At 56.9% G+C, this 57,324-nt stretch carries 55 protein-coding genes (1 of these 55 only partly in view); 32 read left to right on the top strand and 23 right to left on the bottom strand.

Annotation, left to right across the window (positions count from 1 at the left end):
* On the bottom strand, window positions 1-589 hold the beginning of the coding sequence (locus IM290_RS18180; protein ID WP_033487968.1) for a bifunctional aspartate kinase/homoserine dehydrogenase II. It extends 1,844 nt beyond the left edge of the window; only the first 589 of its 2,433 coding nucleotides appear in the window; it begins with the start codon at window positions 587-589; the stop codon falls past the left edge of the window.
* Between the two features lie 2 nt (window positions 590-591).
* Window positions 592-1,752, bottom strand: a complete 1,161-nt coding sequence (gene metB / locus IM290_RS18175) for a cystathionine gamma-synthase (RefSeq protein WP_017383102.1) — start codon at window positions 1,750-1,752, stop codon at window positions 592-594.
* A gap of 275 nt (window positions 1,753-2,027) precedes the next feature.
* On the opposite strand from metB, the gene metJ reads away from it, so the two are divergent.
* The gene (gene metJ, locus IM290_RS18170; RefSeq protein WP_006179183.1) at window positions 2,028-2,345 is read left to right on the top strand and encodes a met regulon transcriptional regulator MetJ; all 318 of its coding nucleotides are present in this window, start codon (window positions 2,028-2,030) and stop codon (window positions 2,343-2,345) included.
* A gap of 48 nt (window positions 2,346-2,393) precedes the next feature.
* Here the strand turns inward: metJ and rpmE are convergent, their stop codons facing one another.
* Window positions 2,394-2,606, bottom strand: coding sequence for a 50S ribosomal protein L31 (gene rpmE, locus IM290_RS18165; RefSeq protein ID WP_003862040.1), 213 nt, complete (start codon window positions 2,604-2,606; stop codon window positions 2,394-2,396).
* Window positions 2,607-2,806: 200 nt separating this feature from the next.
* On the opposite strand from rpmE, the gene priA reads away from it, so the two are divergent.
* The 7 genes from priA to rraA all read left to right on the top strand — a co-directional run bounded on the left by priA (window position 2,807) and on the right by rraA (window position 10,741).
* A complete protein-coding gene (gene priA, locus IM290_RS18160) occupies window positions 2,807-5,002 on the top strand; it encodes a primosomal protein N' (protein ID WP_032104298.1) in 2,196 nt (731 codons plus the stop codon).
* Between the two features lie 119 nt (window positions 5,003-5,121).
* Entirely contained in the window at window positions 5,122-6,147 is a 1,026-nt protein-coding gene (gene cytR, locus IM290_RS18155; protein WP_017383100.1) for a DNA-binding transcriptional regulator CytR, read from the top strand.
* A 92-nt stretch (window positions 6,148-6,239) separates the two neighbouring features.
* The gene (gene ftsN, locus IM290_RS18150) at window positions 6,240-7,208 is read left to right on the top strand and encodes a cell division protein FtsN (protein ID WP_017383099.1); all 969 of its coding nucleotides are present in this window, start codon (window positions 6,240-6,242) and stop codon (window positions 7,206-7,208) included.
* 94 nt (window positions 7,209-7,302) lie between these two features.
* Window positions 7,303-7,833: an ATP-dependent protease subunit HslV gene (gene hslV / locus IM290_RS18145; RefSeq protein WP_003862036.1), complete on the top strand. Its 531-nt coding sequence runs from the start codon at window positions 7,303-7,305 to the stop codon at window positions 7,831-7,833.
* A gap of 9 nt (window positions 7,834-7,842) precedes the next feature.
* Window positions 7,843-9,174 (top strand): HslU--HslV peptidase ATPase subunit, encoded by a 1,332-nt coding sequence (gene hslU, locus IM290_RS18140; RefSeq protein ID WP_015569947.1) that lies wholly within the window; start codon window positions 7,843-7,845, stop codon window positions 9,172-9,174.
* 62 nt (window positions 9,175-9,236) lie between these two features.
* Complete coding sequence (gene menA / locus IM290_RS18135) at window positions 9,237-10,163, top strand: 1,4-dihydroxy-2-naphthoate polyprenyltransferase (protein ID WP_094089599.1); 927 nt, start codon at window positions 9,237-9,239, stop codon at window positions 10,161-10,163.
* 92 nt (window positions 10,164-10,255) lie between these two features.
* Window positions 10,256-10,741, top strand: a complete 486-nt coding sequence (gene rraA / locus IM290_RS18130; RefSeq protein WP_015569946.1) for a ribonuclease E activity regulator RraA — start codon at window positions 10,256-10,258, stop codon at window positions 10,739-10,741.
* A 587-nt stretch (window positions 10,742-11,328) separates the two neighbouring features.
* Here the strand turns inward: rraA and zapB are convergent.
* On the bottom strand, window positions 11,329-11,568 hold the full coding sequence (zapB, locus tag IM290_RS18125; RefSeq protein WP_003862031.1) for a septal ring assembly protein ZapB: 240 nt from the start codon (window positions 11,566-11,568) through the stop codon (window positions 11,329-11,331).
* A 399-nt stretch (window positions 11,569-11,967) separates the two neighbouring features.
* On the opposite strand from zapB, the gene IM290_RS18120 reads away from it, so the two are divergent.
* The 4 genes from IM290_RS18120 (at window position 11,968) to fpr (ending at window position 16,319) form a co-directional block, all read left to right on the top strand.
* The gene (locus IM290_RS18120) at window positions 11,968-12,813 is read left to right on the top strand and encodes an MIP/aquaporin family protein (RefSeq protein ID WP_015569943.1); all 846 of its coding nucleotides are present in this window, start codon (window positions 11,968-11,970) and stop codon (window positions 12,811-12,813) included.
* Between the two features lie 21 nt (window positions 12,814-12,834).
* On the top strand, window positions 12,835-14,343 hold the full coding sequence (gene glpK, locus IM290_RS18115; protein ID WP_006808669.1) for a glycerol kinase GlpK: 1,509 nt from the start codon (window positions 12,835-12,837) through the stop codon (window positions 14,341-14,343).
* Between the two features lie 122 nt (window positions 14,344-14,465).
* A complete protein-coding gene (gene glpX, locus IM290_RS18110; protein WP_015569942.1) occupies window positions 14,466-15,476 on the top strand; it encodes a class II fructose-bisphosphatase in 1,011 nt (336 codons plus the stop codon).
* Between the two features lie 96 nt (window positions 15,477-15,572).
* The gene (gene fpr / locus IM290_RS18105; protein ID WP_003862024.1) at window positions 15,573-16,319 is read left to right on the top strand and encodes a ferredoxin--NADP(+) reductase; all 747 of its coding nucleotides are present in this window, start codon (window positions 15,573-15,575) and stop codon (window positions 16,317-16,319) included.
* On the opposite strand, the gene IM290_RS18100 is transcribed toward fpr, so the two are convergent.
* Window positions 16,320-16,739 (bottom strand): DUF805 domain-containing protein, encoded by a 420-nt coding sequence (locus IM290_RS18100; protein ID WP_006808672.1) that lies wholly within the window; start codon window positions 16,737-16,739, stop codon window positions 16,320-16,322. It abuts the gene before it with no gap.
* A 112-nt stretch (window positions 16,740-16,851) separates the two neighbouring features.
* On the opposite strand from IM290_RS18100, the gene IM290_RS18095 reads away from it, so the two are divergent.
* Both IM290_RS18095 and tpiA read left to right on the top strand, forming a co-directional pair.
* Window positions 16,852-17,448 carry a DUF1454 family protein gene (locus IM290_RS18095; RefSeq protein WP_017383094.1) on the top strand — a complete coding sequence of 199 codons (597 nt, stop codon included), beginning with the start codon at window positions 16,852-16,854 and terminating at the stop codon, window positions 17,446-17,448.
* Window positions 17,449-17,559: 111 nt separating this feature from the next.
* Complete coding sequence (tpiA, locus tag IM290_RS18090; protein WP_003862019.1) at window positions 17,560-18,327, top strand: triose-phosphate isomerase; 768 nt, start codon at window positions 17,560-17,562, stop codon at window positions 18,325-18,327.
* Between the two features lie 36 nt (window positions 18,328-18,363).
* Here tpiA and IM290_RS18085 read toward each other — a convergent pair whose 3' ends face one another.
* The 6 genes from IM290_RS18085 to cpxP all read right to left on the bottom strand — a co-directional run bounded on the left by IM290_RS18085 (window position 18,364) and on the right by cpxP (window position 24,514).
* Window positions 18,364-19,668, bottom strand: a complete 1,305-nt coding sequence (locus IM290_RS18085; RefSeq protein ID WP_023304636.1) for an SLC13 family permease — start codon at window positions 19,666-19,668, stop codon at window positions 18,364-18,366.
* A gap of 73 nt (window positions 19,669-19,741) precedes the next feature.
* Entirely contained in the window at window positions 19,742-20,485 is a 744-nt protein-coding gene (locus IM290_RS18080; RefSeq protein WP_193041455.1) for a CDP-diacylglycerol diphosphatase, read from the bottom strand.
* A gap of 111 nt (window positions 20,486-20,596) precedes the next feature.
* Window positions 20,597-21,586 carry a sulfate ABC transporter substrate-binding protein gene (locus tag IM290_RS18075; RefSeq protein ID WP_032660777.1) on the bottom strand — a complete coding sequence of 330 codons (990 nt, stop codon included), beginning with the start codon at window positions 21,584-21,586 and terminating at the stop codon, window positions 20,597-20,599.
* Between the two features lie 236 nt (window positions 21,587-21,822).
* Window positions 21,823-22,785 carry a 6-phosphofructokinase gene (gene pfkA / locus IM290_RS18070; RefSeq protein ID WP_003862009.1) on the bottom strand — a complete coding sequence of 321 codons (963 nt, stop codon included), beginning with the start codon at window positions 22,783-22,785 and terminating at the stop codon, window positions 21,823-21,825.
* 184 nt (window positions 22,786-22,969) lie between these two features.
* Window positions 22,970-23,854 carry a CDF family cation-efflux transporter FieF gene (gene fieF / locus IM290_RS18065; protein ID WP_017382698.1) on the bottom strand — a complete coding sequence of 295 codons (885 nt, stop codon included), beginning with the start codon at window positions 23,852-23,854 and terminating at the stop codon, window positions 22,970-22,972.
* A gap of 153 nt (window positions 23,855-24,007) precedes the next feature.
* Window positions 24,008-24,514 (bottom strand): cell-envelope stress modulator CpxP, encoded by a 507-nt coding sequence (gene cpxP, locus IM290_RS18060; protein ID WP_003862006.1) that lies wholly within the window; start codon window positions 24,512-24,514, stop codon window positions 24,008-24,010.
* Window positions 24,515-24,664: 150 nt separating this feature from the next.
* Here cpxP and cpxR point away from each other — a divergent pair, with 150 nt between their 5' ends.
* Both cpxR and cpxA read left to right on the top strand, forming a co-directional pair.
* Complete coding sequence (cpxR, locus tag IM290_RS18055; RefSeq protein WP_003862004.1) at window positions 24,665-25,363, top strand: envelope stress response regulator transcription factor CpxR; 699 nt, start codon at window positions 24,665-24,667, stop codon at window positions 25,361-25,363.
* Window positions 25,360-26,733, top strand: a complete 1,374-nt coding sequence (gene cpxA / locus IM290_RS18050) for an envelope stress sensor histidine kinase CpxA (protein ID WP_015569937.1) — start codon at window positions 25,360-25,362, stop codon at window positions 26,731-26,733. The genes cpxR and cpxA overlap by 4 nt, the downstream gene beginning before the upstream one ends.
* A gap of 43 nt (window positions 26,734-26,776) precedes the next feature.
* Here cpxA and yiiM read toward each other — a convergent pair whose 3' ends face one another.
* Both yiiM and sodA read right to left on the bottom strand, forming a co-directional pair.
* Window positions 26,777-27,460 (bottom strand): 6-hydroxyaminopurine reductase, encoded by a 684-nt coding sequence (gene yiiM / locus IM290_RS18045; RefSeq protein ID WP_017382697.1) that lies wholly within the window; start codon window positions 27,458-27,460, stop codon window positions 26,777-26,779.
* A 66-nt stretch (window positions 27,461-27,526) separates the two neighbouring features.
* On the bottom strand, window positions 27,527-28,147 hold the full coding sequence (gene sodA / locus IM290_RS18040; RefSeq protein ID WP_003861999.1) for a superoxide dismutase [Mn]: 621 nt from the start codon (window positions 28,145-28,147) through the stop codon (window positions 27,527-27,529).
* A 288-nt stretch (window positions 28,148-28,435) separates the two neighbouring features.
* Here sodA and rhaT point away from each other — a divergent pair, with 288 nt between their 5' ends.
* Window positions 28,436-29,470: an L-rhamnose/proton symporter RhaT gene (rhaT, locus tag IM290_RS18035; RefSeq protein ID WP_015569935.1), complete on the top strand. Its 1,035-nt coding sequence runs from the start codon at window positions 28,436-28,438 to the stop codon at window positions 29,468-29,470.
* On the opposite strand, the gene rhaR is transcribed toward rhaT, so the two are convergent.
* Both rhaR and rhaS (IM290_RS18025) read right to left on the bottom strand, forming a co-directional pair.
* The gene (gene rhaR / locus IM290_RS18030) at window positions 29,471-30,319 is read right to left on the bottom strand and encodes an HTH-type transcriptional activator RhaR (protein ID WP_193041454.1); all 849 of its coding nucleotides are present in this window, start codon (window positions 30,317-30,319) and stop codon (window positions 29,471-29,473) included.
* Window positions 30,320-30,392: 73 nt separating this feature from the next.
* Window positions 30,393-31,229, bottom strand: coding sequence for an HTH-type transcriptional activator RhaS (gene rhaS / locus IM290_RS18025; RefSeq protein WP_193041453.1), 837 nt, complete (start codon window positions 31,227-31,229; stop codon window positions 30,393-30,395).
* A gap of 301 nt (window positions 31,230-31,530) precedes the next feature.
* Between rhaS (IM290_RS18025) and rhaB the strand changes: the two genes are divergently transcribed.
* From rhaB to rhaM, 9 genes are all read left to right on the top strand, one after another.
* Entirely contained in the window at window positions 31,531-33,000 is a 1,470-nt protein-coding gene (gene rhaB, locus IM290_RS18020) for a rhamnulokinase (RefSeq protein WP_193041452.1), read from the top strand.
* On the top strand, window positions 32,997-34,256 hold the full coding sequence (rhaA, locus tag IM290_RS18015; RefSeq protein ID WP_045142625.1) for an L-rhamnose isomerase: 1,260 nt from the start codon (window positions 32,997-32,999) through the stop codon (window positions 34,254-34,256). Before rhaB ends, rhaA begins: the two co-directional genes overlap by 4 nt.
* Window positions 34,257-34,352: 96 nt before the next feature.
* Window positions 34,353-35,183, top strand: a complete 831-nt coding sequence (gene rhaD / locus IM290_RS18010) for a rhamnulose-1-phosphate aldolase (protein ID WP_015569930.1) — start codon at window positions 34,353-34,355, stop codon at window positions 35,181-35,183.
* 82 nt (window positions 35,184-35,265) lie between these two features.
* Window positions 35,266-36,252: a rhamnose ABC transporter substrate-binding protein gene (gene rhaS, locus IM290_RS18005; protein WP_032649875.1), complete on the top strand. Its 987-nt coding sequence runs from the start codon at window positions 35,266-35,268 to the stop codon at window positions 36,250-36,252.
* A gap of 99 nt (window positions 36,253-36,351) precedes the next feature.
* A complete protein-coding gene (locus tag IM290_RS18000; RefSeq protein WP_015569928.1) occupies window positions 36,352-37,854 on the top strand; it encodes a sugar ABC transporter ATP-binding protein in 1,503 nt (500 codons plus the stop codon).
* A complete protein-coding gene (locus tag IM290_RS17995) occupies window positions 37,855-38,859 on the top strand; it encodes an ABC transporter permease (RefSeq protein WP_193041451.1) in 1,005 nt (334 codons plus the stop codon).
* On the top strand, window positions 38,856-39,860 hold the full coding sequence (locus tag IM290_RS17990) for an ABC transporter permease (RefSeq protein ID WP_193041450.1): 1,005 nt from the start codon (window positions 38,856-38,858) through the stop codon (window positions 39,858-39,860). The genes IM290_RS17995 and IM290_RS17990 overlap by 4 nt, the downstream gene beginning before the upstream one ends.
* A 97-nt stretch (window positions 39,861-39,957) precedes the next feature.
* Window positions 39,958-41,106, top strand: a complete 1,149-nt coding sequence (gene fucO / locus IM290_RS17985; RefSeq protein WP_193041449.1) for a lactaldehyde reductase — start codon at window positions 39,958-39,960, stop codon at window positions 41,104-41,106.
* Window positions 41,103-41,417 (top strand): L-rhamnose mutarotase, encoded by a 315-nt coding sequence (gene rhaM / locus IM290_RS17980; protein ID WP_015569925.1) that lies wholly within the window; start codon window positions 41,103-41,105, stop codon window positions 41,415-41,417. The genes fucO and rhaM overlap by 4 nt, the downstream gene beginning before the upstream one ends.
* Here rhaM and IM290_RS17975 read toward each other — a convergent pair.
* The 4 genes from IM290_RS17975 to IM290_RS17960 form a co-directional block, all read right to left on the bottom strand.
* Window positions 41,405-42,682: an MFS transporter gene (locus IM290_RS17975; RefSeq protein WP_015569924.1), complete on the bottom strand. Its 1,278-nt coding sequence runs from the start codon at window positions 42,680-42,682 to the stop codon at window positions 41,405-41,407. The two genes, rhaM and IM290_RS17975, sit on opposite strands and share 13 nt — an antisense overlap.
* A gap of 44 nt (window positions 42,683-42,726) precedes the next feature.
* Window positions 42,727-44,850: an alpha-galactosidase gene (locus IM290_RS17970; RefSeq protein WP_193041448.1), complete on the bottom strand. Its 2,124-nt coding sequence runs from the start codon at window positions 44,848-44,850 to the stop codon at window positions 42,727-42,729.
* Between the two features lie 105 nt (window positions 44,851-44,955).
* A complete protein-coding gene (locus tag IM290_RS17965; RefSeq protein WP_193041447.1) occupies window positions 44,956-45,951 on the bottom strand; it encodes a LacI family DNA-binding transcriptional regulator in 996 nt (331 codons plus the stop codon).
* Between the two features lie 17 nt (window positions 45,952-45,968).
* Entirely contained in the window at window positions 45,969-46,517 is a 549-nt protein-coding gene (locus IM290_RS17960) for a helix-turn-helix domain-containing protein (RefSeq protein WP_003861973.1), read from the bottom strand.
* A 103-nt stretch (window positions 46,518-46,620) separates the two neighbouring features.
* Between IM290_RS17960 and IM290_RS17955 the strand changes: the two genes are divergently transcribed.
* The 6 genes from IM290_RS17955 to IM290_RS17930 all read left to right on the top strand — a co-directional run bounded on the left by IM290_RS17955 (window position 46,621) and on the right by IM290_RS17930 (window position 52,495).
* Entirely contained in the window at window positions 46,621-47,280 is a 660-nt protein-coding gene (locus IM290_RS17955; protein WP_015569922.1) for an AzlC family ABC transporter permease, read from the top strand.
* Window positions 47,280-47,603, top strand: a complete 324-nt coding sequence (locus IM290_RS17950) for an AzlD domain-containing protein (RefSeq protein WP_193041446.1) — start codon at window positions 47,280-47,282, stop codon at window positions 47,601-47,603. Before IM290_RS17955 ends, IM290_RS17950 begins: the two co-directional genes overlap by 1 nt.
* A 186-nt stretch (window positions 47,604-47,789) precedes the next feature.
* Complete coding sequence (locus tag IM290_RS17945; RefSeq protein ID WP_193041445.1) at window positions 47,790-48,236, top strand: PTS fructose transporter subunit IIA; 447 nt, start codon at window positions 47,790-47,792, stop codon at window positions 48,234-48,236.
* Window positions 48,237-48,246: 10 nt separating this feature from the next.
* On the top strand, window positions 48,247-49,692 hold the full coding sequence (locus tag IM290_RS17940) for a PTS fructose-like transporter subunit IIBC (RefSeq protein WP_193041444.1): 1,446 nt from the start codon (window positions 48,247-48,249) through the stop codon (window positions 49,690-49,692).
* Window positions 49,682-50,743: an aminopeptidase gene (locus IM290_RS17935; protein ID WP_193041443.1), complete on the top strand. Its 1,062-nt coding sequence runs from the start codon at window positions 49,682-49,684 to the stop codon at window positions 50,741-50,743. The genes IM290_RS17940 and IM290_RS17935 overlap by 11 nt, the downstream gene beginning before the upstream one ends.
* A 9-nt stretch (window positions 50,744-50,752) precedes the next feature.
* Window positions 50,753-52,495: a putative frv operon regulatory protein gene (locus IM290_RS17930; protein WP_193041442.1), complete on the top strand. Its 1,743-nt coding sequence runs from the start codon at window positions 50,753-50,755 to the stop codon at window positions 52,493-52,495.
* Window positions 52,496-52,537: 42 nt separating this feature from the next.
* On the opposite strand, the gene IM290_RS17925 is transcribed toward IM290_RS17930, so the two are convergent.
* The 4 genes from IM290_RS17925 to IM290_RS17910 form a co-directional block, all read right to left on the bottom strand.
* Window positions 52,538-53,137 carry a hypothetical protein gene (locus IM290_RS17925; protein WP_193041441.1) on the bottom strand — a complete coding sequence of 200 codons (600 nt, stop codon included), beginning with the start codon at window positions 53,135-53,137 and terminating at the stop codon, window positions 52,538-52,540.
* Window positions 53,128-55,551 (bottom strand): fimbrial biogenesis usher protein, encoded by a 2,424-nt coding sequence (locus tag IM290_RS17920; protein ID WP_193041440.1) that lies wholly within the window; start codon window positions 55,549-55,551, stop codon window positions 53,128-53,130. Before IM290_RS17920 ends, IM290_RS17925 begins: the two co-directional genes overlap by 10 nt.
* Window positions 55,552-55,577: 26 nt before the next feature.
* Complete coding sequence (locus tag IM290_RS17915) at window positions 55,578-56,264, bottom strand: fimbria/pilus chaperone family protein (protein ID WP_193041439.1); 687 nt, start codon at window positions 56,262-56,264, stop codon at window positions 55,578-55,580.
* A gap of 76 nt (window positions 56,265-56,340) precedes the next feature.
* Window positions 56,341-57,048: a DUF1120 domain-containing protein gene (locus IM290_RS17910; protein ID WP_193041438.1), complete on the bottom strand. Its 708-nt coding sequence runs from the start codon at window positions 57,046-57,048 to the stop codon at window positions 56,341-56,343.
* Window positions 57,049-57,324: the final 276 nt, after the last annotated feature.

Here is a 57,324-nt window from a genome sequence, read left to right as displayed (position 1 = left end):
TGCGGCTGATAAAACCGGTGACGACAATACGTTTACCAGGATGTTGCACCAGCAGCTGTTGCAGCAGCGGGTAAGACAACCCTTCGTCCACCTGCGGCTGCGCGGCACGTTCGGCACGCAGGAAATCACGCGCGTCGAGCCAGGCGGCGTCCACACCAAGATGTTGCAGCACAGCGGCCATCAGGCGCGCAGACCACACTTCACCGTGGCCAACCACTTCCGCATACACTGCATCGGTAATGCCGCTGTCCAGCAGAGCGGCCAGACGCTCAAGGTCGTGCGTAAAAGCGCTAATCAGCCCGTCCGCCACGTCCGCAGGCAGCAAACCGGCAATCAGTTCGCTCTGGTAACGACGTAAGGACTGTTGCACCTGATGCGCAGAGAGGCGATCGGTCTGGCTCAGTTTCAGCCAGCTAATCAACTGGTTGGTGGTGCTGCCCGCCGCAGAGACAACCATCATGTCCCCCGGCTGTGAATACTCGGTCATGATCCCTGCGACACGCAGGTAACATTTCACATCAGCAAGACTACTACCACCAAACTTGTGCAGCTGACGACCCTTCGTCCCTGCCTGCGCTATCACACTCATGATTACCCCTTGGCTGCGACCCGGAAGCCATTTTCCAGATCGGCAATTAAATCTTCAGAATCTTCAATACCGGTCGAGATACGCAGCAGCGTCTCGGAAATCCCGGCGGCGGCACGTGCTTCGGGTGCCATACCTGCGTGCGTCATGGTTGCGGCGTGGGAGATCAAGCTTTCTACTCCCCCTAAGGATTCCGCCAGCGTAAACAATGACAACCCGCTCAGGAAGCGACGCAGCGTTTGCTCGTCACCGTCCAGTTCAAAACTTAACATCGCGCCAAATCCTTTCTGTTGGCGCGCGGCAATCTCGTGCCCCTGATTTTCCGGCAGCGACGGGTGATAAAGCTTCTTCACCAGCGGCTGGGTTTTCAGGAAATCCACGATCGCCTGGGCATTACGCTGCGCCACGTCCATACGCGGCGACAGCGTACGGATGCCGCGCAGCAGCAAATAGCTGTCGAAGGCGCCCGCGGTGACGCCAATGTTATTGGCCCACCATGCCAGTTCGGTGACTACATCAGGATCTTTGGCAATCACCACACCTGCTACTACGTCAGAATGGCCATTCAGATATTTAGTGCATGAATGCAACACCAGATCGGCACCCAGTGCCAGTGGGTTCTGAAGGGCCGGACTGAGGAACGTATTATCCACTACACTTATCGCTCCCGCATCCCTTGCGAGCTGACAAATTTTCGCAATATCGACTACGCGCAACAATGGATTGCTTGGACTTTCCACCAGCACCAGCTTCGGCTGCTCGGCAAGCGCCTGTTTCAGCGCCTGTTCGTCGTTTTGATCGACAAACAGCACACGGTAGCAGCCACGTTTCGCCAGGCTATCAAACAGACGATAGCTGCCGCCATAACAGTCGTGCGGCGCCACCAGCAGATCGCCAGGTTTCAGGAACACCGTAGTCACCAGGTGAATGGCAGACATGCCGGTATTGGTTAATACCGCACCCGCGCCGCCTTCCAGTTCCGCCAGCGCGCGCTGGGTGACGTCACGCGTAGGATTGCCGCGACGCGAGTAGTCATGCGCGCGGGGTTCATTAAATCCGGTGAAATTATAGGTGCTGGAGAGATGAATTGGCGGGACAACGCAGCCGTACTGCTCGTCATCATTCAATCCGCTACGCACTGCGATGGTGGCCTGTTTACGCGTCATGGTGAGGCTTCCTGGCGAATGAGGTGAAAAGTCAGGCACCAGAGTAAACATTGAAAGTATGGACGTCAATACATCTGGACATCTAAACTTCTTTGCGTATAGATTGAGCAATGCGCAAATAGCCGTTAAAATTATATGCTTTAGGACACGCTACAGCGGCAATATCCGTGCCTCGGTATCGTCTCTACGGTAAACTACGCAAGATTACGGTTCAAAACTGATGGTTACCGGTTTTGCACCTTTAGATTAATGACTGAGAGGATTAAAGGTATCTCATGGCTGAATGGAGCGGCGAATATATCAGCCCATACGCTGAGCACGGTAAGAAGAGTGAGCAAGTCAAGAAAATCACGGTGTCCATTCCTCTGAAGGTGTTGAAGATCCTCACCGATGAACGTACGCGTCGTCAGGTGAACAACCTGCGTCACGCCACCAACAGCGAACTGCTGTGCGAAGCGTTCCTGCATGCGTTTACCGGCCAACCGTTGCCGAACGATGACGATCTGCGCAAAGAGCGCAGTGACGAAATTCCAGAAGAGGCGAAGGTGATCATGCGTGAACTGGGTATCGACCCGGATACGTGGGAATACTGATAAGCGGATACAAAAAAGGCACCTTGCGGTGCCTTTTTTTCGGGAAACTTATTTAGCGCCCGGGATGCTGAAACGCTTGTTGAAGCGGTCAACACGGCCACCGGTTGCAACATCACGCTGCTTACCAGTGTAGAACGGGTGGCATTTGCCGCACACGTCCAGGTTCAGATCGTGACCCACGGTAGAGCGGATCTGGATAGAGTTACCGCAAGAGCAGTTTGCAGTAATCATTTCGTATTTCGGGTGAATATCTTTTTTCATGGGAGAACCTCAGTTAAGGCCGCGTCGCTCTTCCAGCCCTAACGCCAGACACCACGCGATGTTGAATGTAAGTTCTTTGGCGTAAAATACACCAAAGGCGGCGAATCATACAGAATTTGACCAACGTATGCAAACTGATCCGCACGCCGCTTTCACTAATGTGTATACTAACGCGCCACTTTTCAAGTCAGGAAGATTCGATGCCCGTCGCTCACGTTGCCCTGCCCGTTCCGCTTCCCCGCACCTTTGACTACCTGCTGCCCGACAGCATGAGCGCCAAAGCGGGCTGTCGCGTGACCGTGCCGTTTGGCAAACAGCAGCGTGTGGGGATCGTGGTGTCCGTCAGCGAACACAGCGAACTGCCGCTTAACGAGCTGAAATCGGTTGTTGAGGTGCTGGACAGCGAGCCGGTTTACTCCACCAGCACCTGGCGACTGCTGCTGTGGGCAGCAGATTATTATCATCATCCGATTGGCGACGTGCTGTTCCATGCCCTGCCCATTATGCTGCGCCAGGGCAAGAGCGCCAGCCACGCGCCAATGTGGTATTGGTTTGCCACCGAGCAGGGCCAGGCTGTGGACATTAACAGCCTGAAGCGCTCGCAGAAACAGCAGCAGGCGCTGGCCGCGCTGCGCCAGGGAAAAATCTGGCGCCATCAGGTCGACGAGCTTGAGGTAAGCGAAACCGCGTTGCAGGCATTAAGGAAGAAAGGGTTGAGCGAGCTGGCCAGTGAAGCCCCTGCCCTTCACGACTGGCGCGACGGCTTTTCCGTCTCGGGCGATCGCCTGCGTCTGAATACCGAGCAGGCCACCGCCGTGGGCGCGATTCACAGCGCCGCCGACCATTTTTCCGCCTGGCTGCTGGCGGGCGTCACCGGCTCCGGTAAAACCGAAGTGTATCTGAGCGTGCTGGAAAACGTGCTCGCGCAGGGCAAACAGGCGCTGGTGATGGTGCCGGAAATCGGCCTGACGCCGCAAACCATCGCGCGTTTCCGTGAACGCTTTAATGCGCCCGTTGAGGTTCTGCACTCCGGCCTGAACGACAGCGAGCGCCTCAGCGCCTGGCTGAAAGCGAAAAACGGCGAAGCGGCGATTGTGATCGGCACCCGTTCATCGCTGTTTACGCCGTTTAAAAATCTCGGCGTTATCGTGATCGATGAAGAGCATGACAGCTCCTATAAACAGCAGGAAGGCTGGCGCTATCACGCCCGCGACTTAGCCGTGTACCGCGCCCACAGCGAACAAATCCCCATTATTCTCGGGTCCGCCACCCCCGCGCTTGAAACGCTGCACAACGTTCGCCAGCGTAAATACCACATGCTGCGCCTGACGCGCCGTGCGGGGAATGCCCGCCCGGCCATTCAGCATGTGCTGGATTTGAAAGGCCAGCAGGTGCAGGCCGGGTTAGCGCCTGCGCTGATTAGCCGCATGCGCCAGCATTTGCAGGCGGGCAACCAGGTGATCCTGTTCCTGAACCGCCGCGGCTTCGCGCCTGCGCTGCTGTGCCACGACTGCGGCTGGATCGCGGAGTGCCCGCGCTGCGATCACTACTACACCTTCCACCAGGCTCAGCGCCATTTACGCTGCCACCACTGCGACAGCCAGCGTCCGGTCCCCCGTCAATGCCCGTCCTGCGGCTCAACGCACATCGTGCCGGTCGGTCTGGGAACGGAACAGCTTGAACAGGCGCTCGCGCCCTTCTTCCCGGACGTACCCATCTCCCGTATCGACAGGGATACCACCAGCCGTAAAGGGGCGCTGGAGCAGCAGCTGGCGGAAGTGCATCGCGGCGGCGCGCGCATCCTGATTGGTACTCAGATGCTGGCGAAAGGGCACCACTTCCCGGACGTGACGCTGGTCGCCCTGCTGGACGTCGACGGCGCGCTGTTCTCCGCGGATTTTCGCTCCGCCGAGCGTTTCGCCCAGCTTTATACCCAGGTTGCCGGTCGCGCTGGTCGAGCGGGTAAGCAGGGCGAGGTGGTGCTGCAAACACACCACCCTGAACATCCGCTGCTGCAAACTCTGCTGCACAAAGGCTATGACGCCTTCGCGGACCAGGCGCTGGCCGAACGTCAGACGATGCAGCTTCCCCCATGGACCAGCCACGTTATCATCCGTGCGGAAGATCATAATAACCAGCAGGCTCCGCTGTTCCTGCAACAGCTGAGAAACCTTCTGCAAGCCAGCCCGCTGGTGGATAATCAGCTGTGGATTTTAGGCCCGGTACCCGCGCTCGCCCCGAAACGCGGCGGCCGTTTCCGCTGGCAACTCTTACTTCAGCACCCCTCGCGTATCCGTTTACAGCAGATCGTCAGCGGCACGCTGGCGCTGATCAATACCCTGCCGGAAGCGCGAAAAGTGAAGTGGGTTCTTGACGTCGATCCGATTGAAGGCTGAAGACGGATCGAAAAATTTAATGCGCCTCACACTTTTTATGAAAATTCTGTAACCGATTCCATTAACTATCTGTAAAAATGGTGCTGTCCGCAGTTCGGTGTTCAGGCGAGGAGAAGACGTTGAAGTCCAGGAAAGAGGTTGCCTCGGCGACCATGAAAGACGTTGCCGAGAAAGCACAAGTCTCAACAGCAACCGTGTCCCGCGCATTGATGAACCCTGACAAAGTCTCCCAGGCGACCCGAAACCGGGTTGAAAAGGCGGCGCTTGAGGTCGGTTATTTCCCGCAAGCCATGGGGCGCAACGTTAAACGCAACGAATCCCGCACCATCCTGGTGATCGTGCCGGATATCTGCGATCCCTTCTTCAGCGAAATCATCCGCGGCATTGAGGTCACGGCCGCCGCCCAGGGCTATCTGGTGCTGATTGGCGATTGTGCTCACCAGAACCAGCAGGAAAAAACGTTCATCGACCTGATCATCACCAAGCAGATTGATGGCATGCTGCTGCTTGGCTCACGCCTGCCGTTTGATGCCAGCATTGAAGAACAGCGCAATTTACCGCCGATGGTCATGGCGAACGAATTCGCGCCGGAGCTGGAGCTGCCAACCGTTCATATCGATAACCTCACCGCCGCATTCAACGCCGTGAACTATCTTCAGGAACTGGGGCATAAGCGTATCGGCTGTATCGCCGGACCAGAAGAGATGCCGCTGTGTCATTACCGCTTGCAGGGCTACGTTCAGGCGCTGCGCCGTACCGGGGCTATCGTCGATCCGCACTACATTGCGCGCGGTGATTTCACCTTTGAAGCGGGCGGGCAGGCGCTGGAAAAATTGCTGGCCTTGCCAGAACCGCCCACTGCGGTCTTCTGCCACAGCGACGTGATGGCGCTGGGGGCGTTATCCTACGCCAAACGTCACGGCCTGCGCGTGCCGCAGGACCTGTCGATAATCGGTTTTGATAATATTTCACTTTCGGAGTTTTGCGATCCGCCGCTTTCGACCGTTGCACAGCCGCGGTATGACATTGGCCGGGAAGCGATGCTGCTTTTGCTGGATCAGCTGCACGGTCAATCAGTTAGCAGTGGGTCACGATTACTGGATTGTGAGCTAATTGTGCGCGGCTCTACCCAGGCATTAACTTAAAGTAAATACCTTTCGACACCCTTATCTGGTCAAAGCCCCGTCGCTTAAGTAACATGGCGGGCTGACGAACGAATAAATACAGCGAAACGATAGTGGCACAACGAGATTATGTACGTCGCGGCCAGCCGGCACCTTCGCGACGCAAAAAGAGTAGTTCAAAAAGCAAGCAACGTAGCCTGTCTGCTGTCTCCCCAGCTATGGTCGCCATTGCTGCGGCTGTGCTGGTGGCCTTTATTGGCGGCCTCTACTTCATTACGCATCATAAAAAAGAAGAGTCTGAAGCCCTTCAGGGTAACAAGGTCGTCGGCAACGGCCTGCCGCCGAAGCCTGAAGAGCGCTGGCGCTACATTAAAGAGCTGGAAAGCCGCCAGCCTGGCGTACGTGCGCCTACCGAGCCTTCTGCCGGGGGTGAAGTGAAGAATGCCGATCAGCTGACGGACGAACAGCGTCAATTGCTCGCTCAGATGCAGGCGGACATGCGCCAGCAGCCTACGCAGCTGAACGAAGTACCGTGGAACGAACAAACCCCGGCGCAGCGTCAGCAAACGTTGCAGCGCCAGCGTCAGGCTCAGCAGCAAACGCAACAGCAGCAGTGGACGCAGACGCAGCCGGTACAGCAGCCGCGTACACAACCGCAGCAGCAGACGCGTACCGTACAAACTCAGCCTGTCCAGCAGCAACCGAAGGCGCAGCCGCAGAAGCAAACGGCACAGCCGTATCAGGATCTGTTGCAGACGCCTGCGCATACCACTGCGCAACAGCCAAAAACGCAGCAGGCTGCGCCGGTCACCAAAGAGACCGAGGCACCGAAGCAGACGGCTGAGAAAAAAGATGAACGCCGCTGGATGGTTCAGTGCGGTTCGTTTAAAGGTGCCGAACAGGCAGAAACGGTGCGTGCTCAGCTGGCATTTGAAGGATTTGACTCTCGCATTACCACCAACAACGGCTGGAATCGCGTAGTGATTGGACCGGTCAAAGGCAAAGAAAACGCAGACGGCACCATTTCCCGTTTGAAAGTGGCTGGCCACACAAACTGCATTCGACTCGCCTCCGGGGGTTGAAACCCCCAAAATCCCCCCCATCTATCATTTAATTCAGCCCTGAGCACAGGCTCAGGGCTTCTGTTTCCCGAATCTGTAACCAGGGGGTCTGCTCGTGACAACAATAGTAAGTGTACGCCGTAACGGCCAGGTGGTAATTGCCGGTGATGGCCAGGCCACGCTGGGTAATACCGTCATGAAAGGCAATGTGAAGAAAGTACGTCGTCTTTATAACGACAAAGTGATCGCCGGTTTCGCAGGCGGCACGGCTGATGCCTTCACGCTGTTTGAACTGTTTGAACGCAAACTGGAAATGCATCAGGGTCATCTGGTGAAAGCCGCCGTTGAGCTGGCAAAAGACTGGCGTACCGACCGCATGCTGCGCAAGCTCGAAGCGCTGCTGGCCGTGGCTGACGAAAACGCCTCGCTGATCATCACCGGTAACGGCGACGTGGTTCAGCCTGAAAACGACCTGATTGCCATCGGCTCTGGCGGCCCGTACGCCCAGGCCGCAGCCCGTGCGCTGTTGGAAAATACCGACATGAACGCGCGCGATATCGCGGTGAAAGCGTTGGATATTGCAGGTGATATCTGCATCTATACCAACCACAATCACACCATCGAAGAATTACCGTCTAAAGCGTAAGGATCGCCCATGTCTGAAATGACCCCACGCGAAATTGTCAGCGAACTGAACAAACACATTATCGGCCAGGACGACGCCAAGCGCTCCGTGGCTATCGCACTGCGTAACCGCTGGCGTCGCATGCAGCTCGACGAAGAGCTTCGCCACGAAGTGACGCCAAAAAATATTCTGATGATCGGCCCGACCGGTGTGGGTAAAACCGAAATCGCCCGTCGTCTGGCCAAACTGGCTAACGCGCCGTTCATCAAAGTTGAAGCCACCAAGTTCACCGAAGTGGGCTATGTGGGTAAAGAAGTGGACTCCATCATCCGCGACCTGACCGACTCGGCGATTAAGATGGTACGTGTCCAGGCAATTGAGAAAAACCGCTATCGCGCCGAAGAGATGGCCGAAGAGCGTATTCTCGACGTGCTGATCCCACCGGCAAAAAACAACTGGGGACAGGCTGAACAGCAGCCTGAACCTTCTGCTGCGCGTCAGGCATTCCGCAAAAAACTGCGCGAAGGCGAGCTGGACGACAAAGAGATTGAGATCGATCTCGCTGCCGCGCCAATGGGCGTGGAAATTATGGCACCTCCGGGCATGGAAGAGATGACCAGCCAGTTGCAGTCCATGTTCCAGAACCTGGGCGGGCAGAAGCAGAAAGCGCGTAAGCTGAAAATCAAAGACGCGATGAAGCTGCTGATTGAAGAAGAAGCCGCGAAGCTGGTTAACCCGGAAGAGCTGAAACAGGATGCTATCGACGCGGTTGAGCAGCACGGTATCGTGTTTATCGACGAAATCGACAAGATCTGTAAGCGCGGCAACGCGTCCGGCCCGGATGTCTCCCGCGAAGGCGTTCAGCGCGACCTGCTGCCGCTGGTGGAAGGTTGCACCGTCTCCACCAAGCACGGCATGGTTAAAACTGACCACATTTTGTTTATCGCCTCCGGTGCGTTCCAGATTGCCAGCCCGTCTGACCTGATCCCGGAACTTCAGGGACGTCTGCCAATCCGCGTCGAGTTGCAGGCGCTGACCACCGAAGATTTCGAACGTATCCTGACTGAGCCAAACGCTTCTGTGACCGTACAGTACAAAGCGCTGATGGCGACCGAAGGCGTGAACATTGAATTTACCGATGACGGTATCAAGCGCATCGCCCAGGCCGCGTGGCAGGTCAACGAAACCACCGAAAACATCGGTGCGCGTCGTCTGCACACCGTGCTGGAACGCCTGATGGAAGACATCTCTTATGATGCGAGCGACCTTAACGGTCAAAGCATTACCATTGACGCAGACTATGTGGGCAAACACCTGGATGCGTTAGTGGCAGATGAAGATCTGAGCCGTTTTATTCTATAATCGCGTTCAATGCATTTTCATCACTGTTGATGGGGGCTATGGCCCCCATTTTTATTGGCTAAATAACTATGACTGATATCAGCCGTACACAGGCGTGGCTCGAAAGTCTGCGCCCTAAAACGCTTCCTCTGGCTTTTGCCGCCATTATCGTCGGTACCACGCTTGCCTGGTGGCAGGGTCATTTCGATCCGCTGGTAGCAGGTCTGGCGCTTGTCACCGCCGGGCTGCTGCAAATCCTCTCTAATCTCGCCAATGATTACGGCGATGCGGTAAAAGGCAGCGACAAGCCTGACCGCATCGGGCCGCTGCGCGGGATGCAAAAAGGGGTGATTACCCAGGCACAGATGAAGCGGGCGCTGATTATCACCGTGGTGTTGATTTGCCTGTCCGGGCTGGCGCTGGTGACGGTCGCCTCGAAAACCACCAGTGATTTCATTGGCTTCCTGGTGCTGGGCTTGCTCGCCATTATTGCAGCCATTACCTATACCGTCGGGACGCGTCCTTACGGGTATATTGGTCTGGGCGACATCTCTGTGCTGGTGTTCTTCGGCTGGCTGAGCGTGATGGGAAGCTGGTACTTACAGGCGCACACGGTGATCCCTGCCCTGTTCCTGCCGGCGACCGCCTGTGGTCTGCTGGCGACGGCGGTGCTGAATATCAATAATCTGCGCGACATCGATAGCGACCGCGAGAACGGTAAAAACACGCTGGCCGTGCGTCTGGGTCCGGTGAATGCACGCCGCTATCACGCCTGCCTGCTCATCGGCGCGCTGGTCTGCCTGGCGCTGTTCAATCTGATTTCGCTGCACAGCCTCTGGGGCTGGCTGTTTGTGCTCGCCGCACCGCTGCTGGTTAAGCAGGCCCGCTACGTTATGCGTGAACTCAGCCCGGCCGCCATGCCACCGATGCTGGAACGTACGGTAAAAGGCGCGCTGTTGACTAACCTGCTGTTCGTCATCGGGATTGTCTTAAGCCAGACGCTGAGTTAGCTGACAAATATCAATTAACAATTGATGATTTTGCCAACAACGCATTTCGCACGATATACTGAACACATTCGCAGCAACAGAGCGTTAAACCTATGAAATACGATACCTCCGAGCTTTGTGACATCTACCAGGAAGATGTCAACGTCGTTGAACCCCTGTTCTCCAACTTTGGTGGACGGTCGTCGTTTGGCGGACAAATCATCACGGTGAAATGTTTCGAGGATAACGGGTTGCTGTACGATCTGCTCGAAGAGAACGGCCGTGGCCGTGTTCTGGTGGTCGACGGCGGCGGTTCCGTGCGCCGTGCATTGATTGATGCTGAACTGGCGGGAATTGCCGTCCAGAACGAGTGGGAAGGCATTGTGGTGTACGGTTCCGTGCGTCAGGTGGACGATCTCGAAGACCTGGATATCGGGATTCAGGCCATCGCGGCCATACCGGTAGGCGCAGCGGGCGACGGCATCGGCGAAAGCGACGTGCGCGTCAATTTCGGCGGCGTGACCTTCTTCTCGGGCGACCACCTTTATGCTGACAATACCGGCATTATCCTTTCTGAGGATGCGCTGGATATTGAGTAGTTAATCGGTAAGCGAGATGCATAAAAAAACCGCCAACAGCAATGTGGCGGTTTTTTTTGTCCCTCGGGATTCGCGGTCCGTTGGGACGTCTTACAGACTAACACCAAGGAACTTCATCATACTCTCGCCCAAACCTTGGGCAACCCTTCCTAACCTTTATAAAATCCTAATTGTCTGTGAATACCTTAACTACCTGGTTGATGCTCATTATGATACCGCGTCCCTTTCCGCCATCTCGCAAATGGGCATCGGTCCAGGGAAAGGTGTATTCACTACCGTAAAGCAGGCTAACATCAAGGCTTGTGTCCACCGACTTATCACCGGTGGTGAACGGTGGAGCGGTAAGCAGCAGGGACCGCATAATGAAACGCTATTTATGTATCGCGTTCATTGTCGCCAGCGTACTCGTTGTAAAGAGCGATGAACCTGTTGGGTTTGTTGCTTTTGCTACGACAGCGCAGGACAAGTAGCGTTAAGGCCGCCCAGGGCGGCCTTTTTTATGGTTTGATGTCGGTTAGCGAAAACCATAAAAAAGCCGGGTGGCGGCTTCGCCTTACCCGGCCTGTTCAATTCATTCCCTAAGGAAATCAAACTTCTTCCATCCGTCCCAGCAGCGCCTGCAAGCGTTCCTGCCAGCCGTTCTGCTGTTCGCGCAGCTGGTTGTTTTCGCGCTCCAGTTCTTCACGGCTGTGCTGAGCATTCTGAACTTCCTGTGACAGGGAGTTGTTCTTCTCTTTCAGCTCTTCAATTTCCATTTGCAGCAGCGTGATGGTGTCAATCGCCTGCTGTACTTTCGATTCCAGTTTCTCAAACACTTCTAAAGACATGATCCTACCTCTCCTGAATTGCAAGGCGACGCTTTAACATAAACGCGCACAACATATGTTCCGATTGTATGGAGCGCCGTCGCCCCTGTCCAGCGGCATGCCACGCAGATCGCGGTTTGCAACACTTTTCGGCCTCGTCCTGGTGCGTTCGCCGCATATACCCCTAAGTTGTTAACCCATAAGTTAAAGAAATGATTCAGCCCATAATCATTATCTGATGCAAAAACGCGCTTTATGGCGCGAAAACGCTCATTTTATTGACGCAGACCACACATTTAGATTTCGATATTTCTCGTTTGTGCTCGTTAACGATAAATTAACACTATGTCTACAGGGCATCGTGACTGTCACGGGCGGTCACGCAAACAATAAACATTACTCTTTTGCAGGATTCCGATTATGAGTCAGACATCAACCTTAAAAGGCCAGTGTATTGCCGAGTTCCTGGGTACCGGGTTGTTGATATTCTTCGGAGTAGGCTGTGTCGCAGCACTGAAAGTGGCGGGTGCCAGTTTTGGTCAGTGGGAAATCAGTATTATCTGGGGTCTGGGCGTGGCGATGGCCATCTACCTGACCGCAGGGGTTTCCGGTGCACATCTTAACCCGGCGGTGACCATCGCGTTGTGGCTATTCGCGTGTTTTGACGGACGCAAAGTTGTTCCTTTCATCATTTCGCAATTTGCCGGCGCCTTTTGCGCAGCGGCGTTAGTTTACGGGCTTTATTACAATCTTTTCATCGACTTCGAACAGACGCATCATATGGTGCGTGGCAGTGTCGAAAGTCTGGATCTGGCAGGCATTTTCTCAACGTATCCGAATCCGCATATCAATTTTGTGCAGGCGTTCGCGGTTGAGATGGTGATTACCGCTATTCTGATGGGCGTCATCATGGCGCTGGGCGACGATGGAAACGGCATTCCGCGCGGCCCGCTGGCGCCACTTTTGATTGGCCTTCTGATTGCGGTAATTGGCGCATCCATGGGTCCGCTGACCGGCTTTGCGATGAATCCGGCGCGTGACCTGGGTCCAAAAACCTTCGCCTTCTTTGCGGGATGGGGCGATGTCGCCTTCACGGGCGGCAAAGACATTCCTTACTTCCTGGTTCCGCTGTTCGGGCCAATCGTAGGGGCGGCGCTGGGCGCATTCGGCTATCGCAAATTAATTGGTCGCCACTTACCGTGCGACACTTGTGTGGAAGAGGAGAAAGAGACGGCTTCCACCACACAACAAAAAGCTTCGCTGTAATCTGACTACGGGACACATACCATGACCGAAAAAAAATATATCGTTGCGCTCGACCAGGGCACCACCAGCTCCCGCGCTGTCGTAATGGATCATGACGCGAACATTGTCAGCGTGTCTCAACGCGAATTTGAGCAAATTTACCCGCGTCCAGGCTGGGTAGAACACGACCCGATGGAGATCTGGGCGTCGCAAAGCTCCACGCTGGTGGAAGTGCTGGCGAAAGCCGACATCAGTTCTGACCAGATTGCCGCTATCGGTATCACCAACCAGCGTGAAACGACTGTGGTCTGGGAGCGCGAAACCGGTAAGCCCATCTACAACGCCATTGTCTGGCAGTGCCGTCGTACGTCAGAGATCTGCGAACAGCTGAAGCGCGAAGGAATGGAAGAGTACGTGCGCAGCGCCACCGGCCTGGTGGTTGACCCCTATTTCTCCGGCACCAAAGTGAAGTGGATCCTCGACCACGTGGAAGGTTCACGCGAGCGCGCACGACGTGGCGAGCTACTGTTCGGCACCGTCGATACCTGGCTTATCTGGAAGATGACTCAGGGACGCGTTCACGTTACCGACTACACCAACGCCTCGCGCACCATGCTGTTCAACATCAACACCCTTGAGTGGGATGACAAGATGCTGGACGCGCTGGACATTCCGCGCGCCATGCTGCCAGAAGTCCGTAAGTCTTCAGAAGTGTACGGCCAGACCAACATTGGCGGTAAAGGTGGCACCCGTATTCCTATCGCCGGTATCGCCGGTGACCAGCAGGCGGCCCTGTTCGGCCAGCTGTGCGTCAAAGAAGGGATGGCGAAGAACACCTACGGCACCGGTTGTTTTATGCTGATGAACACCGGCGAGAAAGCGGTGAAATCAGAAAACGGTCTGCTGACCACCATCGCCTGCGGCCCGCGCGGCGAAGTGAACTATGCCCTGGAAGGCGCGGTATTCATGGCGGGTGCTTCCATTCAGTGGCTGCGCGACGAGATGAAGCTGATCAGCGACGCGTTTGACTCCGAATACTTCGCGACCAAAGTGAAAGACACCAACGGCGTGTACGTGGTGCCAGCGTTCACCGGTCTGGGCGCACCGTACTGGGATCCGTATGCCCGCGGCGCGATTTTCGGCCTGACGCGCGGCGTGAACTCAAACCACATCATTCGCGCGACGCTGGAATCCATCGCCTACCAGACGCGCGACGTGCTGGAAGCGATGCAGGCTGACTCCGGCATTCGTCTGCACGCCCTGCGCGTGGACGGCGGTGCGGTCGCGAACAACTTCCTGATGCAGTTCCAGTCCGACATTCTGGGCACCCGCGTTGAACGTCCTGAGGTGCGAGAAGTGACGGCGCTGGGCGCGGCGTATCTGGCAGGTCTGGCGGTTGGCTTCTGGCAAAACCTCGACGAGCTTCAGGAAAAAGCGGTTATCGAACGCGAATTCCGTCCTGGCATCGAAACCACCGAGCGCAACTACCGCTACAGCGGCTGGAAGAAAGCGGTGAAACGTGCCCTGGCGTGGGAAGAGCACGACGAGTAAACCTATATTCCCTCTCCCCTGGGAGAGGGTTAGGGTGAGGGGCTCCGACCGCACCGGTCCCCTCGCCCCTCCCCACTCTGTGATAAACTTCGTGCAATTCCTTTTGATTGTACGAGTACCTCATGAAACGTGAACTTGCTATCGAGTTTTCCCGCGTCACCGAAGCTGCCGCCCTCGCAGGCTACAAATGGCTGGGCCGTGGCGACAAAAATACCGCAGACGGCGCTGCCGTCCACGCCATGCGCATTGTGCTTAATCAGGTCAATATCGATGGCACTATCGTCATTGGCGAAGGCGAAATCGACGAAGCGCCGATGCTCTACATCGGTGAAAAAGTCGGGACGGGCAAAGGCGATGCGGTGGATATCGCGGTCGACCCGATTGAAGGCACGCGCATGACGGCGATGGGCCAGGCCAACGCGCTGGCGGTACTGGCGGTGGGCGATAAGGGCTGCTTCCTCAACGCGCCCGATATGTACATGGAAAAACTGATCGTCGGTCCTGGCGCTAAAGGCGCTATCGACCTTAGCCTGCCGCTGGACGCCAACCTGCGCAATATCGCCGCGGCGCTGGGTAAAGCGCTCAGCGAACTCACCGTGACCATTCTGGCGAAACCGCGCCACGACGCCACCATCGCGTACCTGCAAGCGCTCGGCGTACGCGTGTTTGCTATTCCGGATGGCGACGTTGCCGCCTCTATTCTGACCTGCATGCCGGACAGCGAAGTCGACGTGCTTTACGGCATCGGCGGCGCGCCGGAGGGTGTGGTCTCTGCGGCAGTGATCCGCGCGCTGGACGGCGATATGCAGGCGCGTCTGCTGCCACGCCATGAGGTCAAAGGCGACAGCGACGAGAACCTTCGCATTGGTGCAGACGAACTGGCGCGCTGCGCGGCGATGGGCATCGAGGCCAATAAAGTGCTCGCGCTGAACGAGATGGCCCGCAGCGATAACGTGGTCTTCTCCGCAACCGGCATCACCAAAGGCGATCTGCTGGACGGCATCACCCGCAAGGGCAACATGGCCACCACTGAAACCCTGCTGATCCGTGGTAAATCCCGCACCATTCGTCGCATTAAGTCCATTCATTATCTCGATCGTAAAGATCCGGACGTACAGACGCACATTCTGTAAAACCGTTTGATCGATAGAGCTTTCCGGCCCGAATGGGCTGGAAATGTTTCCCGCAAGTACGGAAGATAGAAGAGAGAAACAGCACAGGAGAAGATCATGGCGGACTGGGTAACAGGTAAAGTCACAAAGGTACAGTTCTGGACCGATGCGCTATTTAGCCTCACGCTGCACGCACCCGTTCATCCGTTTACTGCCGGGCAGTTTGCCAAGCTCGGGTTGGATATCGACGGTGAACGCGTACAGCGCGCCTACTCTTACGTTAATGCGCCTGATAACCCGGACCTTGAGTTCTATCTGGTCACCGTCCCGGACGGTAAGCTCAGCCCACGCCTCGCCGCGCTGAAACCGGGCGATGAAGTGCAGATTGTCTCCGACGCGGCGGGGTTCTTCGTGCTGGATGAAATCCCCGACTGTGACACGCTCTGGATGCTGGCGACCGGCACGGCCATTGGCCCGTATCTTTCCATTCTGCAATACGGCAAAGATCTGGAGCGCTTTAAAAATATCGTGCTGGTTCACGCCGCGCGCTACGCCGCAGACCTGAGCTATTTGCCGCAGATGCAGGCGCTGGAACAGCGATATGGCGGGAAGTTAAAAATTCAGACGGTGGTCAGCCGCGAAACCGCAGCCGGCTCGTTAACCGGTCGCGTTCCGGCGTTGATTGAAAGCGGCGCGCTGGAAGAAGCGGTGGGTTTACCGATGAATACCGAAACCAGCCATGTGATGCTGTGCGGTAACCCGCAGATGGTACGCGATACGCAGCAGTTGCTGAAGGATACCCGGCAGATGACGAAGCACCTTCGCCGCCGGCCGGGCCACATGACCGCCGAACACTACTGGTGATCAGCGGTACTTCACCTCAAGGGTATCTTTTCCATATTTGTTCTCGCTCTGGGTGCCGATAAACGCGCCCAGTTCGACAACCATCATTACAAAGATAACCGTCGGCAGCAGTCTGCCCACCACCCATGGGAGGATTGAGGGCAGCATTGACCAGTTCCCCGCCACCAGCATCCACGCCAGAATAATCAGGAAAGCCCATGCGCCGGAGCGGCCACGATCGTGCAGACGTTTCACCACTACGGCGGCGGTTGGCCACAGTAAACAGACCAGCGCAAATGCCGCCGTTTGCGTGCTCAGCCATGCGTTGTAGGCAACAAAAAACAGAAGCAGCATGGCGACAACCCACGTTGCAATCCAGATCCAGAAGTCACGGCGTCCAATACGCCCTTTGAATGAAAACAGCCACTGCTGTATGGTCATGTAAGGTTCCTTATTATTGTTTAGCCCGCATTTTACCCTGGAGTTGTGACCTTTTGACAAGCCGACCAGATATCGTTTTAATCATGGGCAATGACGGCCAGGGGCAATGTTGATGAAAAGTTCGGCACACTCTCTTTATTTGTGTTTAGCGATGCTGAGCGCCAGTTTTTCCCTGTATGCCGCGGAAACGGCTTCCCCGGTCACCGCCCCCTATCTTCTGGCGGGCGCCCCCTCTTTCGATCAATCTATCAGCCAGTTCCGCGAAGCCTTCAACAAAGAAAACCCCTCACTTCCGCTGGGAGAGTTCCGTGCGATTGACAGCGCCCGCGATACGCCGACCCTGACCCGCGCGGCCAGCAAAATTAACGAGAATCTGTATGCCTCTACCGCCCTTGAGCGCGGAACGTTAAAAATCAAAAGTATGCAGATCACCTGGCTGCCGATTCAGGGGCCAGAGCAGAAAGCGGCGAAAGCGAAAGCGCTGGAGTACATGAGCGCTATTCTGCGCGCCTTTACCCCCACCTTCACGAAAGCGCAAAGCCAGCAAAAGCTGCAAAAACTGCTTACCGCCGGGAAAAACAAACGCTATTACGCCGATACGGAAGGTGCCGTTCGCTATGTCGTCGCAGATAACGGCGAAAAGGGGCTGACCTTCGCGGTTGAACCGATTAAGCTGGCCCTATCAGACGCACTCGAGGGGGCGAATTAATGACAAAAAGCAAAGCCTTTCGAGGGAAAATCTCTATACTGATTCACAGACCATGCTGCCCGACAGGGCGGCCATATTCCTTAATTCGCTTATTGAGCGTGGAGAATTGAAATGCGACATCCTTTAGTGATGGGTAACTGGAAACTGAACGGCAGCCGCCACATGGTAAACGAACTGGTTGCTAACCTGCGTAAAGAGTTGGCTGGCGTGACCGGCTGCGCGGTTGCTATCGCTCCGCCGGATATGTACCTGGATCTGGCTAAACGTGCCGCTGACGGCAGCCACATCATTCTGGGCGCGCAGAACGTTGACGTTAACCTGTCTGGCGCGTTCACCGGTGAAACCTCCGCTGAAATGCTGAAAGATATCGGCGCGAAATACATCATCATCGGCCACTCCGAGCGTCGCACCTATCACAAAGAATCCGATGAGTTCATCGCGAAGAAATTCGCTGTGCTGAAAGAGCAGGGTCTGATCCCGGTTCTGTGCATCGGTGAAACCGAAGCAGAAAACGAAGCAGGCAAAACCGAAGAAGTGTGCGCACGTCAGATCGACGCTGTGCTGAAAACCCAGGGCGCGGCAGCGTTCGAAGGCGCGGTTATCGCTTACGAGCCAGTCTGGGCGATCGGTACCGGCAAATCTGCAACTCCAGCGCAGGCACAGGCGGTGCACAAGTTCATTCGTGATCACATTGCAAAAGCAGACGCGAAAGTGGCTGAGCAGGTCATCATCCAGTACGGCGGTTCCGTTAACGCATCAAACGCAGCTGAGCTGTTCACCCAACCAGACATCGATGGCGCACTGGTTGGCGGCGCATCCCTGAAAGCAGACGCTTTCGCGGTGATCGTTAAAGCGGCAGAAGCGGCTAAGCAGGCGTAATTGCCTTTGTGGCGGGTGGCGCTTCGCTAACCCGCCCTACAAACGACCTAACACGCTAAACCACAAATAATCCAGCGGCAGCAGCACCAGATACGTCGCAATCGCCAGCGCCAGACAAAGCAGCATCCCCGCCTTCGCAGGCACTTTCCCTAAGCCCATCGCCACTACAATCGGCGACGCCTGATACGGCAACAGCGGCGTGGAATACCCCAGCACCTGAATCATGATCACCGACAGCAGCGGGAAGCCGGTCGCGTCGGAGAAGCTCTGCGCCAGCGTGGTGTACAGCGCAGGAACGCCGTTGGCGGTCATAATGAAGTTGAGCGCCGTGGTGATCCCCGTCAGCGCCAGGAAGCTGGTAAACGGGCGGTCTGCATCCAGCGGCATGATATGGAGCAACGCCTCGCCTACGGCCGCACCGATACCGGTCTGCGTCACCGTAATGGCCAGCCCGAGTATACCCGCGACGTAAATACAGGTGCGCATATTCACCCCCGCCGAGAACTCCTCCCCGGTGATAAAACCGATGCGCGGCAGCATAACGATGACCGAGGCCGCCAGCCCCGTCCACGCTGGCCCAACGCCGTGCCAGCTCTCCGTCACCCACATCGTCAACACCACCGCCAGCAGCCAGGCGAGTCGTTTTTCGTCACGCCCCATCGGTTCCGATGGCGTGAGATCCTTCGCCGGTTTCGGGTTGCCGGGGAACAGCCAGCAGATCAGGCCAATCAGAATCAGGCCTTTGAGAATACCCAGCACCGGGGTGTGCAGCAGCAGATACGGGACATAGTTGAGGTGGATACCGTATGAGCCTTCCGCCGCGCCGCTCATCACCAGGTTGGGCACGTTGGCGGGCAAAATAGTGGCCGAGAGCTGGAAGGTGCCAAACCCGACCGCCAGCGCCAGGCCAAACCAGGCCCGCGAGCCATCAGGAATGCCGGCCCGCTTCGCCATCGCGGCGACAATCGGCATCAGCAGCGCAATACGTCCCATGTTCGACGGCATCACGAATGCCAGGGCATAGCTCAGCAGCACAACGCTTGCCACCATCAGCACCCAGGAGTCGGTAAGCTTTGCCGACAGCGCCCGGGCGGCCCTGTCCGCCAGGCCGGTTTTCCGAATCGCCACGCCCAGCACAAAGCCGCTGAACACCAGCCAGAAGGCAGACGAGGCGAAGCCGCCGAAGATCACTTCCGGCGGGGCGATTCTGGCGGTCATCGCCGCCGTGAAAAACAGCAGCGCGGTGATAAATTCCGGCAACAGCGACGTCGCCCACAGCACGATGGTGACGCCGACGATCAGCGAGGGAAGCAGCAGAGGATGCGTTAACCAGAGCGACATACCTGTCTCCTGTAGAATTTTTCAGCAAGTCTACGGCGACAGGCAGGGCGAGTAAACGCTATTTATGGTGGGGTCACTTCAGGATATCGCATTGATGATCCTGCAATTCCTCAGCCGACGCGCGGTTAAAGGTAAGCAGGTTACGCTCTGTCGCCAGCAATACAAACGAGCCGTCCGACTGCTGTGCCATCGCCAGCGCGAAGCGTCCCATATGATCGCGGGCTTCCGGCAGCTCTTCCGCCAGCATCATAAACGGGCTGCGCTGCACCAGTTCGTTCTCCGTCACCCGACGGGCAAGGTATTCATGCCCTTCCAGCCCGCCCGGAAGCGGTAACCACTGGGTGCTGATTTGCCCCTGCGACGCGTTCAGCTTCTCGCGCACGTCTGGGCGCAGACAGGAGATGTGGATATGAAAATGGTTTTGCGTGCGCCCGGTCGGGGAGTTGATGGTCAGCGAAACGGCGCTGTCAGGCACGTCGGCCCCCCGTTTCATACTCATAAAATGGCGAGACTGCCATGCCAGCCAGAAGAAATTCGGTGTCTGCGGCTCAGCCAGCAGCGGGCTTTCGGTGCCGTTGATACGGTACGTGGGCATCAGCAGGTATTGCAGCGGCCCGTTGCGGTCCTTGAACACCACGTAGCCCGCATCTGGCTTCACCTGCGCACACGGTGCCGGGTTACGGTTATGCAGCTGGTTGGGCACACACTGGTCGAGAACGATATGACGCAACGCATTCGGATTACCCGCTTTCATCCAGTACACGCCGCCTGCGGCAAGGGCGATAACGATCAGAATCACTAAGATAATTTTTTTCACAACGCGTTCCCTGTTTTCAATAGAGGCAAAAGAGTAACGCAAAATGATGACCAAATAAAAAACCCGGCGGATTTCTCACACCGGGTTACCGTGTCGTTCTTTGTAAAACGCTTAGCGCTTGCTGATCTGGTCGAAGGTGCCGCCGTTAGAGAAGTGCTCTTTCTGCGCTTTGGTCCAGCCGCCAAAAACCTCATCAATAGTGAACAGCTTCAGTTTCGGGAAGGCGTTTTCGTATTTCTTCGCGACGGCCTCATCGCGTGGGCGGTAGAAGTTTTTCGCCGCAATTTCCTGCCCTTCCGGTGAGTAGAGGTACTTCAGGTAGGCTTCCGCCACCGCTTTGGTGCCCTTCTTATCAACAACCTTATCGACGACGGAGACGGTCGGCTCAGCGAGGATGGATTCGCTCGGGGTGACGATCTCGAACTTGTCTTTACCCAGCTCGTTGGTCGCCAGCAGGGCTTCGTTTTCCCAAGCGATCAGCACGTCGCCAATGCCGCGTTCGACGAAGGTGTTGGTTGCACCGCGCGCGCCGGAGTCCAGCACTTCGACGTTTTTAAACAGTGCTTTGACGAAGTCCTGTGCTTTGGCCTGATCGCCGTTGTTGTGGTGCAGCGCGTAGCCCCAGGCTGCCAGATAGTTCCAGCGTGCGCCGCCGGAGCTTTTTGGGTTCGGGGTAATGACAGACACGCCTGGCTTAATCAGGTCGTTCCAGTCCTTAATCTGTTTCGGGTTGCCTTTACGCACCAGGAAGACAATGGTCGAGGTGTATGGCGCAGAGTTGTCCGGCAGACGTTTGATCCAGTTTTTGTCGATACGGCCACGCTCGGCGATAGCGTCAACATCGTAGGCCAGCGCCAGGGTCACCACGTCGGCTTCAATACCGTTGATGACGGAGGTCGCCTGCTTACCGGAACCGCCGTGAGACTGGCGAACCACCACGTTATCGCCGGTTTCCTGTTTCCAGTGCGCCGCGAAAGCTTTGTTGTACTGGTCGTATAGTTCACGCGTCGGATCGTACGACACGTTCAGTAACTGAATGTCCTTTGCCAGAACGCTGGTCGATGCCAGCAATAATGTTAACCCCACGCCCCATTTATTCATCGCCCAGCTCTCTTGTGTAGTGTTTTGATGAATGCAGCGTGCCAGAAAGCTAACCGATGATTAAAGAATAAAAAAAGATTGGCTATAACGAAGGAGAATATAAGAAGTGGATAAGCGGCCTGATGCCCTCACCCCAACCCTCTCCCACGGGAGAGGGCGCAACCATAAAAAACGGTAACCCAAGGGTTACCGTTTTGCATTTACCTTGCCACCACCCGGCGCAATACAGACGCCGATCAGTACAGTTTTTTCGCGCAGTCCAGCCAGTCACCTTTGAACGGACGCTTCATGTTTTCAATGGCGTCGATGATGTCATGGTGAACCAGTTTCTCGTTCTGAATACCGACGCAGCGGCCGCCGTGGCCCTGAAGCAGTAGCTCGATCGCGTACGCGCCCATGCGGGACGCCAGGATACGGTCGTACGGGCCTGGGGAACCACCACGCTGAATGTGACCCAGAACGGTCGCGCGGGTTTCGCGTTTGGTTTCGGTTTCGATGTACTTCGCCAGCTCGTCAACGTCACAGATGTGCTCGGTGATAGCAACGATGGCGTGTTTCTTACCTTTCGCGATACCGGCTTTGATTTCAGCGACCAGATCTTCACGGCTAAATTCCACTTCCGGCACCACCACGAACTCACAGCCACCGGCAATTGCCGCCGCCAGAGTCAGGTCACCGCAGTAACGGCCCATTACTTCAACAATAGAAATACGCTGGTGGGAGGAAGAGGTGTCACGCAGGCGGTCAATCGCTTCCACAACGGTACCCAGCGCGGTGAAGTAACCGATGGTGTAGTCGGTGCCTTTGATGTCATTGTCGATGGTGCCAGGCAGGCCGATGCACGGGAAGCCCATTTCAGTCAGACGTTTTGCACCCATGTAGGAGCCGTCGCCGCCGATAACCACCAGCGCATCCAGACCCCGTTTTTTCATGTTTTCGATAGCCACTTCACGGATGTGTTCGTCACGGAATTCCGGGAAGCGTGCAGAACCGAGGAAAGTACCGCCACGGTTGATCATGTCAGACACGCTGTAGCGGTCGAGCTGAACCATGCGGTCTTCATACAGACCCAGGTAACCGTCATAGATACCAAAAACTTCCAGACCTTCCGTCAGCGCTGCACGGACAACCCCACGGATTGCCGCGTTCATGCCCGGCGCATCACCGCCGCTTGTCAACACACCGATTTTCTTAATCATGACTACCTCTGAACTTAGGAATGCAAAATTGAAATCTGCTGCCGGAAGAAACTGTTCAACCGTCGAATACTGCAAATAGTATATCAATCCCTTCCAGCTGAATTGATTCAGGTCAGGCCATATGGTGGTAATTTATCCACAAAATGCTGCTCTGGCTCACTTTTTTACAACGAATTACGAAAGCTCAAAACGCCCTGGGTACGACAGAGCACGGATCCTGATGAATAATGACGTCTGACCCAGGGAAACGCTGCAAAATCGCCTGCTCCACCTGTTCAGCGACCATATGCGCCTGAACCAGTGGCAGGTTGTCTTCCATTTCCAAATGAATCTGAATAAAGCGGGTCGGCCCTGACTGCCGCGTACGAAGATCGTGAGCACCACTGACGCCAGGCCAGTTGGTCACGATGGCATAAATTTCATCACGTTCTGCATCCGGAAGCGCACGGTCAAGAAGCGACTGTACCGCTTCATACCCCATCCGCAAGGCGCTGTATAAAATATAGATCCCTATCCCTAACGCAAACAAAGCATCGGCCCGATGCCAGCCATACCAGGCCAGACCAAGCGCAATAAGAATAGCCCCATTCATCATAACATCAGACTGATAATGAAGCATATCGGCCCGTACAGCCTGGCTTTGTGTTTTGCGTACAACCCAGCGCTGGAACGTTACAAGAACAAGTGTGCTTATAAGTGCAACTACCGTTACGACCACGCCAACGCCCGGATCGTTCATCGGAGAAGGCGAAATAAGATGCTGAATACCGGTCAAAAACAGGAAAAGCGCAGAGCCCGAAATAAACATGCTTTGTGCCAGCGCGGCCAGCGATTCCGCTTTGCCGTGGCCAAACGTATGCTCTTCATCCGCCGGTTGCAGCGAGTAGCGCACCACCAGCAGGTTGGTCAGCGAGGCGGCAATATCCACCAGTGAATCCACCAGTGCCGCCAGAATACTGACCGACCCGGTGTACCACCACGCGAAAATTTTAATGATCAGCAAACACGACGCCATCACCGTCGCGGCTATTGCGGCCCGGCTTACCAGCCGTCCATAGGATTGATTCATAAACACTCCTGTCATGCCATGGCGCTAGTATAACGGATGGTGGTGGAGTGAAAGGATGAATAAAGGGTTAACAAACCTGAACAATGGGCAAAAAAAACCCCCACATCATGTGGGGGAAGACAGGGATGGTGTCTATGGCAAGGAAAACAGGGTTTACTGGTTACTACGGGTACTGCTATTGCTACTGAAAAGCGTCATATCTGAGCTTCGCTGCATCCGTGCAACCTCACGCAACTGATTCATACGTTGCTGATGTTTGGTATTCAAAACCGCTTGCTGCTCGGGCGTTAGCAGGTGGAACATCTGGTTGCGAACCTTCGCCATCTCTACCTGGCGGGCAACCTGTTCCTGCGCCATTTTTTCGGCCTGAGCGCGTACAGCGCTTTCGTCAAAATTTTCTGCGGTGACAAGGCGATGCATTGTCTCCATTTCGCTAACATTAACAGGGGGCTGGTCGTGTCTTGCCCTCTGCATCAGATCTCGCATCTGTTGACGCTGATGTTCGGTTAAACTTATGCCGTCAAACATATGGCTTTGGCTGCTGTGCTGCGTTGCGCCCTCTGCTGAGGAACCGTTATCGCTGATGATAGCTACAGCAGCCTGGCTAAACGCACTGAAGGCCAGCGTTGAGGCCATGACGGCAGCGGTAACTTTGCGCATCACTTGCTCCCAAAATCTTTCGTGTCGCGATTCAACGAGAGACAGTCTACGATTCAGGCTGCAAACATGCGTCAGGGGGTGTAAAACAACGTAAAGTCATGGATTAGATAGCCTTGATGTCGTAATTTCTGCCTCGGAGGTATTTAAACAATGAATAAAATCCTGTTAGTTGATGATGACCGAGAGCTCACATCTCTTTTAAAGGAGTTGCTCGACATGGAAGGTTTCAACGTCCTGGTTGCCCATGATGGCGAGCAGGCGCTGAGTCTCCTTGACGACAGCATCGATTTACTTTTGCTCGACGTCATGATGCCGAAGAAAAACGGTATTGATACGTTGAAAGAGCTTCGCCAGACACACCAGACCCCCGTCATTATGCTGACCGCACGCGGCAGCGAGCTTGACCGCGTACTCGGCCTTGAGCTGGGTGCGGATGACTATTTACCTAAGCCGTTCAACGACCGTGAACTGGTGGCCCGTATTCGCGCGATCCTGCGCCGCTCTCACTGGAGCGAGCAGCAGCAGAATACCGACAACAGCTCACCTACGCTGGAAGTGGACTCCCTGAGCCTGAACCCGGGCCGCCAGGAAGCGAGCTTCGACGGTGAAACGCTGGAGCTAACCGGCACCGAGTTCACCCTGCTGTATCTGCTGGCACAGCATCTCGGCCAGGTGGTGTCGCGTGAACACTTAAGCCAGGAAGTGCTCGGCAAACGCCTCACCCCGTTTGACCGCGCCATCGACATGCACATCTCTAACCTGCGCCGTAAGCTGCCGGAGCGTAAAGACGGTCACCCATGGTTTAAAACCCTGCGTGGTCGCGGTTATCTGATGGTTTCCGCTTCATGATAGGCAGCTTAACCGCCCGCATCTTCGCCATCTTCTGGCTGACGCTGGCACTGGTTTTAATGCTCGTTTTGATGTTGCCAAAACTCGACTCACGCCAGATGACGGAGCTACTCGACAGCGAGCAACGTCAGGGCGTGATGATCGAGCAGCACGTGGAAGCGGAGCTGGCAAACGATCCGCCGAACGATTTAATGTGGTGGCGCAGGTTGTTTCGCGCTATCGACAAGTGGGCGCCCCCCGGACAACGTCTTTTACTGGTCACCAGTGAAGGCCGCGTGATTGGGGCCGATCGCAATGAAATGCAGATTATCCGCAACTTTATTGGCCAGGCGGATAATGCCGATCACCCACAGAAAAAGAAATATGGTCGGGTAGAGATGGTCGGTCCTTTCTCGGTGCGGGATGGGGAAGACAATTACCAGCTCTATCTGATTCGCCCTGCGAGCAGTTCCCAGTCCGACTTTATCAACCTGCTGTTTGACCGTCCGCTTTTGCTGTTGATTGTCACGATGCTGGTCAGTTCCCCGCTGCTGTTATGGCTGGCGTGGAGCCTGGCGAAACCGGCGCGTAAGCTGAAAAATGCGGCGGACGAAGTGGCGCAGGGCAACCTGAGGCAGCATCCGGAGCTGGAATCCGGGCCGCAGGAGTTCCTGGCCGCCGGAACCAGTTTTAACCAGATGGTCTCTGCTCTTGACCGCATGATGACCGCGCAGCAACGCCTGCTGTCGGATATCTCCCACGAGCTGCGGACGCCGCTCACGCGCTTACAGCTGGGTACCGCCCTGCTGCGCCGCCGCAGCGGTGAGAGCAAAGAGCTGGAGCGTATTGAGACGGAAGCGCATCGCCTGGACAGCATGATCAACGATCTGCTGGTGATGTCGCGCAATCAGCAGAAAAACGCGCTGGTGAGCGAAACGGTGAAAGCCAATCACCTCTGGCATGAGGTGCTGGACAACGCGGCGTTCGAAGCGGAGCAGATGGGCAAATCGTTCACCGTCAACTTCCCGCCGGGCCCGTGGCCGCTCTACGGTAACCCCAACACGCTGGAAAGCGCGCTGGAGAATATCGTGCGTAACGCCCTGCGCTATTCGCACACGAAGATTGAAGTGGCGTTTTCGGTGGATAAAGACGGGATTACCGTCATTGTCGATGACGATGGTCCTGGCGTCAGCCCGGAAGATCGCGAGCAGATTTTCCGTCCGTTCTACCGCACCGACGAGGCGCGCGACCGTGAATCTGGTGGTACGGGGCTAGGTCTGGCGATTGTTGAAACCGCCATGCAACAGCACCGTGGCTGGGTGAAAGCCGATGACAGCCCGCTGGGCGGGCTGAGGTTAACGCTGTGGCTGCCGCTGTATAAGCGTTCGTAACCGTATGTGCCGGGTGGCGGCTTCGCCTTACCCGGCCTACTTTCTACGGAACCTCTTTCCCCCACAATCTCCGCGAACTGCTCTCGATCTTGCCGCTTAACCGCCGCTTCTGCATCGTTCTGGTCCAGCTGGTGGATAATCCCGCCGCTGACAGCAGGCGGTGATACTGCTCGTCATCAAACGGCATATGCCAGGCAATTGCGCAGGCCTCGTATACCGACACCTCACTCAAGCGCGAAGCCAGCTCAAGCGGCGCATCCGCCGAAACCTGTCCCGCCTGCACAACGCGATACAGCCAGCCGGTTTTACCCGCGTTTTGCAGCTGGGCCGACATATCCTGAATGCCGAAATGGTAATTAAGCTTAAAGCACGGTGAGCGCGGCTGGGTGACCTGAATCAAAGCATCGCCCCAGCGGTAAATATCGCCGATAAAGACGTTCTTCTCCGTCAGCCCCTCCGTTGAGAGATTTTCGCCAAACGCGGGGGCGACGAAGAGGTCCGCCTGTTCAGGAAATTCGGCTTTCCAGTGCTGATAGTGCTCGCGCGGATAGTGGCACAGCGCGCGATCGGGCCCGCCGTGGATTTTCTTTTCAGCCTGCTGGTCACCCGCAAGCCCGAGATCGGTCAACGTCAGCTCACCGTCGACCTGCACTTTGGCGATGGCGCTCGGGCGGCTGCCTTCGTACTCCCTTACCTTGCCTGTAAACACATTCACCGGGTAATGCATCTCCACTCCTTCAGATACAAAAAAAGCGAGTCATCAGACTCGCTTCTCACAGGCGTCAATGCAACCTTATTTTTTAGCGGCGAAACGCGCTGCTGCTTCGTCCCAGTTCACTACATCCCAGAAGGCTTTGATGTAGTCAGGGCGACGGTTCTGGAACTTCAGGTAGTAAGCGTGTTCCCACACGTCCAGACCCAGAATTGGGAAGCCGGATGCGCCAGAGATAGCTTCACCCATCAGCGGGGAGTCCTGGTTAGCGGTAGAAACGACCGCCAGTTTGTCACCTTTCAGGACCAGCCACGCCCAGCCAGAGCCGAAACGGGTTGCAGCGGCTTTTTCGAATTCCGCTTTGAAGTTGTCAACGGAACCGAAGTCACGCTCGATAGCCGCTTTCAGATCGCCCTGAAGGGTGGTGCCGGTTTTCAGGCCTTTCCAGAACAGGCTGTGGTTAGCGTGACCGCCCGCGTTGTTGCGCAGCACGGTTTTCTTGTCTGCCGGCAGCTGGTCCAGTTTGGTGATCAGCTCTTCAACAGGCAGATTAGCGAACTCTGGCAGGCTTTCCAGCGCAGCATTCGCGTTGTTCACATAGGTCTGGTGGTGTTTAGTGTGATGGATTTCCATCGTCTGCTTGTCGAAATGCGGTTCCAGTGCGTCGTAGGCATACGGCAGGGATGGCAGTGTATAACTCATAATCCTCTCCATTATTGTCGGGCGGCACAGCTGTTAATGCCGCGTAAGCAGTTGGTTCATTATAGTTAATTAAATGATATTGAAAATGATTATCAATGCCGTAGTTTTTATAAGGTTATTAGATTTTTGATAAATGACAAAATTGTGAGTCTGCTCACGTGCTTAACGTGCTGATTGCCATTCTGAACAAAAGTGCGGCAACCTTCTGAAGGTTCCCAAACCGCCTCATTTTTACACTCATCAAGTCGGCGGGAAGCCTCCGGCTATAAAAACGATGAGGATGTAAAAATGAATCATGCGATTACGATGGGTATTTTCTGGCATTTGATAGGCGCGGCCAGTGCAGCCTGTTTCTATGCCCCGTTTAAAAAGGTGAAAGGCTGGTCATGGGAAACCATGTGGTCCGTTGGCGGTACCGTGTCCTGGCTGATTTTGCCGTGGACAATCAGCGCCATGCTGCTGCCCGATTTCTGGGGCTACTTCTCCTCCTTCAACGCCTCCACCCTGCTGCCGGTATTCCTGTTCGGCGCGATGTGGGGCATCGGTAATATCAACTACGGCCTCACCATGCGCTACCTAGGCATGTCGATGGGGATTGGCATCGCGATTGGCATTACGCTGATTGTTGGCACCCTGATGACGCCAATCCTCAACGGCCATTTCGACGTGCTGATCAACACCCAGGGCGGGCGAATGACGCTGCTGGGCGTGCTGGTGGCGGTGATCGGCGTGGGCATCGTCACCCGCGCAGGCCAGCTGAAAGAACGCAAGATGGGCATCAAAGCCGAAGAGTTCAACCTGAAGAAAGGGCTGCTGCTGGCGGTGATGTGCGGCGTCTTCTCGGCAGGCATGTCGTTCGCCATGAACGCCGCCAAACCGATGCACGACGCCGCTGCGGCGCTGGGCGTCGATCCGCTGTACGTTGCCCTGCCAAGCTACGTGGTGATCATGGGCGGCGGCGCGCTGGTAAACCTCGGCTTCTGCTTCATTCGTCTGGCAAAAGTGAAGAACCTGTCGGTAAAAGCCGACTTCTCGCTGGCAAAACCGCTGATCGTCACCAACGTCCTGCTCTCCGCCCTCGGCGGTCTGATGTGGTATCTGCAATTCTTCTTCTACGCCTGGGGTCACGCCAGTATTCCGGCGCAGTATGACTACATGAGCTGGATGCTGCACATGAGCTTCTACGTGCTGTGCGGCGGGCTGGTTGGGCTGGTGCTGAAAGAGTGGAACAACGCCGGGCGTCGTCCGGTTGGCGTGCTGAGCCTGGGCTGTGTGGTGATTATCATTGCGGCCAATATCGTCGGCCTCGGCATGGCAAACTGATTACGCTGCCTTTCGACTGCGATGACGCCACTGAACCGGCGTCATCCCCACCTCACGGTTAAACACCACCGAAAAGTAGTTACTGTCCTCAAAGCCGCAGCGCATCGCCACTTCACTCACCATCAGCTCCGTATGCTGTAACAGGTACTGGGCGTGGCAGATGCGCAGCTGGCGCAGATAATGGTTGACCGTCATCCCCGTCTGGGTGCGGAACTGCTGGCGCAGCGCGCGCTCGCTGCACTGCTCCTGCTCGCAGAATTTTTCCAGCACGAAACTCTTGTTCAGACTGCCCGAAAGCCGGGTGATGAGCTTATCCAGCAGCGCTTCCTGCGTGGTGGCAGAGGGATTATCCGTAGCGTAACGATGCCGCTTCAGGGTCATCACCAGCTGGGCAAAAAGCAGCTCCGACATCTGGTTTGCCACCGGATCGCTCTTCTGGCTCTCCTGCTCCAGCTGGGAAATCGTCTGGCGCACCTGAGCCATGCCGTTGCTGCTTAAGCGCCAGTGCGGTTCGCCTCTGGCATCATGAAAACCGGGGATATTGCCCGCCCAGTCGACATTCAGTTTAAGTCTGTCGGGGCAGTAGATGACGTTCTGCAACACCAGATCGTTAACCGAGGCGTAGGAGTGTTTGTCTTCAGCGCGGATGTAGAACAGGTCTCCGCGCGTGATGCGGTAGGGGCGGTCGTTGAGGACGTGCAGGCCGTTGCCTCGCCATACCAGCACCAGCTCGCAAAACTCGTGGGTGTGCTCGGCAAAGACGTTTTGCGGGTAGCGGTCGGCCACCGCGACGGCCTGACTCGCGGAGGCAAAAAAATCATCTTTGCGAAGAATGAGCTGAGCAGCCACACCACAACCTCTACGGCGAATAACCGGACATTATTAGCCTTTTTGCAGCAAAAAAACGGTGACTGCCCTCGCGTTACTGAAGCAACGCGTCTTTCCCCTGACGAATATCGCGCGGCGACCAGTTAAACTCCCGGCGAAAAAGCGTCGAAAAGTGGTTACTGTCGCCGAATCCGCAGCGATAGGCGATATCGGTGACGCTTTCGTCGGTATGACGTAAAAGGTGCCGCGCTTTGATCAGGCGCAGACGGTTGAGGTAGCGCTGCGGCGTCAGCCCGGTATGCTGCTTGAGCTGACGATGCAGCGTGCGCAGCGAGAGCGAAAAGTCATCCGCCAGCGTTTGCCAGCAGACATCTTCGGCAAAATGATCTTCCAGCCAGGCCATCAGCTGATTCAGGCGCGCGTCGTTATTTTCCAGCCCTTCCACCAGGCTGCTGCGCCGCAGCAGCACCAGCAGTTGCATAAACAGCAGCTCGCGGGTAGCAATGGCGTGCGTCTCCTGTCCATCCTCGCTCTGCTCCATCTGGCTCACCAGCTGACGCACCTGCTGCAACGTGGACTGATTCACCCGCCAGTGCGAGGGGTAGTGACCGTCCTTCTCCTGCGGCAACAGCTGATTCAGCCCGGAGAGAAACTGGAACGCATCCGGAGAACGATAGAGCACATTGGTCAGGCAAAGGTTGTCGGTATGTTCATACAGGTGCCTGTCGTGATCGCGCACGAAGCACACCGTACCGCCGCTGATGGTATACGGCTGACCGTTAAACACGTGGATACCCGTTCCGTGCTCAACAATCACAATTTCATGAAAATCATGATGATGCTCCGGGAACGCAGCCTGAGGCAGCCGTGGCTCAATCGCGACCGGCGAAGCCCCCGAAGGAAAAAAATCGACGCTGTGCAGTACGGTCATAACGGCCCCCACCAATGAGAAAAGTTCTCAAAATAGTAATTAAGGCCTTCCACGCTCACCTTAAATTTTTGACAGCAAACCGCGCAAAAGCTGTCGGTTTTTCAAGAAACAGGCGGAAAGATCAGGAAATGCGGTCAGCGTCACACTGCCTGCAAACCCCGCCATTACTGGAAACTGTGAACTCCCTCACGTTCATCTTTGCTTTCTTGCCAGCGCGAGATTTGGGCTGTCAGTGGCGAGAAGGTGGCTATTTCTTCCCTTTCTTACACTCCTCGCTAATGACTTAAGAAAGGACCCGACCATGACTTTTCGCCATTGTGTGGCTGTCGATTTAGGCGCATCCAGCGGCCGTGTAATGCTCGCCACCTGGGACTGCGACCTGCACACCCTTACGCTTCGCGAAATGCACCGTTTCGCCAATTGTCTGCAAAAACAGGACGGTTTTGTTACCTGGGATATCGACGCCCTGGAAGCAGAGATCCGCACCGGACTTCACAACGTCTGCGAAGACGGTATTCGCATCGACAGTATCGGCATTGATACCTGGGGTGTGGATTACGTACTGCTGGACAGTCACGGCGAACGCGTCGGCCTGCCCGTCTCCTACCGCGACAGCCGCACCGATGGGCTAATGGCGCACGCCATCGCCCAGCTTGGCAAGGAGAACATCTATGGTCGCAGCGGCATTCAGTTTCTGCCGTTTAACACGCTGTATCAGCTGCGCGCGCTGGTTGAGCAACAGCCAGAGCTGGTCGAAAAGGTGGCGCATGCGCTGCTGATCCCGGACTACTTAAGCTACCGTCTGACCGGCAACATGAACTGGGAATACACCAACGCCACCACCACGCAGCTGGTTAACATCAACACCGATAACTGGGATGAACATCTGCTGGCGTGGACGGGGGCATCGCCTTCCTGGTTCGGCGCGCCAACCCATCCGGGCAATGTGATCGGCCACTGGCTTTGCCCGCAGGGGAATGAAATCCCTGTTGTCGCCGTCGCCAGTCACGACACCGCGAGCGCGGTCATTGCCTCGCCGCTCGCCGGCAAAGACGGGGCGTACCTCTCTTCCGGCACCTGGTCGCTGATGGGCTTTGAGAGCAAAACACCCTACACCAGCGATGCCGCACTGGCGGCGAACATCACTAACGAAGGTGGCGCCGAAGGGCGCTACCGGGTGCTGAAGAACATCATGGGCCTGTGGCTGCTCCAGCGGGTGCTGAAAGAGCAGAACATTACCGACCTGCCCGCGCTTATCGCGGAAACCAAAACGCTGAAGGCCTGCACCTTCCTGATTAACCCGAACGACGACCGCTTTATCAACCCGGCGCACATGAGCGCTGAAATCCAGGCCGCCTGTTTTGAAGCGGGGCAGCCGGTACCTTCCCGCCCCGCCGAGCTGGCGCGCTGCATTTTTGACAGTCTCGCCCTGCTCTATGCCGACATCCTGAGCGAGCTAGCTGACCTTCGCGGCAAACCGTTCACGCAGCTGCATATCGTGGGCGGCGGCTGCCAGAACCAGCTGCTGAACCAGCTCTGCGCGGATGCCTGCGGCATTACCGTGGTGGCAGGTCCGATTGAAGCCTCCACGCTCGGCAATATCGGCATTCAGCTGATGACCCTGGACGAACTTTCAAACGTCGACGATTTCCGTTCGGTGGTGACGGCGAATAACAGCCTGACCACCTTCACCCCCCATCCCTGCCATGAAATTGCCCGCTACCGGGCGCAGTTTCAGCAAAAACGACTGACTAAGGAGCTTTGCGCATGACCACTCAACTTGAACAAGCCTGGGACCTGGCTAAACAGCGTTTCGCCGCCGTCGGCGTGGATGTCGAAGAGGCGCTGCGCCAGCTCGACCGTCTGCCCGTCTCCATGCACTGCTGGCAGGGTGATGACGTTGCTGGCTTCGAGAACCCGGGCGGTTCCCTGACGGGGGGTATTCAGGCCACGGGTAACTATCCGGGCAAAGCGCGCAACGCCACCGAACTGCGTGCGGATCTGGAGCTGGCGCTGAGCCTGATCCCCGGGCCAAAGCGCCTGAATCTGCACGCCATTTATCTCGAATCCGACGAGCCGGTGGCGCGTAATGAAATCAAACCGGAGCACTTTACGAACTGGGTGGCGTGGGCGAAAGCCAACAAGCTGGGCCTGGACTTTAACCCCTCCTGCTTCTCGCACCCGCTGAGCGCGGACGGCTTTACCCTTGCGCACGCCAACGACGAAATCCGCCAGTTCTGGATCGACCATGTCAAAGCCAGCCGCCGCGTTTCTGCGTATTTCGGCGAGCAGCTTGGAACGCCGTCGGTGATGAACATCTGGATCCCGGACGGCATGAAGGATATCACCGTAGACCGACTGGCCCCGCGCCAGCGCCTGCTGGCCGCGCTGGATGAAGCCATCAGCGAGAAGCTGGACCCGGCGCACCACATCGATGCCGTCGAGAGCAAGCTGTTCGGCATTGGCGCAGAGAGCTACACCGTGGGCTCAAACGAGTTCTACATGGGTTATGCCACCAGCCGCCAGACCGCGCTGTGCCTGGATGCCGGCCACTTCCACCCAACCGAGGTGATCTCCGACAAGATCTCCGCCGCCATGCTCTACGTGCCACGCCTGCTGCTGCACGTCAGCCGTCCGGTGCGCTGGGACAGCGACCACGTGGTGCTGCTGGATGACGAAACCCAGGCGATTGCCAGCGAAATCATCCGCCACGATCTGTTCGACCGCGTACACATTGGCCTCGACTTCTTCGACGCTTCCATCAACCGCATCGCGGCGTGGGTTATCGGCACCCGCAACATGAAGAAAGCCCTGCTGCGCGCGCTGCTGGAGCCTGTCGCCGCCCTGAAACAGCTGGAAGAAAACGGCGACTACACCGCGCGCCTGGCGCTGCTGGAAGAGCAGAAATCCCTGCCGTGGCAGGCGGTGTGGGAGATGTACTGCCAGCGTCACGATGCGCCTGCGGGCAGCCAGTGGCTGGACAACGTGCGGGCATATGAGAAAGACGTTCTTGCCGCTCGTCAGTAAAAAACATTGCCCGGCGGCGCGTTGCTTGCCGGGCCTACAGGTAAAAGTAGGCCGGGTAAGCGTAGCGCCACCCGGCATTTTCAAAGGAAACACAGTATGCAGACCATCACCACCTCCTGGTTCGTCCAGGGCATGATCAAAGCCACCTCCGACGCCTGGCTGAAGGGCTGGGACGAGCGCAACGGCGGCAACCTGACGCTGCGCCTGGACGACGCGGATATCGAGCCTTTCGCGGCCGATTTCCACCAGAAGCCGCGCTATATCGCGCTGAGCCAGCCGATGCCGCTGCTCGCCAACACGCCGTTTATCGTCACCGGTTCCGGGAAGTTCTTCCGCAACGTGCAGCTCGACCCGCAGGCCAACCTCGGCGTGGTGAAGGTGGACAGCGACGGCGCGGGCTACCACATTCTGTGGGGGCTGACGGATGAAGCGGTGCCAACCTCTGAGCTGCCGGCGCACTTCCTCTCCCACTGCGAGCGCATCAAGGCGACTAACGGCAAAGACCGCGTGATCATGCACTGTCACGCCACCAACCTGATCGCCCTGACCTACGTGCTGGAAAATAATTCTGATTTCTTCACCCGCAAACTGTGGGAAGGCAGCACCGAGTGTCTGGTGGTGTTCCCGGACGGCGTCGGCATTCTGCCGTGGATGGTGCCGGGCACCGACGAAATCGGCCAGGCAACCGCGACGGACATGCAGAAACACTCACTGGTGCTGTGGCCGTTCCACGGCGTCTTCGGCAGCGGCCCGACGCTGGATGAAACCTTCGGCCTGATCGACACCGCCGAGAAATCCGCGGAAGTGCTGGTGAAGGTCTATTCCATGGGCGGCATGAAGCAGACCATCACCCGGGAAGAGCTGATCGCCCTGGGCAAACGCTTTGGCGTCACCCCGATGCAGTCCGCGTTAGATCTGTACCAATAACAACATCGCGCCCCGCTCACCGAGACGGGGCGAAAACCACCTGCAATCCCTACAACTAACTCAAGTCAGTGGAGTAAAAGCAATGAAAATAAAAGCAAGCTTGATCCTCACCGTTGCCGCTCTGGCGTTGTCCGGTTCCGCTTTAGCAGAAGTGAAAATCGCCCTGGTGGCGAAGTCCTTAGGGAATGGATTCTTCGAAGCAGCGAACGTCGGCGCGCAGGAGGCGGCCAAAGAGTTAGGCGATGTAAAAGTGATTTATACCGGCCCGACCACCACCACGGCGGAAGCGCAGATCGAGGTGCTGAACGGGCTGATCGCCCAGGGCGTGGATGCGATCGCGATTTCCGCGAACGATCCGGACGCCGTCGTGCCGGTGCTGAAAAAAGCGATGCAGCGCGGCATCAAGGTAGTGTCGTGGGATTCCGGGGTGGCGAAAGCCGGGCGTCAGATCCACCTCAACCCGTCCAATAACGCCCTGATTGGCGAAACTAACGTCAAGCTCGCCGCCGATGCCCTGAAAGCGCTGAACGTGGAGAAAGGCGATGTGGCGGTGCTGAGCGCCACGCCAACCTCCACCAACCAGAACACCTGGATTGCGGAGATGAAAAAGGTGCTGCCGAAGTACCCGTCCGTCAATCTGGTGACCGTGGCCTACGGGGACGATCTCTCTGACAAGAGCTACCGCGAAGCGGTCGGCCTGCTGAAAACCTACCCGGAGCTGAAAGTGATTGTTTCGCCTTCTTCCGTGGGCATTGTGGCTGCCGCGCAGGCGGTGAAGGACCAGGGCAAGATTGGCAAAGTGTACGTCACCGGTTTAGGCCTGCCGTCTGAGATGGCGGGCGCGGTGAAGTCCGGCGCAAGCAAGAGCTTTGCCATCTGGAACCCGATTGACCTGGGCTATGCCGCAACCTACCTGGCGGATGACCTGGTGAAAGGCACCGCCACGAAAGGTGAGGCCAGCATGGGCAAGCTGGGCAAAGTGAAGCTGGATGCCGACGGCAACGGCGCGATGGCCGAGCCGTTCGTTTACGATGCCAGCAATATTGATAAGTTCTCAAAAATCTTTTGATGCGATTTGTAGGCCGGATAAGCGTAGCGCCATCCGGCAAAAGGCGGGTGGCGCTGCCGCTTACCCGCCCTACAAATTCCCCTGTCCAGGAGAACTATCATGACCCCATTGCTACAGCTTTCTGGCATCACCAAGGTATTCCCCGGCGTGCGTGCTCTTGAGAACGTGCAGCTTGCGCTGTGGCCCGGCAAAGTGACCGCCCTGATAGGCGAAAACGGCGCGGGCAAGTCGACGCTGGTCAAAGTGATGACCGGCATATACCAGCCCGACGAGGGAGAAATTCTCTACAAGGCGATCCCCGTTCACCTTCCGACGCCGGAGTCGGCGCATAAAATGGGCATCACCGCCATTCACCAGGAAACCGTGCTGTTTGATGAACTCTCGGTCACCGAAAATATCTTTGTCGGTCAGTACCTTCACAAAGGCTTCCTGAAAAAGCTCGACTGGCCGGAAATGCACCGCCGGGCGCAGGCTATTCTCGCCCGCCTTGAGGTGCAAATCGACCCGCGCGCAACGCTGAAAACCCTGAGCATCGCCCAGCGTCACATGGTGGCGATTGCCCGCGCGCTGTCGTTTGAGGCGCAGGTGGTTATTCTCGATGAACCCACGGCGGCGCTGTCACAGCATGAAATCCTCGAGTTTTACCAGATTGTGGAGCGCTTAAAGCAGGAGGGAAAAGCCATCCTGTTTATCTCCCACAAGTTCGACGAGATTTTTGAGCTGGCCGATCACTACACCATTTTGCGCGACGGCGTGTTCGTCGGTGCAGGGGCAATAAATGAGATCACCGAGGAGCGGATGGTGTCGATGATGGTCGGGCGCGCCATTACCCAAACCTTCCCGAAAATCGACTGCGAAAAAGGCGAGACGGTGCTGGAGGTGAAAAACCTCTGCCATCCGACCGAGTTTGCGCATATCTCGTTCTCCCTGCGTAAAGGGGAAATCCTCGGCTTTTACGGGCTGGTGGGTGCCGGGCGTACCGAATTGATGCAGGCGCTTTCCGGCGTCACGCGGCCATCGTCCGGGGAAATTATCCTCAATGGCCAGCCCCGGCGCTTCCGCCAGCCTGCGGATGCGATCAAAGCCGGTATCGTCTGCGTGCCGGAAGAAAGGCAGAAACAGGGGGCGATTATCGCCCTGCCGATTGCCCAGAACATCAGCCTGCCTCAGCTCAGCAGGCTCAATCCGAACGGCGTACTGCACGACGACCGCGAATGGAAGCTGGCAGACGAATACGCCAGGCGCCTGCAAGTGAAAGCCTTCAGCTGGAAGCAGGCGGTGGAGACCCTCTCTGGCGGCAACCAGCAAAAGGTGGTGATCGGCAAATGGCTGGCGACGCATCCTGACGTGATCATCCTCGATGAGCCGACAAAAGGCATCGATATCGGCTCAAAGGCAGCCGTGCATCAGTTTATGTCCGAGCTGGTCAGTCAGGGGCTGGCGGTGATTATGGTCTCGTCCGAACTGCCGGAAGTGATGGGCATGGCGGATCGCATTATCGTCATGCACGAGGGGTTGATGGTGGCCGAATACCAGGCGGGAGACGCGACGGCGGAAACCATCGTCAGCGCCGCCAGCGGTGCAAAACAGGAGGCGGCATAAATGCTTAGCTCACTCTTAAAACACCGCGAGGCGCTGCTTGGCGCGGTGATTGTCCTGATGGTCGTCGCCATTGGCAGCCGCGTGCCATCGTTTATCGCACCGGGCAACCTGGTGGAGATGTTTAACGACACCGCCATTCTGATCGTCCTCGCGCTCGGGCAGATGATGGTGCTGCTCACTAAAGGCATCGACCTGTCGATGGCGGCTAATCTGGCCCTGACCGGGATGATTGTCGCCCTGATTAATTTCCATTACCCGGACGTGCCCGTCTGGGCGCTGCTGATCCTTGCCAGCGCGCTTGGGCTGCTGATGGGCGCAATAAACGGCCTGCTGGTGTGGAAACTGGGCATTCCGGCGATTGTGGTGACGCTCGGCACCATGAGCATCTACCGCGGAATGATCTTTTTGCTCTCCGGCGGCGGCTGGGTGAACTCCAACCAGATGGGTGCAAACTTCCTCGACCTGCCGCGTGCGTCAGTGCTGGGCCTGCCGGTGCTGAGCTGGTGCGCCATCGCCGTACTGCTGCTGGTGGGCTACTTCCTGCGCTACAGTCGCACCGGACGGGCGCTCTACACCGCAGGCGGGAACGCCACGGCAGCGTACTACACCGGGATCAACGCCGGGAAAATGCAGTTCATCAGCTTCTGCCTTTCCGGTCTGCTGGCCGGGTTCTGCGGCTACCTGTGGATATCACGCTTTGCCGTTGCGTATGTTGACGTCGCTAACGGTTTTGAATTGCAGGTGGTGGCAGCCTGTGTGATTGGCGGGATCAGCACCATGGGCGGCACCGGCCGCGTGCTCGGCTGTCTGTTCGGGGCGCTGTTCCTTGGCGTCATCAACAACGCCCTGCCGGTGATCGGCGTCTCCCCGTTCTGGCAGATGGCGATTTCCGGCTCGGTCATTGTCATCGCTGTGCTGCTGAACGAGCGCGGCAACAGGCGCAAAGGCAGGCTGATCCTGCGCGACGCGGCGCTGGCACGTCAGAAACTGGCGGTGAAACCATGAGCAAAATGATGACATCTGAAGAGTTCAAACCCACTTCTGCGCCGGGCATCTTCCAGCGCCTGCTGTGCTGGGAGGGCTTCCTGCTGGCGGTGACGCTGGCGGTGTTTGTGGTGAACGCGCTCGCCTCGCCCTACTTCCTCAATATCTGGAACCTCTCCGACGCGACGTTCAACTTCACGGAAAAAGCGATCATTGTGTTACCGATGGCGATGCTGATTATCGCCCGGGAAATTGACCTGTCTGTGGCCTCCACCATCGCGCTCAGCTCCACGGTGATGGGCTTTTGCGCGGCGGCGGGCGTCGATACGCCGCTGCTGGTGTGCGTGGGATTAGGCGTCGGGCTACTGTGCGGGCTGTTCAACGGCATTCTGGTGACGCGCTTTAACCTGTCGTCCATCGTCATCACCATCGGCGCCATGAGCCTGTACCGCGGGATCACCTACATCCTGCTCGGGGACCAGGCGCTGAACAGCTACCCGGAGAGCTTCGCCTGGTTCGGCCAGGGCTACGTCTGGGGCGCGCTGTCGTTTGAGTTCGCGCTGTTTATCGTGCTGGCCGCTCTGTTTGCCTTTGTGCTGCACCGCACCAATTTTGGCCGCCGCACCTACGCCATCGGCAACAACCCGACCGGCGCGTGGTACTCCGGCATCAACGTGAAGCGCCACAACCTGATCCTGTTTGCGCTGGTAGGACTGATGTCCGGCCTGGCGTCGGTGCTGCTCACCTCGCGTCTGGGCAGTACCCGCCCGACCATCGCGATGGGCTGGGAGCTGGCGGTGGTGACGATGGCGGTGCTCGGCGGCGTCAATATTCTCGGTGGGTCCGGCAGCATGGTGGGCGTGATTATCGCCGCCTTCCTGATGGGGCTGGTGACCTTTGGCCTGAGCCTGCTTAACGTGCCCGGCATCGTGATGTCGGTGATTATCGGCGCGATGCTGATCGTGGTGATTTCGCTGCCGATTATTACCCGCCGGGTGATGCAGCGAAGACGGATCTCATAGTCGGGTGGCACTGCGTTTACCCGGCCTACTTAACCGTAGGCCCGCGCAAGCGCAGCGCCGCCGGGCATAAAAATCACAGTAATTAAGGAGAATTATCATGAGCTTTATGTTGGCACTCCCCAAAATCAGCCTGCACGGCGCGGGCGCGATCGGCGATATGATCAATCTGGTGGCAAACAAACAGTGGGGAAAAGCGCTGATTGTCACCGACGGCCAGCTGGTGAAACTTGGCCTGCTCGACAGTTTGTTTTCCGCGCTCGACGCCCATCAGATGTCGTATCACCTGTTCGATGAGGTATTCCCGAATCCGACGGAAGCGCTGGTGCAAAAAGGCTATGCGGCATATCAGGATACGGAGTGTGATTACCTGATTGCCTTTGGCGGCGGCAGCCCGATTGATACTGCCAAGGCGATCAAAATCCTCACCGCCAACCCAGGTCCGTCAACCGATTACTCCGGCGTCGGCAAGGTGAAAAACGCGGGCGTGCCGCTGGTGGCGATCAACACCACCGCAGGCACGGCGGCGGAGATGACCAGCAACGCGGTGATCATTGACGCCGCGCGACAGGTGAAAGAGGTGATTATCGACCCGAACATCATCCCGGATATCGCCGTGGACGATGCCAGCGTGATGCTTGATATTCCGGCCTCCGTGACCGCCGCAACCGGCATGGATGCCTTGACCCATGCGATTGAAGCCTACGTGTCCGTCGGCGCGCACCCGCTGACCGATGCTAACGCGCTGGAAGCGATTCGCCTGATCAACCTCTGGCTGCCGAAAGCGGTTGACGATGGTCACAACCTGGAAGCGCGCGAGCAGATGGCCTTTGGTCAGTATCTGGCGGGCATGGCGTTTAACAGCGCCGGTCTGGGGCTGGTGCACGCCCTGGCGCACCAGCCGGGCGCGACGCACAACCTGCCACACGGCGTGTGCAACGCCATTCTGCTGCCGATCATCGAAAACTTTAACCGCCCGAACGCGGTTGCCCGATTTGCCCGCGTGGCGCAGGCGATGGGCGTTGACACGCGCGGCATGAGCGATGAAGCGGCCAGCATGTCGGCCATTCAGGCGATTCGCGACCTGAGCGCCCGGGTCGGCATTCCGTCCGGATTTAGCCAGCTCGGCGTCACCAAAGCCGATATTGAAGGCTGGCTGGATAAAGCCCTCGCCGACCCGTGCGCGCCGTGCAACCCGCGCACCGCCAGCCGCGATGAGGTCCGCGAGCTGTACCTGGAGGCTTTATGATCCGCAAAGCGTTTGTGATGCAGGTAAACCCGGACGCGCACGAGGAGTACGCACGTCGCCACAACCCGATCTGGCCTGAGCTGGAGGCGGTACTGAAAGCCCACGGCGCGCACCACTACGCCATCTATCTCGACAAAGCTCGCAACCTGCTGTTTGCGACGGTGGAGATTGAATCGGAAGAGCGCTGGAACGCGGTGGCAAACACCGATGTCTGCCAGCGCTGGTGGAAATATATGGGTGACGTTATGCCGTCGAACCCGGATAACAGCCCGGTGAGTTCGGCGCTGAAAGAGGTGTTTTACCTGGACTGATGTGTTAACGCTGCTGCCCCCGAGGCGGCAGCAATCTCCCGCCTGCCACTCAGCGTAAACGCCGACACCACCGTGATCGCCAGCACGAAGCAGCCCAGTATCAGATACGTCTCCTGGAAGCCGACCCGGTCATACATATTTCCGGCAAAGGCGGAGAGGAAGATCGCCGCCGACTGTTTGGCAAACTGGAAGCCAATCAGGTAGATGGTGGCCGACAGGCGCGTATCAAACACCCCGGTGATGTACTTGAATGCCCCCACCAGCAGGAACGGGACTTCCAGCGCGTGCAGCATCTTCAGGGCAATCACCTCCACGGCAGTGGTGGCAAACGACGAGCCGATAATGCGCGTCGCCATGATCACCCCGGCAATCAGCAGCGTGTTTTTCGCGCCGATGCGGTTAATGATCCACGGCGAGCAGAACATAATGATCGCGTTACAGATTTCCCCCGCCGTGGTGGCGAAACCAAAGGCGCGGGTCCCCTCCTGCGGCGTGGCGAAGAAGGTTTTGAAGAAGGTGGCAAACTGCTGGTCGAAGACGTCATACACGCAGGCCACGCCAATCACGTACAGGATGAACATCCACATTCTGCGCTGGCGGAACAGGGTAAAAACGGTTTTAGCGGTGATCTGCGGCTGATTCGCGCCCAGTGCGTTCATCACCTGCGCCGTCTGGTTAGGCTTCGGTTTCGCGACCACCAGCAGCAGCATCAGCAACAGCGCCGCGGCCGACCCCATCCAGAAGACGTACGACGGATCGATGCCGAACAGGATGCCGCCCGTTGAGGCGCACAGCCCCCAGCCGAGACAGCCGAACATACGCGCCTTGCCGTACTCAAAAAAGCTGTTGCGGCTTACGCGCTCAATATAGGCCTCAATCGCCCCCGACCCCGCTGAGAAGACAAAGCCGATATACAACCCACCGCTCAGCGCCCCCAGCCAGATATTGGTTTTCAGCAGCGGGGCGAAGACGTACAGGAAGAACGGCGCGAACAGGAACAGCAGCACCGAGATGATCCAAAGCAGGTGTTTTTTCAGCCCCAGCTTGTCCGAAATGACCCCCAGCACCGGCTGGAAGGCAATGGCCGACAGCGAGATGCAGGAGAAAACAATCCCGGTATGGGTTTTGTTCAGGCCGATGATGTCCGACAGCCAGATCGGCAGGAACGGAAAGCAGGTGGCCATGATGAAGAAGTAGAGAAAGAAGAACAGCCCGAAGATCCAGAAATTAGGGTTGTCTTTGTGGGTACAGGTTGTTGTGTTCATTATTTTTATCCTCAACGGAGGGCCGGTTGCCCGGCCCGTCACCCTTACACGCGTTCCACACCAATCAGAATGGCGGTTTCCGGATCCAGAATCGGCAGTGCAATACCCGCCTGCATCAGCCACTCACCGCTTACCGTTTGCGGCGCGTTCATCCACGCCGGCAGCTTACGCATGGTGTGCCCGCCCTCGCCCGTAATCTGGATGTTCGGGTGATCGAGCAGCGTGATGCGGTACAGCGCGCTGGCGTCTAACCCCGGCATGCGCAGCGGCATCATCAGGGTGTAATCCGGCATCGCGAGCTGGCTGACCAAAAACAGCCCCTGCGTCTTGTCTTCGCTCACTATACCCTGCGCCAGGGTGGTGGCGTCCGGCATATCCACGCGCCACTGGGTGCCGTGATGAATGACCTCTCGCCACCGCTTGTGCAGCGCGGCGTAATGGCGATAGCCTTCACGCTCCTGCGCATCGACGGTGAGCGGATCCAGCTCCAGCCCCATGTGACCAAACAGCGCTGTTAGCCCGCGGAACTGAATGCTGTGCTGGCGGAAGGTGGCGTGACATTTATGATGACCAATATGCGCCCCCATCACCTCCGGCGGGAAGAAGTAGCTCATGCCGCGCTGGATAGTGTTGCGCTCCAGCGCGTCGTTGTTGTCGGACGCCCAGAAGCGGTGGCTGCGGGTCAGCACTTCGTAATCAATACGCCCGCCACCCGACGAGCAGGATTCAAATTCAATGTGTGGGAAACGCTCGCCCAGCACGTCCAGCAGGCGATAAAACTGGCGCGTCTGGGCATCGGCGGCGGCTTTGCCCTTGTGCCCTGGCTGCACCAGCTCGCGGTTCATGTCCCACTTCACGTAGTCGACCGCGTGTTCGCCCAGCAGCCAGCTCATGCGCTCGACCAGATAATCAAAGGCCTGCGCAATATTGAGATTGAGGACCAGCTGGTGTCGCCCGGTCGCCTGGGCGTAGCCCGGCAGCGCCAGCACCCAGTCAGGGTGCGCACGATACAGATCGGAATCGGGGTTAATCATCTCCGGCTCAACCCAGATACCAAACTCCATGCCGAGCTGTTTAACGTGATCGATCACCGGCTTAAGGCCGTTCGGGTATTTTTTCTCGTCCAGATACCAGTCGCCCAGCGCGGCGTGGTCGTCGTTGCGGCCTTTAAACCAGCCGTCGTCAATGATAAAGCGCTCCACGCCCAGCGCTGCGGCCTCGTCGGCCATGCGCATGATGTAGTCCGGATCGTGGTTGAAGTAGATCCCCTCCCAGGTGTTGAGGTGCACCGGGCGCGGTTTATCTTCCGGGAAGCGGATAACGTTGTCGCGCAGGTAGCGGTGGAACTGCTGGCTCATGCCGTTCAGCCCGTGCGGGGAGTGGCTGGCATACAGGCGCGGCGTCCAGAGCGTTTCCCCCTCTTCAATCGCCCTTTCACCCGGCAGGTAGAGCGCTTCGGCCTGCATATAGCGGCGGCCATCGGTTTTCACCTCTGCGCGCAGGCGGTGGTTACCACTCCAGCCCAGATGCACGCCCCAGACGTTGCCGTGCATTTCACTGAATGACGGCGTACCTGAAATCAGCGCCGGGAAATGTTCATGGGAGGTTTTACCCCGACGGTTTTCAATCACAAAGCTGTCATGTTCAAGCATCACGCGGTGCGGCTGAAACTCCCTGATCCAGCGTCCGTGGAAGGCCATCACCTCCTGCGCGCGTTCGGCCACCGGCAGCGTCACGGCAAAGCGATCCACCTGCCACGCCTGCATTTTCAGGTTGGTTAACCCATGACGCACCACCAGTACGCCGCTGGCATCCAGCGTTATTTCACTGGTCAGGCGCAGGCCTGCATGCTCGTCTTCAGCAGTGATTGTCAAGGCGTTTAACGCCTGCTGCACCTGCGTGGTTTTAAATACCGGCGATCCGTCCAGCCCCTGGCGGTGCCCCTCGATGCCCGGCGAGCCAAACAGCCCATGCCCCAGCTCTGCCATCAGCGTGACGGGGGAGTCGACGTCCAGCCTGCCATTAGCAACCGGACGCGCAATACTCAGCGCATCCTGCGGCGAAAAGTGCTGAAGGTGTGGCCCCCAGTAGAGAATTTCGGCGAACGGGTGGGTTTTAATCACCACGTCTACCGTATTGCTTTCAAGTCGAAAAATGGAATCTTGCATCAGACATCTCCTGTCATCGGGATGTCCTGAGTGTTGATCCGAAACGTTTCGGATACAAACCAAAACGTTTCGGATCTGTGATCGGGTTTGGAAATTTTTGGTTAATCAGGCCGTCTGGCCTGGGGAGAATTCTGGCTGCCAGAGCACCTGAAGGGTGTCAATGTCGTCGCCATTAATCAGCTGGCGCACCATATCGGCAATCTGTTTCCCTACACCCTGACGGGTAGACTGGATCACCGCCGCGACGTCGATATCGACAATGCTGTCCTGCGGTAAGCCGTCATAGACCACCAGCGAAACGGCATTTTCACCGGTTAAGCGCCCCATCTGCGCCAGGGCCATCGCTGCGCCGTCGCCGTGGGTGTTGCAGTCGGTAATGATGGCCGTGGGCGGCTGCGGCAGGGAGAGAAGTTCTTGCGTGGTGGCATACCCCACGCGACGCGAAGGGGGCATGGCACGCAGCCATTCGCTGGAAAGTCCGGCTTCCCGCAGCGCGTCCAGGTAGCCCTGGCGGCGCTGGGTGATGAATGCCTGGTTGTTGCTTTCGCCCAGCAGCGCAATGCGCTGATGGCCTTTCTCGATCAGCCAGCGGGTGGCCTGATATGTGCCGGCATAGTTGTCGAAATCGAACCACGCGTACGGCTGCGGGAGCTGGCTGCGGCCGAGCGCCAGGAACGGGAACCCGGCGGCCTGTAGCTGCTCAAGACGCGGATCGTGATCCAGCGTATGCGCCACAATCAGCGCATCCACGCGTCGGCTCTGCACCATGCGCATATAGCTGTGTTTGTCCGCCAGATCGTCGTCAGCGATGAGCAGCAGGTCAATCTCATGTCGCGCCAGTTCGTGGCTAATTTCGCCGACCATGTCCATAAAAACGCTGTTATTGAGCGGAACAGGATGCACCGGAAACACCAGCCCGACGGCGTCGATTTTGCCCATCTTCAGGCGACGGGCAAAGGTATTTGGTCGGTAGCCACGGCGCTGGGCCTCCGCTTCCACGCGGGCGCGCGTCTCAGCAGAAACGTCGTCATACCCGTTGAGGGCGCGGCTGACGGTGGTAACAGACAGCTCCAGTTCTTTGGCAATGGCTTTAAGCGACATGATTTTCCGTATCTTTGTTAGTTTTGTTCCGCCACCAGCAGCGCGTGCGTATCTGGCTCCAGCGCCTTAAAGATATGCGGCTGGTCAGCGGGGTAGCAAATGTAATCTCCCGGGCCGAGCTCTTCCGCCGCGTCGATCAGACCGACCATCGCCCGCCCCTGGGTCACGATAATATGCTCAACCGAACCAGGCGGATGGGGCTGGGAAATACGGTCTGCCCCCGGCTGAGTCAGCAGCAGATAGATATCACGACGCGCGCCAGGCGGACACGCCGCGAGCAAAATCGCCTCGTAGTTCGCCTGCCCGGCGACGACTTTTGTGCCCTCGCCGCGGCGGATCACCTGCGTGACGGGTTGCTGCGGCTCCAGTAACCGGGCAAACGGAATATCCAGCGCCACACAAAGCGACCACAGCGTTTCCAGGCTAGGATTGCCGTTGCCAGACTCCAGTTGAGAAAGCGTAGATTTGGCGATCCCGGCACGGCGGGCAATTTCCGCCAGTGAGAGCCCGGTTCGCAGGCGTTCTCGCACCAGGCTTTTGGCGATCACGCTGATTGGCTGCGTCATAATAACGGCCTCTTTCTCTCTATAACGAACGAATCGTTCGTCTTGTAAAACGTTTCTGATGCGTTCATTATAATGGAAATACGTTCGATATGGCTAAAATGGTATGAAGAATCACCTCTCTTGCCTGAAAGGCGACACGATAAAAGCGATCGTCCTGGTCTGCCTCGCGGTGGGCGTGGTCGGCATGTCTTATGGCTCACTGGCGATGGCCTACGGTTTCCCGCTGTGGGTGCCGTTTGTCCTCTCCCTCACGGTGCTGGCAGGCGCATCCGAGTTTATGTTTATCGGTATCGTGGCGAGCGGCGGCAATCCGCTGGCAGCGGCAGCGGCCGGTTTACTGGTTAACGCGCGCCATGTGCCGTTCGGCGTTACAGTGCGTGAACTGGTGGGCAAGCGCGGCCTGAGCTTTCTGGGCTGTCATATCATGAATGATGAAAGTGTGGTGTTCGGCCTGTCGCAAAAAACCGCCGAGCAGCGTAAAGCGGCCTACTGGCTGTGCGGGCTGGGCGTGGCAATCATCTGGCCGCTGGGGGCGGTGCTGGGCGCGATGGTCGGCAAGCTGCTGCCAGATCCGGAAACCATCGGGCTGGACGCGGTGTTCCCGGCGATCCTGCTGGCGTTAGTGGTGCCGGCATTTAAAAACCGTACCACGCTGATCCGCGCCTGTAGCGGCGCAGTGTTGTCGCTGGCCGCCGTACCGTTTGCGCCGGTTGGCCTGCCGGTGCTGCTCTCTTTGCTCGGCCTTGCCGCGAGGAAAAAATAATGGAAAACATGACGGTCTTTATTCTCGGCATCGCCATTCTTTCTGCCGGAACCTATCTGATGCGTCTTGGCGGAGCGAAGCTTGGCAACCGACTGGCGCTTTCAGAACGGTCGCAGGCGCTGCTTTCAGACGCGGCTACCGTTTTGCTGTTCTCCGTCGCGCTGGCGACAACGTTTTATGAAGGGGATCATTTTGCCGGGATGGCGCGCGTACTGGGGGTGGGGTTCGCGGTGTTTCTGGCCTGGCGCAAAATGCCGTTAATTGTGGTGATCATCGCGGCGGCGGTGGTAACGGCGCTGCTGCGTCTGGCGGGATTACATTAATAACTTTCCTTTCCTGGCGATGATATATTCGTCAGGAAAATCAGTCCCTTCAGGAATGTGGCCTCGTCCACAATAATCATCTCTTCCTCACCGTCGTCTTGTCATACCCCGCTGACATTTTCATGCTCAGCCTTATATCGCCTCACCCGTAGAATCAGGTTACGCAATTCTCAACGGAGTGAAACGATGGCGCACCTGACGTCCGCTTGTATCGATCTCAATATTCAGGGCAACAGCCCCTATTCCATCCTGAAACAGCTGGCGGAGATGGCCTGGCAAAACGGCTTTGTGTCCGACCGCGCCGCATTTTTACAAACGCTGCTTTTACGCGAAAAACTGCACTCTACCGGCTTCGGCAACGGAGTCGCCGTGCCGCACGGTAAAAGTCGTGTGGTCATACAACCGTTTGTTCTGTTCGCACGTAAAGCCTCCAGCGTGGACTGGAAGGCCAGCGACGGCGAAGCAGCAACCTGCTGGATCTGCCTTGGCGTGCCGCAGCAGGGAGAAGAGGCGCAGGTGAAGCTGATTGGCACCTTGTGCCGGAAGATTATTCACCCCGAATTTATCTCACAACTCAAACAGGGCGGTCAGGAGCAGATCCTCACACTGCTCAACCAGACGCTGAGCGAATAAGGAGCAAACAATGGGAACGTCGTTACGGTTAGTGGCCATCACCAACTGCCCGGCGGGTATCGCGCACACCTATATGGTCGCCGAAGCGCTGGAGCGAAAGGCCCAGGAGCTTGGGCATAGCATTCAGGTTGAAACGCAGGGCGCCAGCGGGGTGGAAAACCATCTGAGCAACGAGGCTATCCGCGCCGCAGACTACGTGATTCTGGCGACCGGGCGCGGGCTGAGCGCCGACGATCGCGCGCGCTTTGCCGGTAAACAGGTTTATCAGCTCCCCATATCCCAGGCGCTGAAAAACATAGAGGCCATATTTGATAACTTACCCACGCAGTCGCAGCTTTTCGCCACCGATAGCAGCGTGAAGCTGGGAAAACAGGATGTGCAACAGGGCAGCGTAATGAGCCACCTGATGGCGGGCGTTTCTGCCGCGCTGCCGTTCGTTATCGGCGGGGGGATTCTGGTAGCGCTCGCCAATATGCTGGTGCAGTTCGGTTTGCCTTACAGCGATATGTCGAAAGGCGCACCGTCGTTTACCTGGGTTGTCGAATCGATCGGTTACCTGGGCTTCACCTTTATGATCCCGATTATGGGCGCGTACATCGCCCTGTCGATTGCCGATAAACCCGCCTTCGCACCGGCTTTTCTGGTGTGCTATCTGGCGAACGACAAAGGGCTATTGGGCACGCAGTCCGGCGCGGGATTTCTTGGCGCGGTGGTGCTGGGACTGGCAATAGGTTACTTCGTGCTGTGGTTTCGCAAGCTGAAGCTTGGGAAAGCGTTGCAGCCGCTGCTGGGCTCGATGCTGATCCCGTTCGTGACGCTGTTGGTGTTTGGCGTATTGACCTGGTACGTTGTCGGGCCGCTAATGTCCGATCTGATGGGTGCCCTGCTGCATTTCCTCAACACCATACCACCGTCGATGAAGCTCGGCGCGGCCTTCCTGGTGGGCGCGATGCTGGCGTTCGATATGGGCGGTCCGGTCAATAAAACTGCGTGGTTCTTCTGCTTCTCGCTGCTGGAAAAACATATCTACGACTGGTACGCCATCGTCGGCGTGGTGGCGCTGATGCCACCCGTTGCCGCAGGTATCGCCACTTATCTGGCGCCGAAGCTGTTTACCGAACAGGAAAAAGCGGCCGCCAGCAGCGCCATTGTGGTGGGCGCGACCGTCGCCACCGAACCGGCCATCCCTTATGCGCTGGCGGCCCCACTACCCATGCTGACCGCAAATACCCTGAGCGGAGGGATCGCGGGCATGCTCACTATCTCGTTTGGTATTCAACGCCTGGCACCCGGTCTTGGCGTGTTCGATCCGCTGATTGGCCTGATGTCGCCGGCTGGCTCGTTTTATCTGGTGCTGGCCATCGGCCTGGCGCTGAACATTGCATTGATTATCGTTCTGAAAAGCGGGTGGCTGAAGCGCAAAGCTGCCCATATGGAGAAGGCACATGAACATTGATTTACTGAAATCCCTTTGCGACGCCAGCGCGGTCAGCGGCGACGAACAGGAAGCGCGGGATATTTTGATCGACACCCTTGAAGGCCATGCGGATGAGATCGCTTTCGATGGACTGGGCAGCGTTATCGCCCGCAAGGGCACGCGCGGGCCGAAGGTGGCGATTGTCGGGCATATGGATGAAGTGGGCTTTATGGTCACCCACATCACCGGGGCGGGATTTATCCGCTTCGACACCCTCGGCGGCTGGTGGAGCCAGTCGATGCTCAACCATCGCGTGACAATTCGCACCCGCAGCGGCGCAAAAATTCCGGGGGTGATTGGCTCAGTCGCGCCCCATGCGCTGAGCGAGAAGCAAAAGCAGCAGCCGATGACATTTGATGAGATGTTTATCGATATTGGCGCGAACAGCCGCGAAGAGGTGGAAAAATACGGGATTGCAATGGGGGATTTCGTCTGCCCGGAAGCGAACTTTGCCCGCTGGGGCGAGGACAAAATTGTCGCCAAAGCGCTGGATAACCGCGTGGGCTGCGCCTTAATGGCCGAGCTGCTGCTGACGGTGAACAACCCGAATATCACCCTGTACGGCGTGGGCAGCGTCGAGGAAGAGGTGGGCTTACGCGGGGCGCAAACCTCCGCCGAGCGCATTAAGCCTGACGTAGTCATTGTGCTGGATACCGCCGTCGCAGGCGACGTACCGGGCATCGACGCCATTAAATATCCGCTAAACGTGGGCGACGGCCCCGGCGTGATGCTGTTCGACAAACGCTACTTTGCCAGTCAAAAGCTGGTGGCGCTGCTCAGGCAAAGTGCAGAAAAAAAAGGCGCCCCGCTACAGTTCAGCACCATGAAAACCGGCGCGACCGACGGCGGGAGATATAACGTGATGGGCGGCGGGCGGCCCGTAGTGGCGCTTTGTCTGCCGACACGGTATTTGCATGCCAACAGCGGTATGATCTCCCAAAAGGATTATGACGCGGCGCTGAACATGGTGCATGAACTGCTGATGTCGCTTGATGAAACGCAGGTCGCCGCGCTAACGGATTTTCGCTAAGGACCCGCCATGCTCAACGAACGTCAGTTTGCTTTACTCGATGCGCTGGAGTCGCAGCCTGCGGCGCTCAGCGGCCTGGCCCAGCATACCGGCGTTTCTGCCCGCACCATCCTGCGTGATATCGACTACATCAATTTCACCCTCAGCGGCACAGCGCGTATCAGGGCGAAGGGCAGCACCCTGTACCAGCTGGATATTGCTGACAGAAAACAGTATTTCCGACTGTTACAGCGCCATGATAATGATGACCGGCTGCTGGCGCTGCTGCTGATCCGCCCGGTGATGTCCCGCGCGCAGCTGGCGGATGCGCTAAACCTTCCCGATGCCTGGATTGCTGAGCGTCTGCCGCGCCTGCGGCAGCGCTATGCGCGCGCATTCCCGCTCGCCAGCCGTCCCGGCGCCGGGTACTTCATTGATGTCGACCCGGATAAGCGCCTGATCCTGCTGGCTAACCTGTTCAAAAAGGATCCGCTGGCGTTTCCGCTGGCGGGGATCGCCCCGGCAACCTTATCCATGCTGCACGCGCACTGTCAGAGCCTGACGGCGTGGCCGGATATTCAGGCAGATTATCGGGCCAGCATGGTTCTGGCCGGATACGCCCTGCGCCAGCAGCTTCCGGTTTCAGCCGATGCCTCCGGGTCTGGCGCGCTTCGCGACTGCTGCGAGCGGACAGGGATCTGGCTCAGTCCGACGGTGATTAACGTCATCGCCACCACGCTCAATCGGTTACAGCAGCGCGCCAACGGTATCACGTCAGAGTATGTCGCCGGCCAGCTGGCGAGGCTGTCCGCAGTTGGGCAGCCGCAGGTGATCGACGCTCAACTGAAAGACGACCTGACCGCACATCTGAAACGTTGCGTGGCTATGCCAAACTGGCTGCCGGAAAGCCGCCCCGGCTCCATGAATAACCTTAAGGCCGCGTGGCCTGCCGCGTTTGATATGAGCGTAAAATTTATCAACCAGTTGCGCGCGGAGATGGATATTCCGCTTATCGACAGCGATCTGCCGGGACTCTATTTCGCCTGTGCACTGGAGCGACACCACAACGCATGGACGCCCATCTTTCTGCTTGCCGATCAAAACGCCATTGCGACCATCAATAAAATGGCCATTGAGCGAGAGGTGATGAACTGCCGCGTCGTTGTCGCCTTCACGCCCGATGAACTTGTGGCCCTGACAGACGAAAGCCAGCCGGCGCTGATTGTGAATAACAGCCACTTTCTGCTGGATGACGCTCTGCGTAATGTGCTGGTTATCCGCAACATCATCACGGCGGCGGGTATCGATCAGATTAAGGATTATTTGGCCTCGGCATTTATTCGCCAGCAGCCGGAACGCTTTTTCCCGCCCGAGGGATCTTTTCACTACGTGAACCGCATCGGCGAAAGCTGGGATGAAGTCATTGCTGCCGTTACCGCGCGGCTCTTTGAAAAGCAGTTGATTACCCGAGATGAGGCGCTGCGCATTGCCCAACGCGAGCGGGAGGGCGAGAACCTGATCGTCAACCACGTGGCGATCCCTCACTGCTGGAGCGAGGCTACCGGGCCATTTCGCGGATATTTTATTACGCTGGAACGCACGTTTTACGTGAACAGCGAACCCGTGAAGCACGCCCTTATCGCCTGTGCCAGCGCGGAAAATCGGCAGGAGCTGAAAGTATTTAGTTTTCTGGCCGGCATGTTAAGCAGTCATTCGCCGCAGCAGATCGACCGTGTGGACAGTTACGAGACATTTATTGCGTTATTGCGCTGATGAAAGGAACTGTCCCTGCACAGAAGAGCAGGGACAGAACGATTATCGCGCAGGGAGCGTGTCGACGTTAAGCGTCAGCGTCTCGTTAAAATCCGTGGTGTTGGTAACGCTAAATGCCTTGTCAGAAAGATAGGTCGTAATCATCATGGTGGCGGTGAACTGCTGGCCCGCCACTTCCGTGCCGTTAACCGCAGCCAGTGCTTTTTCAGGCTTCAGCGTAATCTGTGATGCGCCCCCCTGAACGGCGACCGCACCAATATCAACCGCAGCCAGCTGCACGGGGCTCCCATCCACCCGCCCATCTTTAAATTCGATTTTCATCGCGCCGCTGTCTGTAAAGCGATACGCCATGTTCTGTCGGGCAGCACCGTCAATGGAGATGCGCATTTTGCGCGCATCCGGACACAGGACTGAAACCTGAAACTCGCGCGTGACCGAGGCATAACCGTTATAGACTTTACCCACATGCTCAGTAGAGGCCTGCCGCATATCCTCCTTACGGTAGCGCCCGTAATCGACTTTCTTCACCGCCGACATCATTTCACAGGTGCCGTCCTCGGCCTGCGCCATTCCTGAAAGTCCCGCTGCGCCGCAGAGCAGCATAAGCATCAGCGCGTATTGACGAACGTTATTCAGAGACATTTCCCTGTCACCTCTTCATAGAATTTATTCGGTTCTGCCTCCGGCAGGGTGTACGTCAGCCTGCAACGCCCTTCATCCAGCTTCGCATACAGCTGCTGGCTGGCAGAGATATCGTTCAGGAAGATCACGCCGTCTTCTGGCGCGCTCGTCACATACTCCCCTGCCGCGTCCACAATCGAGACGCCTTCCGGCAGCGGCGTACCGTCCGCACGGCGTATACTGAGCAGCACGCGGCGCTGGCTTAACGTCGCAAACTCCCACTTCGCCACAGCGCCATGAGACGCTTTGATCGCCGTTCTGCCATTTCTTACGTCCAGATTGCCTGGCAGGCTTTCCGTGTTGATCTCAATCGTGCTTTCACGGAACGGTGACAGCGCGGGAATAATCACCTGGCCCCATTTATCGGTCCATACCGCGCCGCGTGTGGTGTCTATCTCAATGCCAGCCACCGGTTTATCCAGTCTGGCAATGGCGTACGTATCGGTCACGCGATAAGGCGAGAAGGTCACCCCGTCGCTGTGGGCGACAATCCCGCCGCTTAACGCTGCTGAGTAGTTGGTGTTGCTGTCGTTATCCCCTCCTGCCGCCAGCGCCAGGTTGGTGTAATGCAGATTACTGTTCAGCGAGCTGTCCCAACTGGTGGTGTTCTCTTCCTGGTCCTGAGTGACCCCCACCGTGTACTGGTTCTCAGCGTTGAGCGAGCCCATCGCCCGCGTGCCATAGGAACGCTTACCTTCGCTTTCGCGATACCAGGAGCTGGTTGTCACGCCTGAGCGTCCCAGCGGGATCGACACGTTTACGTAAAACTGATCGTTGTCGCTGCTGTCGTGCCGGCTAACATCCGACTCCCAGTTCACGCTCACGTTGAAATATTTAAAAGTCTGTGACCACGACGAGATAAACCGGCGGCTGTCATAATCGCTGTTCCAGCTCTCGTTGCGATAATAGCTGAGGGAAAAGCGGCCCAGCGTGGTACTCGACCAGTTGATACCGACGCTGGTGTCGTATTTGGTTTGCGATATATCGTCATCGTCGCCGTAAAGTTCCGTCATCTCGCGGTAGTCCGGTGTGCCATAGCTGCCGCCCAGCGAAAGCCCAATGCCCCACGGCAGGGAGTAACCCAGATCCAGCGTCGTTTTGTTGCCGTCCGTTTGCGTCTGGTTGTCTATCGACGCCAGAAAACCGAGCGATGCATATAGGTTCTGTACCGGAACCGTATCCAGGTTGCCAGAAAAACCGTAATAGTGGTTATCCGCCATCACCATACCGGCCAAGAAATTGACACGCTTATTGACAGACCAGCCGTTGTTGGCGGACACCACCCACGGATTTTCAAAGCGTGAGTCCATGTCTTCAACGCGGCCCATCGCCAGCGTAAAGCCCGGGGCGCGGCCCACGTGGTTGCTGCGGAACGTACTTGCCGAGACAGTGAATCGGTTTTCGCTGCCGTCAGTCTCGGTGACCGTTACGTTCAGGTCGGTGTTGAGGTTCGCCAGCGGCACGTCATCCAGGTTGAACGGACCGGCAGGAACCAGCGTTGAGTAAATAAGCTGTCCGCCCTGGCGGATATCGACGCGCGCCTGCGGATTACGGGCAATACCGCTGACTTCGACGCCCGTCCCCACCTGAGGAGTGAGTGCGGTATCCGGCATCATCTGGACCCCGTAAATTCCCGGAATACTGAAGCGGCTGTTGGCGATGTTAATCTGGCCACCCTGCACCATCACGCCATAATCGGTAAAGGTACGCTGGGCATAGGTGTAGAGGGAGTCAACCTCAAAATCCTGATCGCTGCCGTCGCTAATGAACTGCGTGCTGCGCACAATCCAGTCTCCGGCATTAAAGCCCATTTCAAAGGTCGACTGGAAACGGTCAGCGTTCTCACCATCGTATCGGTTATGCGTGCCGAACATAGAGTAATTCAGCAGAGCTGCACGTCCGCCACGCACCTCGGCGAACTGTCGGCCATAATCAGGGTCGATCGCTTCAGGCGGTACAACAACCGATATTTCATCAATATCCGGCGAAGTCTGAATCGTTGATCCGGACCAGTAGTGATAAATCTTCGGGCAGGTGCCTCTTTTCGTCTGTTTAATCAGGCCCGCGTTTTCCAGAAACGCTTTATCAATACAGGGCGTTCCTTCCTCATCAAATTTCACGGGCATAATATTGCGCTGCTTACCATTAATATTAACCGTCACATTATGGTAGCCAGGGGTAAAACGGGGAGTGAGGGAATAGTAATCCGCAATGGCCGGATCAAGCCCGTTATTTTTTAAAGCATCGCTGTCAAATATGGCTCGCGCCAGTTCCAGAGATTCATTCGCATTAGAGGAAATCTCAGCCCGAATATTAAATGCCAGCACGCTAAGGCAAAACACGAGCATTCCCTTTTTACAGGAACCGTTTAACATAACTACTCCATGTTTGTTAAGTGATTTTATTGCTGAAGGTCGGCGATATAATTCCCTGCCTTATAGCCATAACGCGTTGCCGGATAGATTTCAATTTGTTTTTCGGATGCTGATATTTTGGCTGGGGCGCTGGCCATCATTTTTTCGCCAGGAAGAATGTAAGTCTTAGCTAATGTCGCGATCGTACCCGAGGCCATTAATTTCACCTTTTGCTCCAGTCGGATGACATAAGGCGTATTATTCTCAACCGTGACATTGCCATTTTTTATCTGCCAGGTGAGTGCCTTCCAGGGTTCAATATTTACCGGCAGGCCAGCCGGGTGAATAATGACGGGAAGGTTCTGGCTAAACACCACTTTAACTTTATTTTTTTCACGCTGAGGGATAGCGGTAAAAATGACACGCTTGAAATGTTCCACCTTCAGCGGCTCAGCGCTGATTTTCAGCACAAAACGTACGCGCTGGGTTTTACCCGCATCTACGCGCACAACCGGCTGCGTGGCAAACAGGCCCGGCTTGGGGTCGTCCGGGAGATCAATAATTTTGGTGTACAGCAGCTGTGCTTCAGCATCCGTGTTTTTAACATCCATGCTGGCCCCCTGCTTGTCTTCATTGACAATAAGCAGCGAGGTATCCGGCACCATCCCGGCAGCCATACCGTTAAATGAGGCCAGCAGGCAGGCACAGATCAGCGTTCTCTTTAAAAGCAGCATAATATTAGTCCATTAATATTGGTAATGACACCCCGCCGGAGTGGGGTGTCAGGTATTTCATGATGCGCGGGTGCGATTACAGATAAACCAGCTCAACGTTGGTTAAGCCGTCCAGGGTGGCTTCATCCGTGATATTTAAATCATCGGTTGGGTTAATCATCGCGGCGACACCCACGTTAAAGTTAACCTTGGTTTGTGCGACAGGCGTGCCACCCGCAGTGTCACTGAAGGAATATAATTCGCTTTTGTCTGTGTTAACTTTTAAATAGCGCTCTCCACCTGTTGTTGCCCACGATGTTCCGTTATCGCGCGATGCGGTAGGATACAGTTCATCGCCAGCGTCGTTCGTGACAGCGCCTTTCGTAAGCTGAATCCCTAATGAATAGGCACCAATTTTCTTACCATTGTACATACCCAGCCCTGCGGTTTGGTACGCCTCTCTCCCAAATTCCGTATCAATAAATTCTGTCGGCAAAACTTGAGTTGGTCCTGAGTCTGCATGGGCATCATTAAACGTTACTGCAATGCGGGTGGCCTCTTCACAGGTAATGGAAACAGGAATAATTTTTACATCCGCCAATGGTGTAGCCGAAGTGGAATTCAGTGAAGACGCACTTATCGTGCCATAATCGGCAATACCACCACCGCTAATAAATGCCGGTGTACAGGAAGAGGGGACGATTTTACCGGTCACCTGAATATCAACACTGGAAGCTGCCAGAGCAGAGGACGCCACGACAGCCAGCGCGGACGCCAGCATTCCTTTTTTAAACATCGCGTTCATTTAATTTCCTTATAAAAGTGAAATACAAAATATGCCAAATAATTAATATTTGGCCTAAGGGGGGTACTACTAAACATTGTTTTAGAAAGTAGCATTACAGATAGCTCAGATCAATAACCCCAAAACGTTTTAGGATTAGAGCCTGAGGAATTCCTTAAATCTCAAGATCTATAATAAATATTTTATATATGAAACTTAAAATAACCGAATGCAACCGCCAAAAACATTCATTGAATAAATACAAGGAATCAACTGGCCAGACCATTTATTTAATAT

The organism is Enterobacter cloacae complex sp. S1 (assembly GCF_014930525.1).
Taxonomy (GTDB): Bacteria; Pseudomonadota; Gammaproteobacteria; order Enterobacterales; family Enterobacteriaceae; genus Enterobacter; species Enterobacter hormaechei_C.
This window is presented reverse-complemented; position numbering and strand designations above follow the sequence as displayed.

Bases quoted from the DNA above. Each gene is read 5' to 3' on its own strand.
- pfkA (WP_003862009.1), bottom strand. From the start codon at position 22,785: ATGATTAAGAAAATCGGTGTGTTGACAAGCGGCGGTGATGCGCCGGGC.
- rhaS (WP_032649875.1), top strand. From the start codon at position 35,266: ATGAAAATAAAAGCAAGCTTGATCCTCACCGTTGCCGCTCTGGCGTTG.
- yiiM (WP_017382697.1), bottom strand. From the start codon at position 27,460: ATGCATTACCCGGTGAATGTGTTTACAGGCAAGGTAAGGGAGTACGAA.
- IM290_RS18000 (WP_015569928.1), top strand. From the start codon at position 36,352: ATGACCCCATTGCTACAGCTTTCTGGCATCACCAAGGTATTCCCCGGC.
- IM290_RS18095 (WP_017383094.1), top strand. From the start codon at position 16,852: ATGAAAAGTTCGGCACACTCTCTTTATTTGTGTTTAGCGATGCTGAGC.
- IM290_RS17960 (WP_003861973.1), bottom strand. From the start codon at position 46,517: ATGACGCAGCCAATCAGCGTGATCGCCAAAAGCCTGGTGCGAGAACGC.
- IM290_RS17910 (WP_193041438.1), bottom strand. From the start codon at position 57,048: ATGAACGCGATGTTTAAAAAAGGAATGCTGGCGTCCGCGCTGGCTGTC.
- IM290_RS17940 (WP_193041444.1), top strand. From the start codon at position 48,247: ATGGGAACGTCGTTACGGTTAGTGGCCATCACCAACTGCCCGGCGGGT.
- IM290_RS17925 (WP_193041441.1), bottom strand. From the start codon at position 53,137: ATGTCTCTGAATAACGTTCGTCAATACGCGCTGATGCTTATGCTGCTC.
- sodA (WP_003861999.1), bottom strand. From the start codon at position 28,147: ATGAGTTATACACTGCCATCCCTGCCGTATGCCTACGACGCACTGGAA.
- IM290_RS18085 (WP_023304636.1), bottom strand. From the start codon at position 19,668: ATGTCGCTCTGGTTAACGCATCCTCTGCTGCTTCCCTCGCTGATCGTC.
- rraA (WP_015569946.1), top strand. From the start codon at position 10,256: ATGAAATACGATACCTCCGAGCTTTGTGACATCTACCAGGAAGATGTC.
- IM290_RS18075 (WP_032660777.1), bottom strand. From the start codon at position 21,586: ATGAATAAATGGGGCGTGGGGTTAACATTATTGCTGGCATCGACCAGC.
- rhaB (WP_193041452.1), top strand. From the start codon at position 31,531: ATGACTTTTCGCCATTGTGTGGCTGTCGATTTAGGCGCATCCAGCGGC.
- priA (WP_032104298.1), top strand. From the start codon at position 2,807: ATGCCCGTCGCTCACGTTGCCCTGCCCGTTCCGCTTCCCCGCACCTTT.
- IM290_RS17920 (WP_193041440.1), bottom strand. From the start codon at position 55,551: ATGTTAAACGGTTCCTGTAAAAAGGGAATGCTCGTGTTTTGCCTTAGC.
- rhaA (WP_045142625.1), top strand. From the start codon at position 32,997: ATGACCACTCAACTTGAACAAGCCTGGGACCTGGCTAAACAGCGTTTC.
- IM290_RS17945 (WP_193041445.1), top strand. From the start codon at position 47,790: ATGGCGCACCTGACGTCCGCTTGTATCGATCTCAATATTCAGGGCAAC.
- rhaS (WP_193041453.1), bottom strand. From the start codon at position 31,229: ATGACCGTACTGCACAGCGTCGATTTTTTTCCTTCGGGGGCTTCGCCG.
- cpxA (WP_015569937.1), top strand. From the start codon at position 25,360: ATGATAGGCAGCTTAACCGCCCGCATCTTCGCCATCTTCTGGCTGACG.
- IM290_RS17915 (WP_193041439.1), bottom strand. From the start codon at position 56,264: ATGCTGCTTTTAAAGAGAACGCTGATCTGTGCCTGCCTGCTGGCCTCA.
- IM290_RS18120 (WP_015569943.1), top strand. From the start codon at position 11,968: ATGAGTCAGACATCAACCTTAAAAGGCCAGTGTATTGCCGAGTTCCTG.
- cpxR (WP_003862004.1), top strand. From the start codon at position 24,665: ATGAATAAAATCCTGTTAGTTGATGATGACCGAGAGCTCACATCTCTT.
- IM290_RS17995 (WP_193041451.1), top strand. From the start codon at position 37,855: ATGCTTAGCTCACTCTTAAAACACCGCGAGGCGCTGCTTGGCGCGGTG.
- IM290_RS17975 (WP_015569924.1), bottom strand. From the start codon at position 42,682: ATGAACACAACAACCTGTACCCACAAAGACAACCCTAATTTCTGGATC.
- glpK (WP_006808669.1), top strand. From the start codon at position 12,835: ATGACCGAAAAAAAATATATCGTTGCGCTCGACCAGGGCACCACCAGC.
- IM290_RS17970 (WP_193041448.1), bottom strand. From the start codon at position 44,850: ATGCAAGATTCCATTTTTCGACTTGAAAGCAATACGGTAGACGTGGTG.
- rhaM (WP_015569925.1), top strand. From the start codon at position 41,103: ATGATCCGCAAAGCGTTTGTGATGCAGGTAAACCCGGACGCGCACGAG.
- IM290_RS17990 (WP_193041450.1), top strand. From the start codon at position 38,856: ATGAGCAAAATGATGACATCTGAAGAGTTCAAACCCACTTCTGCGCCG.
- rhaD (WP_015569930.1), top strand. From the start codon at position 34,353: ATGCAGACCATCACCACCTCCTGGTTCGTCCAGGGCATGATCAAAGCC.
- rpmE (WP_003862040.1), bottom strand. From the start codon at position 2,606: ATGAAAAAAGATATTCACCCGAAATACGAAATGATTACTGCAAACTGC.
- tpiA (WP_003862019.1), top strand. From the start codon at position 17,560: ATGCGACATCCTTTAGTGATGGGTAACTGGAAACTGAACGGCAGCCGC.
- glpX (WP_015569942.1), top strand. From the start codon at position 14,466: ATGAAACGTGAACTTGCTATCGAGTTTTCCCGCGTCACCGAAGCTGCC.
- IM290_RS17930 (WP_193041442.1), top strand. From the start codon at position 50,753: ATGCTCAACGAACGTCAGTTTGCTTTACTCGATGCGCTGGAGTCGCAG.
- IM290_RS17965 (WP_193041447.1), bottom strand. From the start codon at position 45,951: ATGTCGCTTAAAGCCATTGCCAAAGAACTGGAGCTGTCTGTTACCACC.
- metJ (WP_006179183.1), top strand. From the start codon at position 2,028: ATGGCTGAATGGAGCGGCGAATATATCAGCCCATACGCTGAGCACGGT.
- metB (WP_017383102.1), bottom strand. From the start codon at position 1,752: ATGACGCGTAAACAGGCCACCATCGCAGTGCGTAGCGGATTGAATGAT.
- hslU (WP_015569947.1), top strand. From the start codon at position 7,843: ATGTCTGAAATGACCCCACGCGAAATTGTCAGCGAACTGAACAAACAC.
- fpr (WP_003862024.1), top strand. From the start codon at position 15,573: ATGGCGGACTGGGTAACAGGTAAAGTCACAAAGGTACAGTTCTGGACC.
- fieF (WP_017382698.1), bottom strand. From the start codon at position 23,854: ATGAATCAATCCTATGGACGGCTGGTAAGCCGGGCCGCAATAGCCGCG.
- IM290_RS17935 (WP_193041443.1), top strand. From the start codon at position 49,682: ATGAACATTGATTTACTGAAATCCCTTTGCGACGCCAGCGCGGTCAGC.
- fucO (WP_193041449.1), top strand. From the start codon at position 39,958: ATGAGCTTTATGTTGGCACTCCCCAAAATCAGCCTGCACGGCGCGGGC.
- IM290_RS17955 (WP_015569922.1), top strand. From the start codon at position 46,621: ATGAAGAATCACCTCTCTTGCCTGAAAGGCGACACGATAAAAGCGATC.
- zapB (WP_003862031.1), bottom strand. From the start codon at position 11,568: ATGTCTTTAGAAGTGTTTGAGAAACTGGAATCGAAAGTACAGCAGGCG.
- IM290_RS17950 (WP_193041446.1), top strand. From the start codon at position 47,280: ATGGAAAACATGACGGTCTTTATTCTCGGCATCGCCATTCTTTCTGCC.
- cpxP (WP_003862006.1), bottom strand. From the start codon at position 24,514: ATGCGCAAAGTTACCGCTGCCGTCATGGCCTCAACGCTGGCCTTCAGT.
- IM290_RS18100 (WP_006808672.1), bottom strand. From the start codon at position 16,739: ATGACCATACAGCAGTGGCTGTTTTCATTCAAAGGGCGTATTGGACGC.
- rhaT (WP_015569935.1), top strand. From the start codon at position 28,436: ATGAATCATGCGATTACGATGGGTATTTTCTGGCATTTGATAGGCGCG.